Genomic DNA, 54013 nt, shown 5'->3' on the forward strand with positions numbered 1-54013 from the left:
CGGCCGTCACCGGCTTGGCCGCAGGTTTTGCGGGGGGCTCGGCGGCTGCGGGCTTCGCAACCAGCGGCGCCGCAGCCGGGGTTTCGTCGGCGGGCGACTGAGCGACTTGCAGCGCCTCAGGCGTGTCGCCGGCGATCGCCTTCTCTGATGGCGCCGTCGCAGCGTCGGCCGCGAGATCGGCAGGAGGCGGCGGCGCGAAGGCGGTCGCCGCCGGCATGGCCGGTTGCGACGGCGCATCGGCGAGGGCCTCCCCGCTCGGGGCGGCGGCGGTCTGGACCGGCTGAGGGATGACCTGCGGGACGACGAGCAGCGCAGCGAGCGTCATGGCGTCGGCGGGCGGCGTCGGTGCGGTCGGATCGGTGACCTTGGCGTCGCCCGCGACCGGCTGATCGGCGTCGGCGCCTTCGGTCGCTTCGCCCTCAGCGGCGGCGGCGAACAGGCCGGCGCCAGCCGCGTTGGTCGTCGCGGTTTGCTCGGTCGGCCCGAAGAACGCGGCCAGCAGCGCCTCGAAACCGCCCAACGCGCCCTGGCCGCCGTTGGTGGCGGCGGAGGACCCGACGATCGGGGTCGTGGTCGGCAAATTGAACAGGGGCGCTGTCATGGCTTCCGGTGAATCCGCCCGGCGCGTGGCCGGGCTTATCGATGGGAGCGCTTCTGCGCCGCGTACATTCGACAACTGCCGAGCAACCTTTGCGCCAACTCGTCAAGTAACGGAAATAAAAGAAGAAAGTGAGGATTTGATGGGGTGTGAAAACGGCGTGCGCGGCGTTTTTTGCCGGGCCGAAGCTGCGCGATGGGTCGTCCCTGCCGCCCTGGCCGAGGCGGCTGGCGCGGCGCTGCCTATGGCGCGTGTCCGAACTGGCGCCGGTCTTGCGCCGTGTTTTCGCAGTTCGACGAGCTCCAGATCGGATTTCGTTGAAAAGATTGGATTTTTGCATGGCCCACGCGCGGGCGTTCACCAATATCCCGGCAGATTTGGCCGGGTCGCGCGTCAGGCTTTGCCGGGCGGAGGGTAAACCTTGTCACTGACGGCTATGCTGAAGACGGCGTCGTCCGGGCTGAATGCGGCCCAGATGAACCTGCGCGTCACGTCGGACAATATCGCCAACGTCAACACGTCCGGCTACGTCCGCAAACAGGTCGACCAGGCGCCGCTGGTCGTCGGCGGCCAGGGCATGGGCGTCGACATCCAGGGCGTCCGACGGATCACCGACCAGTATCTGCAGCTCGCCTCGCTGACGGCGTCGTCCGACGCCTCGCGCTGGAACGTGTTCTCGCAATACCTCGACAACGCTCAGAGCCTGTTCGGCAACCCCGGCAAGGAGACGTTCTACTTCTCCCGGCTGGACCAGATCTTCACGGCCTTCGCCGCGGCGGCCGACGATCCGTCGTCGAGCCTGCTGCGCAGCCAGGGGATCTCCAAGGTCGAGGACTTCCTGACCGAGACCGGCCGCATCAACGCCCAGATCAACGAACTGGGCGAGACGGTCGACGCGCGCATCTCCTCGAACGTGAACCGCATCAACGACCTGTTGCGGCAGATCAACCAGATGAACGCCGATATCAGCCGCGCGAAGCTGACCAGCGGCGACGCCTCGGGCTCGGAGAACATCCAGAGCCAGCTGGTCGACGAACTCTCGACCCTGATGAACGTGCAGGTCGCCCAGCGCACGAACGGCGGCGTGACGGTCCGGTCGGCCGAGGGGCTGCTGCTGGCCGGCGACGGCAAGGCCGCGACGCTGAGCTACAACCGCACCGACGCCACCAAGGGCTACATCGCGGTCGAGCCGGAGGGGGGCGTGGGCTACCCGCAGCCGATCCAGATCCTGGGCGGAGAAATCCGCGGCCTGATGGACCTGCGCGACACCACCCTGCCGGGGATGGCCGACCAGCTCGGCGAGTTCATTTCGCGCACGGTCGAGCAGATCAATGCGGCCCACAACAAGACCACGGCCTCGCCGCCGCCGAAGGTGCTGAACGGCCGCGACACGGGGTTGGACCTGCCGACCGCCGTCGGCGGGTTCACCGGCAAGACGACAGTGGCGATCCTCGACAAGGACGGCGTGGTCCAGAGCCGGGTCGACATCGACTTCGACGCCGGGACCATGGTTCCGGGCGGGGCCTTCACGCCGGCCAGTTTCCTGACCAGCCTGAACACCGCGATGGGGGGCGCTGCGACAGCAACCTTCACCAACGGCGCGCTGAGCATCGCCGGGACGGGCGACAACCGCCTGGCCATCGATGAGGGCACATCCGCCAAGGCGGGGCGCGCCTTCTCGCACTTCTTCGGGCTGAACGACCTCGTCCGGTCCGGCGACATGATGAGCTACGAGACCGGGCTGCGAGGGACCGATCCGCACGGATTTACGCCGGGCCAGACCATCAGCTTCCGGTTGGCGCAGTCGGACGGCAAGCCGATCCGCGACATCACCTTCACGATGCCGGGGCCGCCGGTCAATTCGATGGACGACCTGGTCGCGGCGTTGAACGATCCAGTGACCGGCGTTGGCGTCAACGGCTCGTTCAGCCTCGACTCCAAGGGCGCGCTGACCTTCACGGGCTCGGCCCCGCAGAACGCCACGCTCTCCATCACGCAGGACCAGACCCAGCGCGGAGCGTCCGGCCCGTCGATGAGCCAGCTATTCGGCCTGGGGGTGATCGTTCGCAACGGACGGGCTAGCAGCTATCAGGTGGACGCGGCGATCGCCCAAGACCCGATGAAGCTCGGCCTGGCGACGCTCGATCTGTCGGTGGCGGCGGGCAAGCCGGCGGTGACCGCCGGCGACGGCCGCGGCGCGCGGCTGCTGGCCGCGGCAGGGGACGCGACCACCACCTTCTCGCCGGCCGGGACGCTCGGCACGGTGACGATGACGCTGTCGCGCTACGCGGCCGAGTTCGGCGGCTCGATCGGTCGTCAGGCCGAGGCGGCGGAAAACCGCAAGAGCGCGGCGGAGTCGGTGTCGAATGAAGCCCAGGCGCGCCGCGACGCCGTCGAGGGCGTGAACGTCGACGAAGAACTCGTCCGATTGACGACTTATCAACAGGCCTTCAACGCTTCCGCCCGCATGATCCAGGCGGCGAAGGAGCTGTTCGACGTCCTGACGAACATGGTTTAACGGAGCCTGACGATGTATCGCGTCACGACCGGCGGCAACTACAGCCTGGTTCTTCGGAACATCATGCTCGCCCAGCAGAAGCAGATGAACGCGGGCGACCGCGTGGCGACCCAGGAGAACGGGGCGAACCTGAAGGACTACTCGCGCAACGCCGAGATGCTGACGGCCATGCGTTCGGTGGAGACCCGCATCGGCGGCTATCTCGACCAGAACAAGCTCATCGCCGACAAGCTGACCACCCAGGATTTCGCGATGACCCAGCTCGCCGACGCGGCGGCCGGGACCAAGCAGGCGATCGAAGAGGCCATCGCCACGGGCCGCACCGACACCCTGATGCAGGAGATCGAGGCGCAGTTCCGCAACGCGGTGTCGTCGATGAACTCGCGCTATGGCGGCAAGTACCTGTTCGCCGGCGGCAAGATCGACACCATGCCGGTCACGGCCCAGGCGCTGTCGGACCTGACCAATCCGTTGACGCCCGCGATCGCCGACTTCTTCCAGAACGACGACTTCATCACCGAGCACAAGGTCGATGACGCCACCACGGTGAAGACCGGGCTGCTGGCCGACGACTTGGGGACCCAGATGCTGCAGGCCTTCAAGACCCTGCAGGCGTTCCACGAGGCGACTCCGTTCGGCGGCACGATGACCGACGCGCAGCGGACCTTCCTGACCAACGAGCTGGCCAACTGGGACACGGTCTCAAGCGACGTCATCGACAAGACCGCCCGCAACGGGATGGTGCAGGCGCGGGTCGACGACGTGAAAGTCGACCTGACGGCCCGCCAGAACAGCTTGAAGGGCATGATCGGCGACATCGTCGACGCCAACATGCCGCTGGCTTCCGTGGAGCTGGAGAAGGCGACGTTGGCGCTGCAAGCCTCGACGCAGGTGTTCATCACCCTGCGGGATTCTTCGCTGCTGAATGCGCTGAAATAGGCCGTTGACGCCGGCGGCCTCGCAAATCGGGGCGCCAACCGCTACATAGCGCGCCATGAACGCGCTTTTCACAGACGCCGCCGTGGAAGCCGCGCGCGCCGCCGTGGGCCTGAGGCCCGGCGCGCGGGTCGTCGCGGCCATGTCAGGCGGTGTGGACTCCACCGTCACCGCCGCCCTGCTGGCCAGGGCCGGCTACGATGTCGTAGGCGTGACGCTGCAGCTCTACGACCACGGCGCGGCGATCCAGAAGAAGGGCGCCTGCTGCGCGGGCCAGGACATCCATGACGCGCGGACCGCCGCCGACGTCATCGGCATCCCGCACTACGTCCTCGACTACGAAAGCAAGTTCAAGCAGCAGGTCATCGAGGACTTCGCGGACGCCTATCTGCGCGGCGAGACGCCGGTGCCCTGCATCCGCTGCAATCAGACGGTGAAGTTCCGCGACCTGCTGGACGTGGCGCGCGACCTGGGCGCCGAAGCCATGGCCACCGGGCACTACGTCCAGCGCGCCGAGGGCCGCCACGGGGCGCAGCTGCTGCGCGCGATCGATCCGGCCCGCGACCAGAGCTACTTCCTGTTCGCGACCACCCGCGATCAGCTCGATTTCCTGCGCTTTCCGCTCGGCGGCCTGCCCAAGCCGGAAGTGCGCCGGGTGGCGGCGGAACTCGGCCTGGCGGCCGCGGACAAGCCCGACAGCCAGGACATCTGCTTCGTGCCGGAAGGCCGCTACACGACGGTCATCGACCGCCTGCGCCCGCAAGGCGCGGAAGCGGGCGACGTCGTGCACATGGACGGCCGGGTGCTCGGCCGCCACGAGGGCGTCACCCGCTACACGATCGGCCAGCGCCGCGGCCTCAACATCGCGGTCGGCGACCCGTTGTTCGTGGTCAAGATCGACGCCGACAAGCGCCAGGTCATTGTCGGTCCGCGCGAGGCGTTGCTGACCAGCGCCCTGACGCTGAAGGAAACCAACTGGCTGGGCGAAGGCGACGACATGGCCGGCGCCGTCGGGCGGCCGGTGCTGGCGCGCGTGCGCTCCACCCGCGAACCGGTGCCCGGACGCCTGGCGCTGCGTGACGGCGTGGCGGCGATCGAGCTCGACACTCCGGAAGAAGGCGTGGCGCCTGGTCAGGCTTGCGTCCTCTACGCGCCTGAGCAGCCGGAGCGCGTGCTCGGCGGCGGGTTCATCGATGCGACCGAGCGTGCCGCCGGCTGACGCTGGGGCAGCATTCCAATTCGCCAGACGGCGAATTATATCGTTGGCATGACCCAAGCCGCCGATCCCGTCGTCATCGCCTCCTACGCCCGCACCCCGATGGGGAGCTTCCAGGGCTCGCTGAGCGCGCTCAAGGCCACCGAGCTCGGGGCCGCCGCCGTCCGCGCCGCCGTCGAGCGGGCAGGGTTGTCGCCCGAAGCCGTCGAGCAGATCTTCATGGGCTGCGTGCTGCCCGCCGGGCTCGGCCAGGCGCCGGCCCGCCAGGCGGCGCTGGGTGCGGGCCTGCCGACCTCGGTCGAGGCCACCACCCTGAACAAGATGTGCGGCTCGGGCATGCAAGCCGCGATCATGGCTCACGACGCCCTGGCGGCCGGCAGCGCCGACATCGTGATCGCCGGCGGCATGGAGAGCATGACCAACGCGCCGTACCTGCTGAACAAGCACCGCGGCGGCGCCCGCATCGGCCACGACACGGCCTTCGACCACATGTACCTGGACGGGCTGGAAGACGCCTATGAGCCGGGCCGCTTGATGGGATCGTTCGCCGACGAGACGGCGCGGACCTACCAGTTCACCCGCGAGGCGATGGACGATTTCGCGATCTCCTCGCTGGCCCGCGCGCGGGCGGCGACCGAAAGCGGCGCCTTCGCCCGCGAGATCGTTCCGGTCGAGGTCGTGACCCGCAAGGGCAGCGAGACGGTCTCGACCGATGAGCAGCCGCTGAAGGCCGATCCGGCCAAGATTCCGACTCTCAAGCCCGCGTTCGGCAAGGACGGCGCGATCACCGCCGCCAACGCCTCGTCGATCTCGGACGGGGCGGCGGCGCTGGTGATGACCCGCGCCTCGGTGGCCGAGAAGCTCGGCCTGAAGGTGGTCGCCAAGGTGGTGAGCCATGCGGCCCACGCCCACGAGCCGGGACTGTTCACCACCGCTCCGGTGCCGGCGATGCAGAAGGCGCTGAAGAAGGCCGGCTGGAGCGTGGACGACGTCGACCTGTTCGAGGTCAACGAAGCCTTCGCGGTGGTGGCGATGATCGCCGAGCGCGAACTCGGCATCGACCGCGCGAAGCTGAACGTCAACGGCGGAGCCTGCGCCCTCGGCCACCCGATCGGCGCCAGCGGCGCGCGCATCCTCGCCACCCTGATCTCCGCGCTCGAAGCCCGCGGCGGCAAGCGCGGCGTCGCCAGCCTGTGCATCGGCGGCGGCGAAGCCACCGCGATGGCGGTGGAGCTGGTCTAGGCCGTCAGCGGGCGGCCGCGCCCGTCGCCCCCGTGGCGGCGGCGTCGTAGCGGACGCCGCTGGGGATCGACATGTCGCCCGGATGCCAGTCCTTGGGGCAGACGCCCTTCCAGGCGGCCTCGACCTTCACCGCTCGCTCGCCATTGGCGATGGGCAATTGGGCGTTGGTCGTGACCTGAGTTCCTTCTGCCTCGTAGCGCAGCGAGAAGTCGCCGCGGGCGACGCCGTTGGTGACCACCTTGCCGCGGGCGCCCATGTCGCAGACCGAGGCGAAGCGCAGGGAGTTGTCTTCCTGACGGGTGACGGCGTTTTCGCTGCAGTTGTCGCGCGTGCCTTGCGCGCCCATCCAGTCGACCTGCCGATCGACCTTCTCGTCGATGCAGACGATCGTCGTCTGGACGGTGTCGCCGATGGTGAGGCGGGTCTCCCAGAGGCCGGGCTGGCGCGGAGGCGGGCGCTTGATGTTGGCGCGGGTGACGCCGTCTGGATCGGTCACCGCGGCGGGCTGGCAGCCGCCGAGGGCGACGATCGCGATGGCGGTCCCGAGCAGATTTCGGATTGCGTACATGCGTCCCCCTCGACACCGTACGGTTGACGGGCCGAACCCATTCTTCCGTGAAAGCGTTAAATTACGGGCCATGAGCAACGAACTTCACGACAACAAGGCCGAGCAGCGGTTCGAGATGACCGAGCAGGGCATGACCTCCTGGGCCGACTATCGCCTGACTGGCGACCGGCTGTTCATCGATCACGTCGAAAGCCCGGTCCCGCTGCGCGGCACAGGCGCGTCAGGCCGGCTGATGGCGGCGCTCGCCGCCGACGCCCGAACGCGCGGCCTGAAGATCGTGCCGATCTGCGGGTTCGCGGCCGCCTGGCTGCGGCGGAGTGACGAGTTCCGCGGCCTGCTGGGCTAGGAGCGGCCGGCCAGCGCCTTGATCGTGTTGCCGCTGGCCTCGCAGTCGGCGGCCAGCCGCCGGGCGATTTCCCGCACGCCGACCGGATAGGCCTCGCCGCCGTCGGCGATCTCGCCGGACAGGCGTTCGACCTCGGCCATGGCGGCTTCCAGGGCGGCGATATGTTCGCGCGCCAAGTTCCGCGCCTGCGCCTGCAGACGTCCGATCCGTTCGGCGAGGCTGGGCGCCGCCGCCGTGGTTTGATTTCCGGCCACTACGCTGAGGGCCGCTGACGCACGCATCCGATTCACCATCTGACGCTCCCATTGCTGCACACTCTGGAAGCGTTGCTGCAGGATGCGCGCCAGCCGTGCATCAGACCCGTGAGGAAATCGCCTCGAGGGTCTGCACCTTCGCCTCGCAGTCCTCGGCCATGCGCCGAGCGAGATCGCGGACGCCGGCCGGGTACGCCTCGCCGCCATCGGAAATCTCGGCCGACAGACGTTCGACCTCGATCAGGGCGAGGCTCAGGGCCTGGATGTGCTCGCGGGCCAGGGACTTGGCTTCCGCCTGGAGCCGCCGAATGCGTTCGGACAGCTCACGGCCAGTAAGCGGCTTGGACTTGTCGGCCGAGTTGTCGGCCACCACGGAAAGCGGAGGCGTCATGGGTTCTTCCCCAGGCGAAGCGTCATGCCCGCGGCCCCCGTCGGACCGCCTCGACAGCGCTCCCCCAATCGACTCCACTACGCACGAAGCGGGGCCGTGGTTCCGGCCCTCTGAAACTTAACGATATCGGCCTGTCGCACTGTGGAGTTTGGGTGACAGGCGTAAGGCCAAGCTGGCGCCACGCTCGGTTGTTTTCCGAGCGGGAACAAGGGGTTATCCCTATTGCGCAGCTAGCGTTTGCCCTTGCGGAACCGTTCTTGGCTCTCGGCCCGCGCCTCGGCGCGGACCTTCTTGACCACCTCACGATCGGCGGTCTCGCCTTCGCCGGTGAGGGCGTCGTTGGCGAACTCCAAGTCCAACAGCTTGAGGCGCTTGATCTCATCGCGCAAGCGCGCGGCGGTCTCGAATTCGAGGTCGGCGGCGGCCTGGCGCATCTTGGCTTCAAGGTCGCGCAGGGTGGCCTTGAAGTTGTCGCCCAGGAACGGCTTGCCGGCTTCCTCCGCGACGCCGGCCGGGACCAGCACGCGGTCCTTCTCGTAAGGCGAGGCGAGGATTTCCTTGATCTGGCTCTTCACGCTCTCGGGCGTGATGCCGTGCTCGAGGTTGTAGGCTTCCTGCTTCTCGCGGCGGCGCTGGGTCTCGGCCATGGCCCGTTCCATCGAGCCGGTGATGTGGTCGGCGTAGAGGACGACCTTGCCGTCGACGTTCCGGGCCGCGCGGCCGATGGTCTGGATCAGCGAGGTTTCGGAGCGCAGGAAGCCTTCCTTGTCGGCGTCGAGGATGGCGACGAGCCCGACCTCGGGGATGTCGAGGCCCTCGCGCAGCAGGTTGATGCCGATCAGCACGTCGAAGGCGCCGAGCCGCAGGTCGCGGATGATCTCGATCCGCTCCATGGTGTCGATGTCGGAGTGCATGTAGCGCACCCGCAGGCCCTGCTCGTGCATGTACTCGGTCAGGTCCTCGGCCATCTTCTTGGTCAGGACGGTGATCAGGGTGCGATAGCCGCGGGCGATCGTGTCGCGCGCCTCGGCGATGACGTCATCGACCTGGCTGTGATTGTCCTTGGAGACCGGCCGCACCTCGACTGGCGGGTCGATCAGGCCGGTGGGGCGGATGACCTGCTCGGCGAAGACCCCGCCGGATCGTTCCAGCTCCCACGCCGCCGGAGTGGCCGAGACGTTGACCGTCTGCGGCCGCATCGCGTCCCACTCCTCGAACTTGAGCGGACGATTGTCGAGGCAGGAGGGCAGGCGGAAGCCGTATTCGGCCAGGGTGAACTTGCGCCGGTAGTCGCCGCGGTACATAGCGCCGATCTGCGGCACGGCTTGGTGGCTCTCGTCGATGAACAGCAGGGCGTTCTCGGGGATGTACTCGAAGAAGGTCGGCGGCGGCTCGCCTGTGCGGCGGCCCGACAGGAAGCGGCTGTAGTTCTCGATGCCGGCGCAGGAGCCCGTGGCCTGGATCATCTCCAGGTCGAAGGTCGTGCGCTGTTCCAGCCGCTGGGCCTCCAGCAGCTTGCCGTTGGCCACCAGCCAGTCCAGCCGTTCCTTCAGCTCGTCGCGGATCTGGATGACCGCCTGGTTGAGGGTCGGGCGCGGCGTCACGTGGTGGCTGTTGGCGTAGATCTTGATGCCTTCGAGATCGGCCGTCTTCTTGCCAGTCAGCGGGTCGAACTCGCTGATCGCCTCGACCTCGTCGCCGAACAGCGAGATGCGCCAGGCGCGGTCCTCGTAGTGGGCGGGGAAGACCTCGATGGTGTCGCCGCGGCGGCGGAACGAGCCGCGCTCGAAGGCGGCGTCGTTGCGCTTGTACTGAAGGGCCACGAGGTCGGCCATGAGCTGCTTCTCATCGAGCCGCTGGCCAGGCTCGATGGTGAAGGTCATGGCGGTGTAGGTCTCGACCGAGCCGATGCCGTAGATGCAGCTGACCGAGGCCACGACGATGACGTCGTCGCGCTCGAGGATCGCGCGGGTGGCCGAGTGGCGCATCCGGTCGATCTGCTCGTTAATCGACGAGTCCTTCTCGATGTAGGTGTCGGTCCGCGGCACGTAGGCCTCGGGCTGGTAGTAGTCGTAGTACGAGACGAAGAACTCGACGGCGTTGTCGGGGAAGAAGGCCTTGAACTCGGAATAGAGCTGGGCGGCCAGGGTCTTGTTGGGCGCGAGGATCAGCGCCGGGCGCTGGGTCTCCTCGATCACCTTGGCCATGGTGAAGGTCTTGCCCGATCCGGTGACGCCGAGCAGCACCTGGTCCTGCTCGCGGCCTTCCAGGCCGGCCACGAGGTCGGCGATCGCGGTGGGCTGGTCGCCGGCCGGCTGGAAGTCGCTGACCAGCTTGAACCTTTTGCCGCCTTCGGATTTCTCCGGGCGCGCGGGCCTGTGCGGCTTCCACAGCATCGGCATGGCGGTTTCGTCGTAGTCGAAGCTCGCCGACATGTCGGCGACGCCGGGGCCTGGGACAACTGAGCGGGGCATGGACGCCAAAGTAGGATCGTTCATGGCCCGATGCTAGCGGCGCCGGGCGCCAGAACCTGTCAGCAGGGTGTCAGCCGGCGCGCAGCAGCGGCAGGTTTTCCTTCAGCGCTTCCAGGAACCTGTCCGACATCATCAGGATGGCGTTGTGGCCGCCGCCGCGGATGATCGCCCAGCGCTTGGCCGGCGCCTGGAGCTTCTCGAAGTAGGTCGCGGCCAGCGAGGTCGGGGTCTGGATGTCCTCGTCGCCCTGGATGATCAGCACCGGAACCGGGATGGCGGGGGCGGGGACGTCGTCGCTGTAGGCCATCAGCCCGGCGAGCATCTGGGTGGCGGTGTGCTGGCCGGCGGCTACCCAGTCGCGGACCTCGCGGAGACCATAGCCGGGGGCCAGCAACAAGCGCCCGAGCATCGTGCGCATCGTGCCGCGTTCGCTGGCGGGCGGATGAGCCATGAGGATCTTGCGTTCGGCCAGCAGCGGCTTGACGCCGTCATAGGGCGGCGGGCCGATCTCACGGAGGCGGGCGAGGGCCTTGTGAGCGCCGCGCGCTTCGAGACGCTCGCCGAGTTCGCGGTAGCCGACGGCTTCGTTGGCGGCCATGTCGACCACCTGACCGGCTCCGACATAGGCGGCAAAGAGGTCGGGACGGCGGCGCGCCATCTCGACGCCGAGCACCGACCCCCAGGAGACGCCGAGCAGGATCGCCCGCTCGTGACCCAAGCGGCGCAAGGCGTGGACGACGATCTCCAGCCCGTCGGCGGCGATGCGGTCGAGGGTAAGATCGACGTCGGCCCGGTTGCGGCCGAAGGTGCGGCCGGCGCCGGGCTGGTCCCACTGGGCGAGGGTGAAGTCGCGCTCCCAGGCGCGGAAGTCGTCATAGCCGAGCGGCAGGAACGACGTTCCTGGCCCGCCGTGCAGCAGCACCGGTACCGGATTGGCGACGTCTTCGCCCCGGATCGACACCCACTGGTCGACGCCGTTGATCGTGATGAAGCCGGCCTCGTCGATCCCGTTCGGCGCGCGGACGGCTTGGCGGCGGCGGACGCCGGCCCGGAGCGCGGCCAACCAGAGCGCGAGGCCCGCGACGAGCGCGATCAGCAGCAGGGCGATGACTGTCACGGGGACCTCGCGAGCTTTATTGCCAAGCTTGTACGACGGGAGCGCCGCCGCTTCGAGGCCCTCGTCGGCATCGGATGCTCGACGGCGACGCGCGGCTGTGGCCATCGTGCGGCGATGACTGAGCTGTCGGACGTCTACATCACAGGTACGGGCGCGTTCCTGCCCGGCGCGCCGATCCCCAGCGAGCGCATGGAGGACCATCTGGGTCGGGTCAGCGGCCGTGGCAGCCTGTTGGGCCGCCGGGCGCTGCGCTGGAACGGGGTCGAGACCCGCCACTATGCGCTCGACGACCAGGGACGGGCCACGCACTCCAATGCGGGCATGTGCGCCCAGGCGATCCGCGCGGCGCTGGAGGATGCGGGCCTTGGCCCCGAAGACCTGCAGTTCCTGGCCGCCGCGACGACCCAGGGCGACTATCTGGTGCCGGGCCATGCCGCGAACGTGCACGGCGAACTGGGCGCGGGACCGCTCGAGATCGCCAGCTTCCAGTCGGTGTGCGGCTCGTCGCTGATGGCGGCCAAGGCGGCTTGGCTGTCGGTGCGGGCCGGCGAGCACAAGGTCGCCGTCGCCGGCGCCAGCGAGTTCTCGTCCCGCTGGTTCCGGCCGAGCTTCTACGAAGGCACGGCGCTGGTCGACGACAAGGGCCGGCTGCGCGCCGAGGCCGACTACCTGCGCTTCACCCTCTCGGATGGGGCGGGCGCGGTGGTGATGGAGCCGGCGCCTCGGCCGACGGGGCTCAGCCTGCGGGTGAAGTTCATCGACCTCGTGTCGCTGGCCGACCGGTTCGACCCGTGCATGTGGGCCGGCGCGTCGGTGGAGGGCCGAACCGATCCGATGGCGACGTGGTCGTTCGCCGGCCCGGCCGAGGCCCACGCGCAGGGCGCCGTGGCGCTGCTGCAGGATTTCGAGCTGCTCAAGCGGGTGATCCGCGCCTGGGTCGGGGTCTATCTCGCCAAGGTGGACGAGGGCCGCATCGCGCCCGGCGAGGTGGACCATCTGCTCTGTCACTACTCGGCGCGTTCGCTGCGCGAGGAGATCGTTTCGCTGCTGGAGGCGACCGCGGGGATGATCCCCGAGACGCGGTGGTTCTCGAACCTGCCGCGCGTCGGCAACATCGGCTCGGCCTCGATCTGGGTGATGCTCGGCGAATTCATGCGCACCGAGCGGCTGAAGCCCGGCGAACAGGTGCTATGCGTCGTGCCGGAGAGCGGCCGGGCATTCGTGGGCTTCATGCTGCTGGAGGCGGTGGGATGAACGACGTCAGCGACGTGATGCGACGGCTGGCGGTCGTCTTCACCGAGTTCGAGGGGCGGCTGGAGCAGACGCCGCTGATCCGCAAGTTGACCCGCGGGCGCTTCACCCTGGACGACTACCAGACCTTCCTGAGCGGGCTCCGCCAGCAGGTGAAGGACGGGGCGCTCTGGATGTCGCGCGCCGCGTCGAACATCGACGAAGAGCACCTGGAGCTGCGCTCCATCCTGATGCGCCATGCGGTGACCGAGCATCGCGACTTCCGGCTGCTGGAGGCCGATTTCGTGGCGTCGGGCGGAGAGCTAGCCGCGATCCAGGGCGCGGAGAAGAACGTCGGTTCAGAGGCGCTGTCGGCCTGGATGTTCCACGAGGCGTCCAAGCCGAACCCGTTCGGGCTGCTCGGCGCGATGTGGATCATCGAGGGGTTGGGATCGATCAAGGCGGCCGAGTGGGGCGCGCTGGCCCGCCAGCGGCTGGACCTGCCCGAGCACGCGGTGCGCTTCCTGCTCTATCACGGTGAGAACGACGCCGAGCACATCAAGGAGTTCGAGGAGATGCTCGGGCTGGTGCTGCCCGACGCGGCGACGGCCGAGCGGATCGTGAAGACCGCGCGGGTCACCGCCAGGCTCTACGCCTTGCAGATCGAGGAGATGACGGCTTGAGCACGGCGGACTTCGATCTCGCCAAGTACGATCCGCGCGATCCCGATCCGTGGCTCGCCCTCTATCTCGACCAGGGCCTGCCGATCGCGCCGGAGGCCAAGTCGGCGCTGTTGCGCGGCAATCGCTCGTGGTCGCGGCGCTGGCTGTTTCCGATCGCTCGTCCGGCGGTGTTCGCGTTCTTCATCCTGGTGAAGATCCTGCGCGGACTGTCGCCGCATCACCCGAACCTGAACGGGGCGCTGCACCGGTTGATCCACTGGGGACTGCGCAATTTTGCGACCCCCGACGCCAACACGCTGATCCTGCGCCACTTTCACATCGGCACCGAACTGCTGGCGTTCATCAAGGCGAACGCCGGGCCGGTGGAGGTGGAGACCGTCCCGCTGCGCCCGCGCACGCTCAAGGATCTGGAAGACAACGTCTTCCTTCAGCACGACCTCAACATCTTCAATTTCATCATCCAGCTCAGCGCCAGCCTGCGCGCGCAGGGGCGTGACCTGACGCCGGTCGAGCGGCCGGACTTCTCGATGATCTCGGACGAGCCGTTCGAGCTGGCGCCGCTGCCGGACCGCCGGCTGAACTTCGCCGATGTGCAGACGGCGATCGAGGCCTACACCCCGATGTACGCCCTGATGCTGCCGCGCGCGGACTTCGTGCGGGCCGCGCAGTCGCTGCAACTCGACGAGACCATCGCCATCTACATCGGCAAGATCCTCGGCACCGACTACCACATGTCGTTCGTGAAGAACGGTCACCCGATGGTGCCGCTCTCGACCCTGACGGCCGGGCATCGGCTGATGATGCATGGGCTCGACTGCGAGGCGTTCCACGGGTGGCTGCGCCTGCTGAAGCATCGCCAGGCCATGGGGCTGAGCCTCGATCCGCGAAATCCGATCGGGGCGACGCCGGCCTAGCGTTCGGCGCGCTGGGCTTGGCGTTCGAGCGTCTCGCACTTGGCGGCCGTGACCTGCGGCCAGGGGCCGGGGTCGGAGCCGATGCGGCGCAGCGCTTCCTCCTCGCTGATCCGTTCACGGATCGCCAGTTGCTCGGCGGCGCGGTCGGCGAAGGCGCGGCCCGAGCGCATGGCGCTGTCGAACTGCGCGCGGGCGGCGGCGTCCTCGCGGCGGGCGACGGCGACCCGGGCGCCGCCGGTCGAGACGTTCGTCGCCTCGCGTCCCCAGCTCGGGCTGGGGAAGGCGGGGGTGGCGCGAAGATACCGCTGCATCGCGCACGCCTGCTGCACACGCCAGGACGGCGCGGCGACGGCGGGCGTGGCGAGCCCAGCCGCAACGGTCAGCAGGATGACGTGCTTCAGCATCAGCGTCAGTTTGAGATCAGAATTGGGGCGCGTACGTGGCGAACCGCGCCTCGCGGGGGCGCAAGTTGGCATGCGCGGCCGCGATTAACCACCCCTCGTTCGGCGAACGGCGGTCAAATAGAGTGCGCGCCGCGTCAGGCGGGGCGGGCCCCACCGTCGCGGCGCGCGGGTGATCCTGTCCGGGGGGAGAGGATCCTGTCGGAAACTACTTGTCGGCCGCCTTGCTGACGGCGGTGCCGGCGGCGGCGCCGGCGACAGCGCCGACCGGCCCGCCGACCACGGCGCCGGCCGCTGCGCCGGTGGCCGCACGCTGCTCAACATTGTGCCCGCAAGCCGCCAGCGTCAGGGCGAAACCGGCGGCGGCGAGCAGGGTGAGGGACTTGCGCATCGGGTCGTGTCTCCGCGTTCTGAAAGCTTCGCAGCGGGAACGGCGGGGCATGGCGGAGGTTCCCTCGCCGAGTTCGCGTCGTTAACGAAACCTGAAAAAAATCGTCTGCTGCGACGCAATATCCCATTGCGAATCCACTCGGCGATGGTCATAAACCACCTCAACTTCGCCGTAGCCTGTCACTCCACGTGTAATCGACAGGCTCTCAGTCGCGCCGCCGCCAGCATGAGCAGGGGCCTTCGCGACGACGATGTCGGGGGGCGATTTCGCCCTCGCCACACGGGACACGATCTTCTTGAAATTCAATAGTAAGGCTCGCGCCGATTGGCGCGTGCCGGCATGCGCCGCATTGATCGGTTCAGGCATTGGCCTGGCCCTGGGCGCTACATACATGGTCGGCGGCATGGCCCGCACGGCTGCCGACGACGCCCGCGCCGCGCGGATTGCGCGTGCGGCCGAAGGCGGCTTTTCGGAAGCCACCCTGCAAGCTGCGGCGATGGACCCTGGCGTCCTTCGCATCGCCAGCCGGCACGACCCGCTCGCCGTCAGCGGCGCCGCCCAACGCGATCGCCAAAGCGCCATTCTCGCCGCCCGGCTTGAAAAGGCGCCCAATGCGGCGGCGGAAATCCCTCTGCGCGGCGCGATCGACGCCGCCCTGCCGGCGGCTGCGCCGTTCCGGCTGGCCGGGGCGCTGGAAACCTCTCGCGAGCTCGAATGCCTGACCCAGGCCGTCTATTTCGAAGCGCGTGGCGAGACGCCGGCCGGCCAAGCCGCCGTCGCCCAGGTGGTGCTTAACCGCGTGCGCCACCCTTCGTTCCCCAAGAGCGTCTGCGGCGTGGTGTTCCAGGGCGCAGGCAAGCGCGTCGGCTGTCAGTTCAGCTTCGCTTGCGACGGCTCGATGCGGCGTGGCCGCGAAGTCGCGGCGTGGAACCGCGCCCGGAAGGTCGCCTCCAAGGCGCTGGCGGGCAACGTAATGGCCTCGATCGGCGACGCCACCCACTTCCACACCACGAACGTGGCCCCGAACTGGGGCCCGCGTCTGGTGCGTACGGCCGAGGTCGGGATGCACGTGTTCTATCGCGTGGGTCGTGGCGGCGGCGCCGCGCCCAAGGCGCAGGATCGCGTGTACTACGCCAGCTATGCAGCGACGCCCGCGCCGGCCTCGATCGAGGTCGCCGGCGACATGCGCGCTGCGCTCCTGAAGAGCGAGCGCAAGTCCGACGCCGTCGGCCAGGCGGACCAGAAGCCGGAATTGGTCAAGGAACCCGACGCTGCGGCTCCGAAACTGCTGCCGATCGCGGCGCATCCCGCCAAATCGCCGCCGCTGCGGACCGTCGCCGAAGCCGACGCCATGGTCGGCGACGACTAAACGAACGCCCGCCCGGCCGTTCTCCTCGATCACGCCTTGCGCCATGCTCCCCCTCGCCGGGGACATGGCCGGGGCGAGTCGAGCGAGGTGGCGTGATGAGCGATGCGGCGGCGCGTGACGAGCTGGCCCGGGGCCTGCTCAACTGCGGTTACGACGACCTCAATCCGATCCAGAAGAGCGTCATCGATCTCATCGTGACCGAGACGCCCAGCCGGGCGCCCGGGCTGGCGCATGACGATCGACGCTGCAGCGAACGGCTGGCCGACCGCGTGGCGGCCTTCGGCGGCTCCTGGGCGTTCATCGTCGGCTTCGGCGTGGCGCTGCTGCTGTGGATGGGCTGGAACCTGGCGACCAAGTCGCTGCACCTGGCTTTCGACCCCTATCCGTTCATCTTCCTGAACCTGGTGCTCTCGACGCTGGCCGCGTTGCAGGCGCCGGTGATCATGATGAGTCAGAACCGCCAGAGCGTGACCGACCGCAAGGCGGCCGAGTACGACTATGTCGTCAACCTGCGCGCCGAACTCGAGATTTTGCGTCTGCACGACAAGCTCGACGCCCTGCGCGGCGAGGAGCTGATGGCGCTGGTGATGGAGCAGGGCGACCGGATCGAGCGGCTGACCCAGCAGGTCGCGGCCCTGTCGACCGCCCGCCGCTAGGCGCGGGACGAGCGCCGCAACGCTTGCGGCGGCTGGCCGAAGGCGCGCAGGAAGGCGCGCCGCATGCGTTCTGGGTCGCCGAAACCGGTAGCCGCCGCCACCCGGTCGATTGGTTCCGACGAGCCTTCCACCCGCTCGCGGGCGGTCTCCAGCCGCAAACGTTCGACCGCCTTGGCCGGGGTCATGCCGGTCTCGGCCGCAAACGCCCGGGCGAAGTGGCGGGGGCTCATGGCAGCCTGATCGGCGAGACGCTCCACGTTCAGCGGCTCGGCGAGCCGCTCGCGCATCCAGTCGAGCAGGGGGGCGAAGCGCCCGCCCTGGCCGCCCATTTCCAGCAGCGCCGAGAACTGCGACTGGCCGCCCGGCCGGCGGTGATAGACCACGAGCTGCTGGGCCACGGCCCGGGCGAGGTCCTCGCCATGGTCATCGGCGACCAGAGCCAGCGACAGGTCGATGCCGGCGGTGATCCCGGCCGACGACCAGACGTCGCCGTCGCGCACGTAGATCCGGTCGGGCTCCACCCGCACTTTGGGATAGCGGCGCGCGAAATCGGGACAGCGCTGCCAATGGGTGGTGGCGCGTCTGCCGTCCAGCAGACCGGCCTCGGCCAGGATGTAGGCGCCCGAACAGACGCTGGCGGTCCTACGGCCCCGCGCTGACGCGCCCCGCACCCAGTCGAGCGTCAGGGGGCAGATGGCCGGCCCGCGCGTGCCTTCGCCGCCGGCGACCACCAGCGTGTCGAGCGGCGCTTCGTCCAGCGGTCCGGCGATCATCTGCACGCCCGAGCTCGAGGCGACCGGGCCCGGGTCGCGGGCCGTGACCCGCAGCACGTAGGCCCCGGGCACGAACCGGGCGGCGATTTCGAACACCGCGATCGGCCCGGTGGCGTCGAGGATCTGAAAGTCCGGAAAGACGAGCAGGCCGATCGTGCGGGTCATGGCGAAAAACGAGGGATGTTTGTCATTTCTGCCGGAAGCTAGGTCGCGCACACTCCGTCGTCAAATTTCTTTGGAGGCCGCCATGTCCAAGCTGCAGATCGTCATCGCGCTCTATCCGGGCGTCACTCATCTCGACTTCACCGGTCCGCACCAGGTGCTCTCGCGGCTGCCTAACGCCGAGATGGCGGTCGCCTCGGTGGGCGGCCAGGACATCGAGGCCGAGGGACTGACCTTCACCGGGTTGGCGGACCTGGCGGCGATCGAACGGTGCGACGTGCTCTGCGTGCCGGGCGGCCTGGGCACGACCGACGCCATGCAGGACGAGGCGTTCATGGCGCAGATCCGTCGCCTGGGATCGCAGGCCAAGTACCTGACCAGCGTCTGCACGGGGTCGCTGATCCTGGCGGCGGCGGGCTTCCTGAAGGGCAAGCGGGCCGCTTGCCACTGGGCCTGGCGCGACCTGCTGGTCCCGTTCGGCGCCATCGTCGACGACAGCCGGGTGGCTCGCGACGGGAACATCATCACGGGCGGCGGCGTGACCGCAGGCCTGGACTTCGCCTTCGTGCTGATGGCTGAACTGGCCGGCGAGACCCTGGCCAAGTCGGTGCAGCTGGGGCTCGAATATGCGCCGTCGCCGCCGTTCGCGTCGGGGCGTCCGGAACTGGCTTCGCCCGAGATCCTGGCGGCGGTGAAGGCGCGGATGGAGCCGTTCGCGCAGTCCCGGTTGGAGGCTGTGCAGCGGGTCGCATCGCAGCTCGAGGCCGGGCGATGATCCGTCTGTGGCTGGCGGCCGTACTGGCCGCCCTCGCGCTGCCGGCGTCGGCGCGGCCGGTCGTGGCGATCCTGGCCGATCCCTCGGGCGTCGAGACGACGGACCTGCTGGCGCCCTACGCGATCTTCAGCGCGTCCGGCGCGGTGGACGTGAAGGTGGTTTCGCCGACCCTGGATCCCGTCCCGCTGATGCCCGGAATAGCCTGGATCAAGCCGCAGGAGACGCAGGCCGGGTTCGACCGGCGATACCAGCAGGCCGACATGGTCATCGTGCCGTTCCTGATGAACCCCAAGGACCCGGCGCGGGCGGCCTGGCTGCGGGCGCAGGCCAAGGGCGGGGCCCGGATCGTCTCGATCTGCGACGGCGCGCTGGTGCTGGCCGAGGCCGGACTGCTCGACGGACGGCAGGCGACGGCGCATTGGGCCTCCCAGGGGGCGCGGAAGCGGAAGTTTCCGGCCGTCGTCTGGCGCCGCGACGCGCGCTGGGTGACTGATGGAGCGATCACCACGACCGCTGGAGTCAGCGCCTCGGCGCCCGCCTCGCTGACGCTGCTGGCGGAACTGGCGGGCGACGACGTCATGCGCCGGACCGCGGGGCGGCTGGGCCTGCCGGCGCCGGTGCGCGCCCACGATGCCGCGGCCTACAGCCTTCGCGGCGAGGCGATGGGAACCGCCGCCGGCAACGTGCTGGGCTTCTGGCGGCACGAGCGCGTGGCTATCCCGATCAGCGACGGGTTCGATGAACTGGCGTTCGGGGCGGCGCTGGACGGCTGGACCCGAACCTACCGCGCCAAGGCCTATGCGGTCGCGCCGGCGGGCGGGGTCACCTCGCGCGGAGGACTGCTTGTCTTCGCCTCCGACCGGCTGCCCAGTTTCTCACGCCAGGTGCGGCTGGCCGACCGCGCCTCGATCGAGGCGATGCTGGACGAGGTCGCGGCGGTCTACGGCGATCCGACCGCCCGCTTCGTGGCGCTGCAACTGGAGCACCCGCTCTGGCTGGAGCCGCGCTAGGCCGCCAGGGCGCGGACCAGGGCCGAGGGCTCGATCGGCTTGCTCAGATAACCGTTGAAGCCGAGCGCCAGCAGGCGCTCGCGCTCGCCGGTCATGGCGTCGGCGGTCAGGGCGACGACCGGCAGCGTCTGACGCCCGGCCGCGCGAATGGCCGCCAGGGTCTCGATGCCGCTCATCTCGGGCATGTGGATGTCCATCAGCACGATGTCGAAGTCGGCGTCGTCCAGTCGCGCCAGGCCCTCGGCGCCGCTGGAGGCGGTCGAGACGCTGGCTCCGATGGCTTCCAGCAGGGCGCGGGCGACCTCCTGGTTGGTGGGATTGTCGTCGACGACCAGCACGCGCAGCGCCGCTTCCAGATCGCCCGGACCGTCGGTGAACTCTTCCTCGGCCTCCGCCGCGGCCAGCGGCAGCTGCAGGGTGAAGCGCGCGCCCTCGCCCAGGCGGCTCTCGACGGTCAGGTCGCCGCCCATCAGCCGAGCCAGTTCGCGCGAGATGGCGAGACCGAGACCCGTGCCGCCGAAGCGGCGCGAGATGCTGCTGTCGGCCTGCGTGAAGCCCTGGAACAGCCGGGCTTGGGTGGCCTCGTCGAGGCCAGGGCCGGTGTCGGCCACTGTGAAAGCAACGCCTGCGGACGTGCCCTGGACGGTGAGGCGGACCTCGCCGGCGGCCGTGAACTTGACCGCGTTGGAGAGCAGATTCTGCAGGATCTGACGCAGGCGGGCCTCGTCGCCGGACGTCCAGCGCGGGATGTCGGCGGGGAGGTCGCAGATCAGAGCCAGGCCCTTGTCCTGCGCCGTGTGGCTCCAGAGGTCGATGGTTCGCGCCACCGCCTGGTGCAGGTTGAACGGCCGGGCGTCGATGTCGAACTTGCCGGCCTCGATCTTGGCGAGGTCCAGAACGTCGTTGAGGATGGTCATCAGCCCGCCGCCCGAACGCAGCAGGGTCTTCACGTACTGCTTCTGACGGACGTCCAGATCTGTGCGGTCGAGCGCATGGGCCATGCCCAGCACGCCGTTCATCGGGGTGCGCAGTTCGTGGCTCATCATCGCCAGGAAGGTCGATTTGGCCTCGCTGGCGGCGCGTGCGGCGCGGGTCTGCTCCTCCAGGTCGGCCAGGGCCGCGCTCAGCTGGCGCGAGGCGGCGACGCCGCGGGCCGCGGAGATGATCGCATAGCCGACATAGACAATGACCCCCAGGGCGACGAACGCCTGCTGGGCGCCGTGAAAGCGGGGGAAGAGCAGGGGGGCGAGCAGGATGCAAAGCCCGCTCGGCGCGCCGAAGACGAGCGAAGCCAGCGGTGAGCGGTAGGCATGGCTCATGCCGTTGAACAGCAGCGCCGACCAGACCAGCAGTGCGAAGTACTCGGAGCCGGAGAAGTCCGCCAGCCAGTAGGCGACGCCCAGGCCGACCCAGACGCCGTTGATGGCCAGGGCCGAGCCCAGGTAGGAAATCCGCTGCGCTCTCGTCGGAACGCCGCGCGCATGGGGCGCGGTGGCGATCATCGTCCAGGCCTCGCCGAAGGCGAAGAAGGCGACCCAGCCGATGGCGATGGCCGGCGTGAGCGTCCAGGCGACGAGGATGGCGTAGACCGCCACCGTGATCCAACGCGACGGGGCCATCCTGCGCGCGGCGCGCGCGACGCCGTCGAAGCCCTCGTCAAACTCGAAAACAGGTAACTTCATTACGCCGCCCACTACTTGCGGCGCAGGTTGCACAGGAATGCGGAAGAGAGACTTAACGCGCTAAGGGTGGTCTTCGAGAAACGCTGCTATCTTGAGGTGTGTCGTCAGCGGTCCTGGGTGCGGGCGTGCACCGTGTCGACGTTCTGATGGATGTTGCCCTGCCGGCCCTGGCTCTTGGTGTTGAAGTCATCGCCGTGGCCGGCTGAGTGGACGCCGGTCTTGGCGTCTCGGCGATCGCGGCCCTCGCCCTGGATGTCGGGGCGTTGGCCGCGGAAGGACCGTTGTTCCTTCGGGATCGGGGGCGCCTTGCTCATCGGGAGCTCCTTTCCTTTGACCTGAAAGGAACAGCCTGTGAGCCGGCTTGTTCCCGGCTCAGATCGCGTCGAGGCCGATGTCGAGCACGCTGGCCGAGTGGGTGAGGGCGCCGACGCTGACCACCTGGACGCCGGTCCGAGCGATGCCGCCGACCGTCTGCAGGTTGACGCCGCCGGAGGCTTCCAGCGTGACGGCGCCGCCCGTCATGGCGACCGCCTTGGCCAGATCCTCAAGGCTGAAATTGTCCAGCATGATGACGTCCGGACGGTGCGGCAGGGCCTCTTCGAGCTGGACCAGGCTATCGACCTCGACCTCGATCTTCATCAGGTGGCCGGCCGCGGCGCGGGCGCGCTTGAGGGCTTCGCCGACCCCGCCGCAGGCCGCGACGTGGTTGTCTTTGATCAGGATCGCGTCATCGAGGCCGAAGCGGTGGTTGAGGCCGCCGCCGCAGCGCACGGCGTACTTCTCCAGGTGGCGCAGGCCAGGCGTGGTCTTGCGGGTGTCGGCGATGCGCGCGCCGGTCCCGGCGACCGCCTGAACATAGTCGCGGGTCAGCGTGGCGACGCCCGACAGGCGGCCGAGCAGGTTGAGGGCGGTGCGCTCGGCCGAGAGCAGGGCGCGGGCGTTGGCCTCGACCTTGGCCAGGACGTCGCCGGGCTGGACCTCGTCGCCGTCGGCGACCAGGACCTCGAACTTGGCTGCGGGATCCAGCGCCAGCACCGCCAGCCGGGCGCAGGCCAGGCCGGCGACGACGCCGTTCTGGCGGGCGGCGAAGACGGCGACGAGCCGCGCATCCGCCGCGATGCAGGCCTGGGCGGTGACGTCGCCGGCGCGGCCGAGGTCTTCGGCCAGGGCGGCGGTCACCACCGGCTGGATGAGCAGGTCAGGAATGGGAGCGATCATTCGGCGGCGATGCTGGCGGCCGTGGTGGCCAGGTTGAGGAAGGTGCGAGCCGGCGCGGCGTCGGCGGGGCCGTCGGCGCGGAAGTGAGCCCCGAGGCTCGCCGGACGGTCGAGCGCGGCCTGGGCGACCAGGCGGGCGGCGACCAGCGGCGGCGCGCGGCCGTGGGCGGTCTCCATGGCGTCGATCAGGGCGAGCAGCCTCGTGAGGCCCTCTGCGTCACGCACCACGCCGGCGTCGCGGCTCATGGCGGCGCGAAGCTGGGCCAGCGCTTCGGGCGGAAGGTCCGGCGCGGCGGCGGCGCGCAGCGGCCGGGTCTTGGGATCCTCGAACGCGGCGGCGGCGCGGCCGGCGCGGGCCCCGAACACGGCGGCCTCCAGCAGCGAGTTCGAGGCCAGGCGGTTGGCCCCATGGACACCAGTCGAGGCGCATTCGCCAGCGGCGTAGAGGCCGGGCAGGCTGGTCGCGCCGTCGGCGTCGGTGACGATGCCGCCCATGTGGTAGTGGCAGGCCGGGGCGACCGGGATCGGCTGCACCCGCGGATCGACGCCGCCGGACAGGCAGGCGGCGAACACCGCCGGGAACTCGTCGGGGAAGTGGCTTCCGACCGCGGCGCGGGCGTCGAGGAAGGCTCCGCGGCCGGCCTCGCGCTCGGCATGGATGGCGCGGGCCACCACGTCGCGCGGCGCCAGTTCGGCGTCGGTATGGTAGCGCGCCATGAACGCCTCGCCGGCGCCGTCGATCAGCTTGGCGCCTTCGCCGCGCAGCGCCTCGGTCGCGAGCGGGGCCGGATCGCGGCCGATGTCGATGGCGGTCGGATGGAACTGCACGAACTCGGGATCGGCGATGGTCGCGCCGGCCAGAGCGGCGAGAGCCAGGCCTTCGCCCTTCAGCTCCGGCGGCGTGGTGGTCACGCCGTAGAGGCCGCCGACGCCGCCGGTCGCCAGGATGGTGGCCGGCGCGATGAACTCGATCAATTGTCCGTCTTCTTCGGCCAGAACCCCGCGCACGCGGCCCTCGGCGTCGCGCAGCAGGCCGCGCAGCCGGCAGCCGGCGCGAACCTTGACGTGGCGCGAGGAGAGGGTCGCAGCGATGACTGCGTCCATGATCGCGCGGCCTGCCTGGTCGCCCTTCACCCGGGCGACGCGCGAGCGAGAGTGGGCGGCTTCCAGGCTGGTGGCGAAGTCGCCGTCGGCGGTGCGGTCGAACGGCGCGCCCAAGGCGGCCAGGGCGCGGACCGCTTGCGGGCCTTCCTTCGCCAGGATCGCGGCCATGGCCGGATCGACCAGACCGGCGCCGGCCGCGATGGTGTCGGCCGCGTGGAGTTCGGGGGCGTCGTCGCCGCTGAGCGCCGCAGCCATGCCGCCCTGCGCCCAGGCGGAGGAACAGCCCTGGCTCAGCGGGGCGCCGGTCAGGACCAGGGCCTTTCGCGGCGCGGCGGCCAGGGCTGCGGACAGCCCGGCCAAGCCGGCGCCGACGATCAGCACGCCGTCGTGCTTGATCTTCTCCATGGTCAGATCAGCTCGACGTCCACGTGGTGGCGGGCTTTCACCAGGTCATAGCGGGCCGGAACCGCCGGCGGCGGCAGGTCGATCATGCGCTGCACGGCCAGGCGGGCGCGGTCGGCGATCGCCGGATCGACGGTGACCTCGAAGCGGTTGTGAAGCAGGGCCTCGTAGATGTTCTCGAGGCTGATCTTCTTCATGTGCGGGCACAGGTTGCAGGGGCGCACGAACTCGGTGAACGGCGCGTCGGCGGCGACGTTGTCGGCCATCGAGCACTCGGTGATCAGCACCACCTGCTTGGGCTTGCGCTGCAGGACGTAGTCGTTCATCGCCGCGGTCGAGCCGGCGAAGTCCGACACTTCCAGCACTTCGGCCGGGCATTCCGGGTGGGCCAGGATCTCGGCGTTCGGATACGAGGCCTTGAGCTCCAGGATGTCTTCGGCCGTGAAGCGCTCGTGCACCTCGCAGCGGCCTTGCCAGGCGATGATGCCGACCTCGGTCTGGCGCGCGACGTTGCGGGCCAGGAATTCGTCGGGGATCAGGATGACCTTGTCGACGCCCCACTCCTTGGCGACGTGCTCGACCACCTGCACGGCGTTGGCGCTGGTGCAGCAGACGTCGGTCTCGGCCTTCACGTCGGCAGTGGTGTTCACGTAGGTGACCACCGGCAGGCCAGGATAGCGCTGCTTGATCAGGCGCACGTCAGCGCCGGTGATCGAGGAGGCGAGGCTGCACCCGGCGGTCAGATCCGGGATCAGGATGGTCTTTTCGGGCGACAGGATCTTCGAGGTCTCGGCCATGAAGTGCACGCCGGCCTGGACGATGATCGCCGCGTCCGACTTCGCCGCTTCCTTGGCCAGGCCCAGGCTGTCGCCGACATAGTCGCCGACCCCGTGGAAGATCTCGGGCGTCATGTAATTGTGCGCCAGGATGACCGCGTTCTTCTCGCGCTTCAGGCGGTTGATCTCGGCGATCAGCGGGGCGTGGAGGCGCCACTCCATCGGAGTGACGTGATGCTTCACCTTCTCCCACATGGGCGAGGTGGCGGCTTCGACAGCGGGCGTGAACGCGAATTGCGAACCGTCGGCCATTGTATCCCTCCTTATGCTCAAATTGAGCATTTCGTCGGCCTCAAAAAACGCCGCGGGATGTCTGCAGCGCCCCGTCGGCGTCCTGATTATGCTCAAAACGAGCAAAACCGATGGCTGTTGATATAGACCCGCGTCCGTGGCGGCACAAGCCCACATTATCTTGAAGCCTTGTGAGGGAAGCCTCGTCAGGCCGCCTGGCTGCGGGGATCGACGTTCTCGGCCAGGGCCCGAGCCAGGGCGTCGGCGGCGTAGGGCTTTCGCAGCAGCGGCCAGGGCGTTTCGGCCGCGATCGGCTGAGCCTCGCCCGCATACCCGGTCGAGAGGATGACCGCCAAGCCAGGCCGGCGTTCGCTGACCGCGGCGGCGAGATCCAGTCCAGATCGACCGCCGGGCATGACCAGGTCGGTGAGCACGGCGTCGAGTTCCGGATGCTGGTCGAGGGCGGTCAGGGCCTGGTCGACATCGATCGCGCGCACGACGACGTGGCCAAGTTCGACGAGCATGGCGCTGACCATCTCGCCGACCTCCGCGTCGTCCTCCACGAGCAGCACGTTCAGTCGGCGGACGCTTGGCGGCTTCTCCTGTGCGTCTGCTGGCGAGGGCAGGGCAGGCGCCTCGCCGCTGCGGGGAAGATACAGACTGACCGAGGCGCCATCGCCGGCGGCGGTCTCGATGGTGACGCCGCCGCCGCTCTGACGCGCGAAGCCGTAGGCCTGGGACAGGCCAAGTCCGGTCCCCTTGCCGATCTCCTTGGTCGTGAAGAAGGGTTCGAAGGCGCGGGCGAGCACGTCGGGCGCCATGCCCACGCCGTCGTCGCGCACCTCGACACGGACATAGTCGCCGGCCGCGACGTCCTGCACCTGGCCCTCGTGGAGCGCACAGGCTTCGGTGCGGATCTCGATGGATCCGCCCTGGCTGACGGCGTCGCGGGCATTGACGACCAGGTTCATCATCGCGGCGTCGAACTGGCCCTGGTCGATCATGGCCACGGCCTGCGGCGCACCGGCGAGAAGCGTGAACCTGACCGCCTCGCCGACCGCACGGCGAAGCAGCGGTTCGCTTTCGGCCAGCAGGTCGTCGATGCGCACGGCCTCAGGCTTGAGCGCCTGGCGTCGCGAGAAGGCCAGCAGTTGGTGGGTCAACCGCTCGCCGCGTCTCGCCGCACCCAGCGCCGCCTCGATCATCCGGTCGCGGCGCTCGACGTCGTCGGGCCTGCGCTGGATCAGGTCGAGCGCCCCGGTGATGACGGTCAGCAGATTATTGAAGTCGTGCGCCACCCCGCCGGTGAGCTGGCCGACGGCCTCCAGCTTCTGGGCGTGGTGCAGGCGGGCCTGGGCCTCGTCGCGTTCGGCAAGAGCTGCGTCGACGCGTTCGGCCAGCAGCTCGTTGATATCCTGCAGGTCGTGTTCGGCGTCCTTGGCGTCGGTGATGTCGATCCCGATGCCGATGAACCCGGCGAAGGCGCCGTCCGGCCCGTAGCGCGGCTGCGAGACCGAGCGGATCCAGCACCATTCGCCGGTCTTGCGGCGATAACGGGCTTCCAGGCGGAAGGGCTTGCGGGAGGCCTCGCCCGCGACCTGCTCCTTGAGGATCCGCGGCAGATCGTCGGGGTGGAGCGCTTCGCGCCAGTCGAAGTCGAGCGCCTGATCGTAGGGCAGGCCCAGATAGTCGACATAGGCCTGGTTCACGAACTCGCGGCGACCGTCGGTCCTCGATACCCACAGCAGGGCGGGGGCGCTGTCAGCCAGGGCGCGAAATCGTTCTTCGCTTTCTTGCAGTTTTTCAAAGGCATGGCGGCGGTCGGTGATGTCGATGTTGACGCCGACCGCCCGCACCGCGCGGCCGGTTCCATTGACCAGCACCTCGCCGCGAGACAGCAGCCAGCGAACTTCGCCGTCGGGGCGCAGAATGCGGAACTCGCATGGCTCCATCTGGCCGCTGCGGATCGCGGCGATGTTGTTCTGGCGCACCCTTTCGCGGTCGTCCGGATGAACGACGTCGAGCAGCTTGCGCACGCCGGCCCGGGTGCTGATCGGCAGGCCGAGATTGCGATAAAGGGCCGGCGACCAGAAGCCTTCGCCGCTCTCGGCGTCCCAGTCCCAGAGCCCGACGTCGCCGGCGTTCTGCGCCATCTGCAGCCGCGCCTCGCTGCGGTCCAGCGCGGCCTGCGCCTCGTCCAGCCGCAGGACGATCTCCCGAAGGGTGGCGGCGACGAACACCGTGACCGCTCCGGACAATGCGTAGAGGACCACCCCGGCGCGGACGGCCGGGTCGGTGGGAAGGCCGCCGCGTATCGCCAGCGAGGTCGCCAGGGCCGCCGCCAGGCTGAGCCAGCCCCAGCGCTGGCCGGCGAACAGGGTCGCGACGATGAAGGCGGGGAAGTGCGTGACCGAGAGCGCGAAGGCGGTGTCCCACCCCGCGAACAGGCCCCGGATCACGACCGCAGCGGCCATCGCGCCGAGGCTGATCGCCAGCGCAGCCAGCAGCGGCGGCGAGCGTCGCGGGATGAGTCGCAGCGGTGATCCGGCGGGCGTCATGTCATTGGACGCTCTGGTGATTCCGGCCCCGAGTGGGTCGTTGTCAGGACCATGCGAGCCTGAGCGCATGGGTGCAACACTCGATCTTGGCGGGTTTGGCCCCTATCTTGCCAGTTTCCGGCTGCATGGAGCCGGCGCTGAAACAGATTGGGACCTCGCCACTGCCGCTGTCGCAGATCATCTCCCAGCGTGGCCTGATTGCGGCCCTGGCGACGACCTGCGGGTTGGCGGTGATCTTGCTCGCCTGCGTGAATCCCCGCTACGCCGACGGCAACGATGGGAGGTCGCAGGGGCTGGCTCAGGTAGCCCGGACCTTTTCACACCGTGGCCTGACCCGGCTGACCGCCGACATGGACCCGGCGATGCTGGCACTGGCCAAGCGGCATGATCCGCTGACGCGCCAGGCCGACCCCTGGGGGCGGACCGTCGGCTGGACCAGTCTCGACATCTCGAAAATTCCCGATCTCGGCCTCGACACGACGTCGGTGGAGACGGCCGAGGAGATCAACGCCATGCGGGCGTTCTCCAAGCTGCCGATCCGCCCCATGCGACCGTTCGTGCTGCACGCGGGCGGCCAGGACGCGAACCGGGCGCAGAAATGCCTGGCCGAGGCGGTCTATTACGAGAGCGCCCGCGAACCGCGGCTCGGCCAGGAGGCGGTGGCCCAGGTCGTGCTGAACCGCGTGCGCCATCCGGCCTATCCGAAGTCGGTCTGCGGCGTGGTCTATCAGGGCTCGGCGCGGACGACGGGCTGCCAGTTCAGCTTCACCTGCGACGGCTCGCTACGCTACGCGCCCGAGGCGGGCCTGTGGCGCCAGGCGCAGGAAGTCGCCCGCCGGGCCCTGGCCGGCCACGTCAACAAGTCCGTCGGCTCGGCGACCCACTATCACGCCGAATACGTCGCCCCGTACTGGGCCCCGACCCTGGTCAAGATGAAGCAGGTCGGGCTGCACATCTTCTACCGCTGGACCGGCCCCTGGGGAGAGCCGCCGGCCTTCACCGGCCGCTATGCCGGCGGCGAGGCCTTCATCTCGCCGGCGATCCTCGGCGGGTTGGATGCGCGCACCAATGGGCTGCTGGATCCTGAGACGCAGGGCATCGGCGGCGGCCGTCAGGTGACGCTGGCCGTGGCCGGCGAGGTTCGCACCTACAACGTCGCCGACGCCTCGGCGACGGGCGGGGAGCGGACCCGTGTGCTGGGCACGCTCTACGCCCCGCGCCGTAAGCCGACCGCCCAGGAGATCCAGGACATCAACCGCTCGCTGGCGGCGATGGAAGCCAAGGACGACGACGCCGGCGCGGCCGACGCCCCCGCGCACAAGACCTCGCCGGACACTGGCGCAGGCGCGCTCCAGGAGTAAGCTCGGCGGTCATGACCGCCGTTCTCGCGATCCACGCGCACCCCGACGACATCGAAACCCTTTGCGCCGGGACGCTCGCGGTGCTGGCCGCGGCCGGCCATCAGGTCCGCATCGCCACCGTGACCGGCGGGGATCTCGGCTCGACGGCCACCGCGCCGCCGGAAACTTCGCGCATTCGACAGGCCGAGGCGGCGCGGGCCGCAGCGCTGATCGGGGCGGAGTACCGCTGCGGCGGGGTTCCGGACCTCGGCGTATTCAATGACGACCCGACCCGCCGGCGGGTGACGGAGCTGATCCGCTGGGGGCAGGCGGATGTGGTGATCACTGCTTCGCCGGCCGATTATCATCCCGACCACGAGGCGGTGAGCCAGCTGGTGCGCGACGCCTGCTTCGCGGCGTCGGTGCCGAACTATACGACCGGCGAGGCGCGGCCGCTGGACGCCATTCCCCACCTCTATTTCATGGATCCGATCGGCGGCCGCGACCGCGAGGGCGTCTGGACGGTTCCCGACTTCGGGGCCGACGTCTCGGCCGTCTTCGAGACCAAGACGGCGATGCTCGCCTGTCATGTCAGTCAGGACGCCTGGGTGGCGCGCCAGCACGACATTCCCGATCACCTGGCCTCGATGGAGGCTTGGACCCGCAAGCGCGCGCGAGACTTCGACGCCGACCTGGCCGAGGGCTTTCGCCAGTATCGGCACCATCCCTATCCGCGGACACCGCTGCTGCAGGAGATGCTGGGCGCGCGGCTGCTCACGCCCTTGGCTCAGGCCCCGCGCGCGGCGTCGTAGCGGGCCCACATCGGGCCGCAGTCGAGCATGTCGCCGGTCTGCATCGCCTCGTCGATGGCCATGACGGTGAGGCCGGCCTCCATCGACTCGAACGGCGTCACCGGGAAGTCCTGGCGCCCCTCGAGGGTCGCCAGCAGGTCGCGGGCCATGGCCTGGTCGGCGCCGTTGTGGCTGTCCTCGGTGCGGTCGCCGTAGTCAATGCGCTCGGGCTTGCCGCGGTCCATGGCGCGGCGGACCATCAGCTTGTTGCGGACCAGATCGGCGATCAGGGTGCCTTCGGTCCCCGCCACGTACCAGCGGCGTTCGGGCAGGGCGACGTGGCTGTTGGCGTGGAACGACAGCCGCACGCCGTTCTCGTACTGGACCAGGGCGTTCTGGTGGTCGGTGACGTCCATGTCGGAGTGGAAGGCGTCGTTGGCGCTCGCCCAGCCGGCGTCGCGCAGCGCGTAGGCCAGCTGGCCGTCGCTGTAGGCGTAGTGGCCGGCGCGGTCGGGCACGAAGATGTCGCGGCCGCCGAAGCTGGCGACCTTGGCCGGCCTGGAGCGCGTCAGGCGACCGAAGATATCGAAGTCGTGGCAGACCTTGTCGAGCAGGTAGGAGCCGCCATAGGCCTGCTTGCGCCGCCAGTTGCGGGCCAGGTAGCCGCCGTGCTCGGGCGGCAGGTGTTCGGTGGCGTCGATCGAGATCACTTGGCCGAGCTGGCCGGCGTCGACGCGGGCGATGGCCTCGCGGACGATCGACATCGAGCGCATCACCAGGCCGATATAGAGCGGGGGCCCGCCGCCGGCGGCGAGCCGATGGGCGAGGGCCAGGGTTTCGGACTGGGTCCGCACGATCGGCTTCTCGGCGAAGATCGGCCAGCCGGCGTCGAGAGCCTGGTTGATGTGCTCGAAGTGCAGATGGTTGGGCGAGCCGATCATCACCAGGTCGTAGGGGCCCTGGGCCAGCAGTTCGGCGGCGTCCGCGAGGGCGGGACCCGGATCGATCCCGGCCTCGGCCAGGATCGGCGCGCCGACCGGGGCCGGATCGACGTGGGCGGCGACCTGCAGGCTCCAGCCGACCTCCTTCATCGCGGCCAGCACGTGGGCGATGCGCTGGCCCAGTCCGACGACGCCTATGCGGTAGGTTTTCATGGCCGCCTTCCAGAAAGCTGACGGCGTGAGCTTAGCGCGGGCGGGGCGGTCCGCTAGTGGCCTTCACCGCCGCCGAACGCATCGGGATAGGCGACCAGGATCGGCGCATCGAGCGCGCCGTCCTCGAGCGCCAGGGCCATGAAGGCGGGGCTGGCCGAGTAGGGCGACTTCACCTTGGCGGCGGCTTCGCGGCTGAAGCCGAACTTCGGATAGTACTCGGGGTGGCCGAGCACGATGACAGCGTGGGCGCCGAAGTCCTTGGCGGTCTCGATCGAGGCGGCGGTCAGGCGCTTGCCGACGCCGTCCCGCTGGCGGTCGGGCCGCACGGCCAGCGGCGCCAGGGCGGCGTAGAGGTTCACGCTGTCGGCCCACAGGCGGCTGTAGAGGATGTGACCGACGACTTCGCCGTTCTCCTCCTCGACCAGCTCGAACATCACGTCGCCAGCCGCGCGCAGCTTCTCGACGAGATCGGCCTCGTCTGCTTGCCCGAAGGCGGCGGCGATGATCTCGCGGATGGCGGCGTGGTCGGCGGGGCGGGCGTGACGGATCATGCCGTGAGCATAGGCGCGGTCCTATTCCGCCGCCAGCGCCGCCGGCGCGACTTGCGGGCCGCGGATCAGCTTGCCGGGCAGTTCGCCGGTGGCCTCGCCGTGCTCGAAGGTGACCACGCCGCTGACCACGGTGGCGCGATAGCCGCTGGCCTTCTGGATCAGCCGACGGCCGTCGGCGGGCAGGTCGAAGACCATCTCCGGGGCATGGATCGCCAGGGCCTCGAAGTCGATCACGTTGAGGTCGGCCTTCATGCCAGGCGCAATGATCCCGCGGTCGTTCAGGCCGTAGAACTGGGCGGTTTCGCGGGTCTGCATGGACACGACCTTCTCGAGCGGCATGCGCTGGCCGCGGGCGCGGTCGCGGACCCAGTAGGTCAGCATGTAGGTCGGGAAGCTGGCGTCGCAGATCACCCCGCAGTGCGCGCCGCCGTCGGACAGGCTGAGCACCGTGTTCGGGTCGTGCATCATCTCGACGATGTGGTCGAAGCTGTGCTCGGCGTAGTTCAGCAAGGGCAGGTAGATATAGCCGGCGCCGTCGTTCTCCATGAGCATGTCATAGACCACCGCTTCCGGGGTCGCGCCCTGGCGGGCGGCCTCGGCGGCCACGGAGTCCTCGGCGCGCGGCTCGTAGTCGAGCTGACCGTTCCGCTCCAGGCGGAACATGTTGCCGAAGTCTTGGAGCAGGGCGCCCATGGCCGGCGCCTGGGGCGTCACCTCGGAGATGATGGCCTCGCGCACCGCCGGATCGCGCAGGCGCTGCAGGCGTTCGGCGAAGGGCAGGGCGGCGATGGCGCGGTAGGCGCTCTTGCGGATGAAGGGGTGCACGGTCGACTGCCAGCCCAGCACCATGCCGGTTGGGCGGCAGGCGATGCCGGCCTTGATGTTGGCGCCCTGCGCCTGGGCCTCGGCGGTCAGGGCCAGCATGTCGCGCCACTTGTTCGGCTGGAACGGCGACTGCAGCAGGCTGTAGTTGACCGGCAGGCCGGTCTCCTTGGCGAAAGCCGCCATCCAGGCGAACTCGTCCTCGGGAATGGTCATGTCCGAGGCCAGCTCGAACACGCCGTGTCCGGCCTCGCCCAAGGCGCGGCCGATGCCGATCATCTCGTCGGCCCCGGCGAAGGTGCCGGGGATCACTTCGCCGTCCTTGGTCCGGTGCAGGGCGGTGCGGGAGGTCGAAAAGCCCAGGGCGCCGGCCTGCACCGCCTCGCGGGTGATGCGGGCCATCTCGGCGATGTCCTCGGGGGTGGCGACCTCGTTGCGCGCGCCGCGCTCGTCCATGACATAGGCGCGGATGGCGCTGTGCGGGGCCTGGGCGGCGACGTCGAGCACGCGCGGCTTGCGGTCCAGGCTGTCGAGATATTCGGGGAAGGTTTCCCAATCCCACTTCATGCCCTCGGCCAGGGCCGAGCCGGGAATGTCCTCGACCGCTTCCATGATGCCGATCAGCCATTCGTGGCGGTCGGGCCGGGCGGGCGCGAAGCCGACGCCGCAATTGCCCATCACCACGGTGGTGACGCCGTGCCAGCAGGATGGGCTGAGATAGGCGTCCCAGGTCACCTGGCCGTCGTAGTGGGTGTGGATGTCGACCCAGCCCGGCGTGACCAGCAGGCCGTCGGCGTCGATCTCGCGCCGGCCCTTCTCGGGCACCTGTCCGACCTTGGCGATGACGCCGCCGGATACCGCAACGTCGGCCTGGCGGGGCGCAGAGCCCGTGCCGTCGACCACCAGACCACGCCGAATGACCAGATCGTACATGGCTTCCTCCCAGGAAATTTTTGGAAGGCTAGGTACGGTGACCCCACGTCACTCAAGAGGCGAGCGCGGCCTGAACCCATCGCCGTCGGGCGCGTTCCATAAGACCAGCGCAACTCGAGAGGGGCGACCATGTCCATCAACAACCGCCGTGAACTCAGCCTGCTCAACCACGAAGAGGGCGAGCTGATCCGCGCCTCGCACCATCCGGCCATCGCCGAGCTCGACGCCAAGGATCTGGCCGAGACGCGCAAGCGCCTGCGCGCCATGCGCGACAAGGAACGCACGCTGGCCCGCCAGAAGGTCCGCGAAGTGCGCGGCAAGGGCGAGCCACGCGGGAGCGGGACGGCCGAGCACCTTCAGGAGCGCAAGCAGGTCTTCGCCAGCGCGCTGAAGCGGGTGAACAAGCAGGCCCATCGCGTGCAGGTCGAGGATGCTCGGGCCGCCCACATCGAGGCCTCCAAGAAGGCCCTGGCCATGCGCCGCGCGGCCGGCGCCGCGTCGCGTCCGTCGCCGGGCAAGACCGCCAGCGGCGGGATGCAGGCGGTCGAGAGCAGCAAGACCGCATCGAAAGTCGCGCCGGCCAAGGTCGGAAGCGTCTCGCAGGCGAACAAGAACGCCCAGGCCAAGCGGGACAACTAGAATTCTACTCCGATCGTCATGGCCGGGCCGACAGGTCCCGGCCATCCATAAGCGCGAGGCTATTTGTAGGTCAGTGAGTATGGATCCCCGGCACGCTTACGCGGCCGAGGATGACGGGCCTGGATGCTTCAGTCTCCCGCCACCCAGCTGACGTCGGCGCCAAGCGCGTTGAGGTTCTCGACGAACTTCGGGTGGGCGCGCTGGATCGGCGAGGCGTTGAGGATGGTGCTCTCGCCCTCGATGCTGGCGGCCAGCATGAAGAGCGCGATGGCCACGCGGATGATGTAAGGGCTTTCGACCGTCGCCGGGGTCAGCGGCTTGCCGCCCCAGGTGATCAGCCGGTGCGGGTCGCAGAGCAGGGCGTGAGCGCCGAACTTGCCCAGTTCGGAGTGCCAGCCGAGCGCGCCGTCATAGACCTTGTTCCAGAACATCACCTGGCCTTCGGCGCGCACGCCGAGCGCCACGAAGATCGGCAGCAGATCGGCGGGCACATAGGGCCAGGGCGCGGCCTCGACCTTGGTCAGGATGTTCGATGTGAACGGCTCGCGGACCTTGAGCTTGCCGTCGACGCGGGCGCGGCTGAAGCCGTTCTCGTGGGTCACCTCGACGCCGAACTTGGCGAAGGTGCGGTCCAGCAGCGGGAACTGTTCCACCGAACCGTTCTGGACGGCGATCTCGCCGCCGGTGATCGCGCCCATGGCCAGGAAGGTCGCGACCTCGTGGAAATCGTCGGCGAAGGTGAACTCGACGCCGCCCAGGCTGTCGACGCCCGAGACGGTCAGGCGCGAGCCGCCGACCCCCTGGATGCGCGCGCCCATGCCGGCCAGGAACTCGCAGAATTCCTGGACGTGCGGCTCGCAGGCCGAGTTGGTCAGCCGCGACAGGCCCTTGGCGGTGGCCGCGCAGAGCACGAAATTCTCGGTGGTGGTCACCGAGGCGTAGTCCAGCCAGTGCTGGGTGGCGGTGAAGCCCTTGGGCGCGGCGATGACCGTCGCGCCGGGCTCGCTGGTCACCTCGGCGCCGAACGCCTTGAAGACGTCGATGTGCGGATCGATCTCACGCGAGCCGAGGGTGCAGCCGGTGACGTCCTCTTCCAGGCTGGCGCGCCCGAAGCGGTGCAGCAGGGCCGGGATCAGCATGATCGAGGAGCGCATGCCGAGCGGCAGGTGCGCGGCCTTGGGGTCGAGGTCGCGGCCGTGGTGCAGGCGCAGTGTCCCGGTGGCGTAGTCCATCTCGACCGACGAACCGAGCTTTCCAAAGAAATCCAGCAGCTTGCGCACGTCGGTGATGTCCGGCACCCGGTGCAGGACGATCGGCTCGTCGCTGAGCAGGGTGGCGCAGAGCACCGGCAGGACGGCGTTCTTGTTGGCGGAGGGCGTGATGGTCCCACGCAAGGCGCGGCCGCCTCGCACGATCAGGTTCGTCATGGCGGCGCGTGGCCTCGTCTCTAGGGCAGGGGCGGCGCTCGGCCGCCCGCTAAGTTGATGTCGTCGATGCTCTCAGAGGTCACCAGGCGCCGATGCGCTGGGCCTCATGATGGCTGATCGGGTGCTGGGCCTTTTCGTGGTCTTCTTCAGCCAGCAGTCTTACAGCTTCCAGCGCGGCCATGCAGCCCATGCCCGCGGCGGTGACGGCCTGGCGATAGACGTCATCGGTCACGTCGCCGGCGGCGTAGACGCCCTTGATCGCGGTGGCGGCGCTGCCGGGGACGACCTTGAGGTAGCCCGAGCCGTCCATCTCGAGCTGGCCCTTGAACAGTTCGGAGGCCGGTGCGTGACCGATGGCGATGAACACGCCGTCGGCCGCGATCTCACGGACCTCGCCGGTCTTGATGTCCTTCAGCTTCACGCCGGTGACGCCCAGGGGCTCGGTCGTGCCGACGACTTCGTCGATGGCGACGTTCCAGATCACCTCGATCTTCGGGTGCGCGAACAGGCGTTCCTGCAGGATCTTCTCGGCGCGGAACTCGTCGCGGCGGTGCACGACCGTGACCTTGGAGGCGAAGTTGGTCAGGAACAGCGCTTCCTCGACCGCGGTGTTGCCGCCGCCGACCACCACGACCTCCTTGCCGCGGTAGAAGAAGCCGTCGCAGGTCGCGCAGGCAGAGACGCCAAAGCCCTGGAACTTCTGCTCGGTGTCGAGACCGAGCCACTTGGCCTGGGCGCCGGTGGCGATGATCAGGGTCTCGGCCAGCCAGACGTCGCCGCTGTCGCATTCCAGGCGGAACGGACGCTGGCTGAGGTCGGCCTTGATGACGATGTCGTTGATGATCTCGGTGCCGACGTGGGCGGCCTGGGCCTGCATCTGCTCCATCAGCCAGGGACCCTGGATGACGTCGGCGAAGCCCGGATAGTTCTCCACGTCGGTGGTGATGGTCAACTGGCCGCCCGGCTGGATGCCGGCGATCAGCACGGGTTTGAGCAGCGCGCGCGCGGCGTAGATGGCGGCGGTGTAGCCGGCTGGGCCGGAACCCAGGACGAGGCAGCGGGTGGTGCGAGGAGCATTCTGCGACATGGCGTCTATGTAGGGGAGATTCTGAGCGGTTGCGACAGGCGCCGGGCGTGGTCGGTCAGCGCACGCGCCGCAGGGCTCAGACGCCGGGGTCGCGCGCCGCCAGCCGCGGGGCCGAGATGACCTCCAGCAAGGCCTCCGCCACGCGTTGCGCGCCAAGTCCGTCGCAGAGCTCCAGACTGGCCGCGGTCAGGCGCGTGCGGGTGGCGGTGTCGCTGAGCAGGCGCACCGCGGCCCGGTCGAAGGCGGCGGCGAAGTCCTCATCTTCGGCGTCGACCACCAGGGCGGCGTCGCGATCAGCCAGGGCCCGGGCGGCCGGCCGCTGGTTCTCGGCCAGCACCACCAGCACCGAGGGCAGGCCTAGGGTGCAGCGCTCCCAGGTGGTCGATCCGCCGGCGCCGAACGCGACGTCGGCCTCCAGCGTCAGGCGGGCCATGTCCTGGGCGTCGACGTGCAGGGTGACGCGCGGGTCGTGCGCCGCCACGCGGGTGAGGCCCGGCAGGCTGGGGGCGTCGGCGCCCAGCACCACGTCGAAGGCCAGGTGTCCGTTGCGCTGACGCAGCCGGTCGAGCACCCGCGAGGTGACGCCCCCGACATCGGTCAGGCCAAGCGCGACCAGCACGCGCTCCACCGGGCCGCCGCGCCGGGCGATCGCCGCCTCTCGCAGGGCCGCGAACTCCGGCCGCAGCGGCGCATAGCGGGGGCCCAGCAGCAGGCGGGCGCCTTCGGTCAGGGCCGCGTAGTCGGCCTCGGTCCGCGCCGGGCCGGAGTCCAGCACGATGTCGGCGGCGAGCGGACGGTCGGCGAGGTCGTCGATGACGAGCGTCGGGCGTCCCTGGGCGATGAACTGGTGATCGACGCGTTGCAGGCCGTAGTGGTCGAACACGACCGCGTCGAAGGCCAGGCCGGCGACGGCGGCGGGCAAGTCGGCGGCGGCGATGGAGGCGACTTCTTCGCGGCTCATGTCCGGGGCGAAGGCGTCGAGAATGCCGGCGACGACCGGCGGGGCCAGGAACACGCATTCGGCGCCGTGTTCGCCAAGCGCCCTCGCCAGGCTGAGCGAGCGCATCACATGTCCGCCGCCGACCGCCGGGCCGGCGTTGGCGATGAAGAGGATGCGAGGCCGCAGAATCATCTTGCAACCATGGGACGCCGAAACCCGCGGCTTGGAAAGGGGCGCGGCTCAGCGCGGCAGGCGCACGAAGAACAGTTCCGGGTCGCCGGGATCAAGATGATCGACCTGCCCGGCCGGGAGGTAGCCGCGGGCCGGCAGCAGTCTGCGCATGATCGTGTTCGACACGTTGGTCGAGACGAACAGCTTTTGGGCGGCGTGCGCCTGTTCGATCTCGTCCAGCAGCGCGCTGGCGACGCCGCGGCGTTGCAGGCGCGCGTCGGTGACGATCAGGTCGAGAAAGGGGTTGCTGAAGAACCAGCCCGTCACGGCGAAGCCGGCCGGTGCGCCGTCCAGCAGGGCCAGCCGCGCGACCCGCCCGTGCTCACCGGCGAACGCGCGGCGCAGCCAGTCGGCGCGGTGAGGGCTGGTCGCGGCGGTGGGGTCGATCGACAGGGCGATATCGGCGTCGTCGGCTCCGGCCAGGCGGATCGAGACGACCATGGCCCTAGACCCTGCGCGCGTCGAAGCGGCGCAACACCTCGTCGGCCGCCCGCTCGGTCTCGGCCAGCGGTTCGTAGGTCCAGCGGTGGAAGGCGCCGCCGAACGGCCGGGCCGCGCCCAGGCGTTCCAGGTCTTCGTGGAACAGCCGGAACTTCAGGCTCTCGCCGTCCATCTTCATCACGAACACCGGCTTGCCGGTCGACGCCGCGTCAGTGGCCAGGTTGGTCGAGTCCTCGGTGACCAGGATGTAGTCGGCCGCCGCCAGGTAGGCGAAGTAGGGATTGTCGCCTTCGCCGTTCCAGATCACGCCGGGCAGGTGCTTAAGCCGCGCCTCGAGGATGTTCTTGGCCGGATCGGGCGTGCGGCGGGTGAAGCTGACCATCACCGAGCCGCCTTCCTGGACGACCGGCAGCTCGATCTCTCTAGCCATGGCGGCGGCGCGCTCGGGCGAGATGTCGTGGGCCTTCGACTTGCCGCCGATGATCACCGCCACGCGCGGACGCGGCAGGGCGTCGAGCTGGGCCTGGAACCGCTGCAGGTCGGCGGCCATGCGCTCGGCGTTCACTCGCCCCGGCGAACCGGTGATCGAGAAGACGTTGTCGCCGTCCAGCCGGTCGTGTTTGGGCGGGATGACCAGATCGAACAGCCGGGTCGGCATGCGCGGATCCTGGACCTGGACCACGTAGGTCTTGCGCCCGGACCAGCGCCGCACGCGGATGGACAGCGGCAGGGTCGCGCGGCCGGCGGCGATCCAGATGTCGGGCCACGGCGGGGCGATGTCGCTTTGCGGGGTCAGCAGCCGGCGCGGAAAGAGGGTCAGCCACCAGGGCAGGCGGCCGATCCAGCTCTTCCAGCCGATCTGCTTGACGACGATCCGCGCCGATCGCTTGCGCGCGATCGCATTGGCCAGGCCGACGACCTGGGCCTCAATGCCCGCGCGCCCGTCCGACACCGCCCAGATGACGAGTGGCGCGGCGGGCGTCGGGTTTGATGCTGACAAGCCGGGAATCCCGGAGCCTAGAGCCACTCGACTTTGAGGATCTCGTAGGCCTTGCCGCCGCCGGGAGTGTTCACCTCGACGACGTCGCCGGTTTCCTTGCCGATCATGGCGCGGGCCAGCGGCGAGACGATGGAGATCTTGCCTTGCTTCACGTCGGCTTCGTGTTCGCCGACGATCTGGTAGCGGGCTTCTTCCTCGGTGTCTTCGTCGACCACCGAGACGGTGGCTCCGAATTTCACCTGGGTGCCGGACAGCTTGGATACGTCGATGACCTGGGCGCGGGCCATCCGGTCTTCGATCTCGGCGATCTGGCCTTCGATCCAGCCTTGCCGCTCCTTAGCGGCGTGGTACTCGGCATTCTCGGAGAGGTCGCCATGCGAGCGCGCTTCCGCGATCGCAGCGATCACGGCGGGTCGCTCGGCGGTCTTCAAACGCTTCAGTTCATCGTCGAGGGCTTGCCAGCCCTCGGCGGTCATCGGGACTTTTTCCATCGTGGATGAGGACTCGGATTCGCCCTTTTGGGAGTTCGTTGGCCGGCCGCGGGCGCAGGCGTCCGGGGGGGTAGAGATTAGATGTCGCAGCACAAAAACTCAAGGGCGCGCCGGCAGGCGGCCCCAGGAGGTCAGTTCGAAAGCTGTTGAGAAGCGTGCAGGACGCTTTGTCGTCAGCCGCTTTCCGAGACGATCGCGCCTTGCAGTTCCTTGGTGTCGGGGGCCTCGAAGACGCCCTCGATGAAGTCGAACATCTCCGGCGTCACGCCGATGGAGAAGGTCTCGCCGCGAACGACGCTGCGCTCCAGCACCCGTGCGCGGCGCACGTCGGCCGGCGCGGTCACGAAATGGAACTGCAGCGGCAACTCGACGGCCTGGGCGATCTCGGCCACCCGGGCGCGGTCGGATCGGCGCAGCAGGCCGAGGTCGAGCACCACCGACGTGCCGGCGGCGATGACGCCGGCCGCCGTCGACCAGATCTGGGCCTCGCAGCGTTCGACCCGCTCCATCATCCAGTGGTACTCGATCGGCTCGGGCATGTCGGCGGCGAACAGCCGCGCCATCCAGTCGTCGATCGCGAAGTGGACCGCCGGCTCGCGCCGGGCCAGTTCCTTGGCGTAGGTGGACTTTCCGGCGCCCGAGGGGCCGTAGACGACGTGAAGCGTGGCGGTCATGCCCCGCCCCCTAGAGCATTTCCGCGAGCGCGGAAACGCCCAAGAGGCGTGGCGGGCGCGGCTATTTCACCGACAGGCCGCCGTCGATGACCAACTCGGCCCCGGTGACGTAGCGGCTTTCGTCCGACGCCAGCCAAAGCACGCCGTTGGCGATGTCCTCGGGATAGCCCTTCACGCCCAGCGGCACGCCCTCCGCGCTCATGGCGTCCAGCGCCGCGCCGCGCGGAGGGCGGGCGTTGTCGCCGACCTCGCCGGTGCCGACGATGGTGTCCCAGATCGGGGTCTCGATGATGCCCGGATGGACCGAGTTCACCCGCACGCCGTCCTTAGCCGCGGCGCATTCCATGGCCACGGCCTTGGTGAACAGCCGCACGCCGCCCTTGGTGGCGCAGTAGCCGGCCAGGATCGCCGAGCCCTTCAGGCCGGCGACCGACGACATGTTGATGATCGAGCCGCCGCCGTTCTCGCGCATCAGCGGGATCGAGTGCTTCACGCCCAGGAAGACGCCGTCGAGATTGACCGCGGTCTGCTTCTGGAAGTCGGCGAGGGTCATGGTCAGCACCGAGCCGCCGATGCCGATGCCGGCGTTGTTGACCAGGATGTCGAGCCGGCCGTGCGCGGCCTTCACCGCGGCGACGACGTCGATCCAGGCCTGCTCGGAGGTGACGTCGTGGTGCAGGTAGCTGGCCTTGCCGCCCATCGCCTTGATGGCCTCGACCGTCTGGGCGCCCTTCTCGTCCTGCAGGTCGGTGACGACGATCGTCGCGCCTTCCTGCGCCAGCCGTTCGGCGCAGCCGCGGCCGATCCCGCTCGCCCCGCCGGTGACCAGCGCAACCTTACCTTCGACCCGACCGGCCATGCTTTCGACTCCCTAAGTGATCGTTGTTTAGTTTTGCTACGCCTAGCCTAGCTCGGCGATAGAGGCCAGCCTCCGACGCCAGTCAGAGATTCGGAGTATCGGTATGTCGATCACCATTCGTCCCTGCGTACCGGGCGACGAGGCGGCCCTGGCGCTGGTCGGTCAGGCGACGTTCCTGGAGACCTATGCGGGCGTCCTGCCGGCCAGCGACATCCTCAGCCACTGCCGCACCCAGCACGGCGAGGCGCTCTATGGGCAATGGCTGGCCAAGCCCGGCTATCGCCTGTGGTTGGCGGAGATGGACGAGGGCGGCGCGCCGGTCGGCTATGCGGCTCTGACGCCGCCGGACCTGCCGGTGGCGACGGGAGAGGGCGATGTCGAACTGAAGCGCATCTACCTGCTCAACCGCTTCCACGGCACGGGCCTGGGCGGCCGGCTGATGGCGACGGCGCTGGAGTGCGCCGGGCAAGCGGGATTCACCCGCATGCTGCTGGGGGTGTTCGGCGGCAACTCGCGGGCGATCGCCTTCTATGCGCGCCAGGGCTATGTCGAGGCGGGCGTGCGCAAGTTCCGCGTGGGCGCCAACGAGTACGACGACCTGGTCCTGGCTAGAGCCCTCTGACCGGCGCCGTACTCGCGATTAGGGTTGGCGTCCTACCAGGTGACCTTGCCGTTGGCCGTGAGCAGGCCAATCAGCATGGCCGCACCAAGAGCGATGATCAGACCCACGACGATAAGGTCTGTGTACCCCTCGAAGCGCTCCAGCAGATGCTTGTTCTTGTGATGGTGGACCTCACCTTCGTGGTGTCCGGATTGCATGGCGTTTCCCTTCGCACACTGAGACAGAGGACACGTCCTCGCCCAACTGCGACAGGCGCCCATGGGGGCCGACCGGCTGGTCATCAGGGGCCGCCGGAACGCGCCCACTTTGCGCCTGCGTACAGCAAGGCGACGCTCTGAGGTTGCGCCTGCAACGGACGCCGGTCAATCAGCAATTTCCGCTAAGTCGTTCACAAACTTGAGGTTGCGAGGCGCTCGCACAGCCACGCCGTCGCGTGCGAGTGGGAATTGGAGGGGCGAGGCCCCCGCAACGCTTGGTGTTTGACATCTCCAGTTGATCACTGTTTGTTCTGGCAAGCGATCTTGGGGGAGGACGCGATGGCGCCGAGGTTCGTGCTCGTTCTGGCGTTCGCCGCGGTGTTGCTGGGCTGTGCTCGCGGCGCCGAGAGCGCCGATGCGGAGATGTCGCCGAAGGCGTTCCGTGAGTTCTTCATCGGCTACGGCCAGCAGGCGCTGCCCGGCGCGCAGTTCACGCGCATCGACAATGACACGGTCGAAGTCGTCCAGCCGGGGGACGTAGCTGTGCGGCTCTCTCTCAAAACCGCCTACGTCGAATATCTGCGCGCGCCAGAGGCCCAGGATCTGATCGCCGGCGCCCTGATCGCCACGCTTCGCGAAGGCGACGTCGTCGCTGACGCAGAGCGGCTGGTGGCGATCCTGCGACCGGCCGGACACGACGTCGAAATCGGGGTGACGAGGCGCGGTGAATTGATCACCCGACCGTTCGTCGGTGATCTCGTTCAGGTGCTGGCGATCGATAGCGAGGAGTCGATCAGCTACGCCACCGTGGACGTTCTTCAGACGCTTGGCCTAAGCGAAGAGCAGGCCTGGGCGCGGGCTCGTGAGAACCTGCAGGAGCGGATTGGGCTTGGACGTCGGGCCTATGGAAGAGGCTCCGGGGCTTATCGCCGTCAACAGCGAGAGCGGGCTGGCGCCCAGTTCACTGTTGTTGCCCTCGGCCTGCGCTCAGGGGGCGAACGGCCGGCCGCTGCTGGTCCTGGCGCGCCACTTCTTCATCATGCCGGCGGACACGGAGCCGCAAACCACGTGGGCCTTTTGGAACCTGGCGCGCTATGAGGCCACGAACCCCGATCGGTTTTCCGGCAAGGTCATCGCCTGCCGCGAGGGGCGGTGGACGGTCGCAGAACCGCCCACCAGCTGATCCCGATCAGGCGTAGCTTTGCAGCGGACGCACGTCGAGGGTGTCCTCGACGGTCGCGACGATGGCCTGAGCCGCGGCCAGCGCGCCGGCGGCAGTCGTGAAGTAGGGCGTCTTCATCATCAGCGCCGTGCGGCGGATTTCGAAGCTGTCGGCCAGCGACTGCTTGCCCTCGGTGGTGTTGAAGACCAGCTGAATCTCGCCGTTCTTCATCGCGTCGACGATGTGCGGGCGACCTTCCAGCACCTTCTTCACCTGCTCGACTTCCAGACCCTGTTCGGCCAGGTAGCCGCCGGTGCCGGCCGTCGCGACGACCTTGAAGCCTTGGCTCAGCAGCAGCTTCACCGGCTCGAGGATCCAGGGCTTGTCGGCGTCCTTCACCGAGACGAACACCTTGCCGGTCTTGGGCAGCTTCACGCCGCCGCCGAGCTGGCTCTTGGCGAAGGCGCGGGCGAAGGCCGCGCCGTTGGTCTCGCCCGGGCGGATCCAGTCCAGGCCCATGACCTCGCCGGTCGAGCGCATTTCCGGGCCCAGCACCGTGTCGACGCCAGCGAAGCGGGCGAACGGGAAGACCGCCTCCTTCACCGCGACGTGGTCGTAGGGCTTTTCGGTCAGGTTGAAGCTGGCGAGCTTCTCGCCGGCCATCAGCTTGGCGGCGATCGAGGCCAGCGGCTGGCCGATGGTCTTGGCGACGAACGGCACCGTGCGGCTGGCGCGCGGGTTCACTTCCAGCACGTAGATGCGCGGATTGTCGGAGTGCGGCTCCTCGATCGCGAACTGCACGTTCATCAGGCCGCGCACTTCCAGGGCGCGGGCCATGGCCTCGGTCTGGCGCTTCAGCTCGGCGATGGTTTCCGGCTTCAGCGAGAACGGCGGCAGCGAGCAGGCGCTGTCGCCCGAGTGCACGCCGGCTTCCTCGATGTGCTCCATCACGCCGGCGACGAACACCTGGCCGGCGTCGTCGCACAGGGCGTCGACGTCCACCTCGGTGGCGCGGCTCAGGTACTGGTCGATCAGCACCGGGCTGTCGCCCGACACCTGCACGGCGGTGTTGACGTAGCGCTCGAGCTGCTCGTCGTCGCGGATGATCTCCATCGCGCGGCCGCCCAGCACGTAGGAGGGGCGGATGACGATCGGATAGCCGACCTTGTGCGCTCCGGCGAAGGCTTCGTCGCGCGAGCGGGCGATGGCGTTGATCGGCTGGGCGATCTTCAGCTTGTGCAGCAGCTGCTGGAAGCGCTCGCGGTCCTCGGCCAGGTCGATGGCGTCGGGCGAGGTGCCCAGGATCGGGATGCCAGCGTCTTCCAGCGGCTTGGCCAGCTTCAGCGGGGTCTGGCCGCCGAACTGGACGATGACGCCCAGCAGGGTCCCGCGGGCCTGCTCGACCGCGATCAGCTCCAGCACGTCCTCGGCCGTCAGCGGCTCGAAGTACAGGCGGTCGGAGGTGTCGTAGTCGGTCGAGACGGTCTCGGGATTGCAGTTGACCATGATCGACTCCACCCCGATGTCCGCGAGGGCGAAGGCCGCATGGCAGCAGCAGTAGTCGAACTCGATGCCCTGGCCGATCCGGTTCGGGCCGCCGCCCAGGATGATCGCCTTCTTGCGATCGCTCGGCTCGCTCTCGCACTCGGGGATCTGGCCGAGCACGCCGGTCTCGTAGGTCGAGTACATGTACGGCGTGGCGGCGCGGAACTCGCCCGCGCAGCTGTCGATGCGCTTGAACACCGGGCGCACGCCATGGGCGCGGCGCTGTTCGCGGACCTCGGCCTCGGTGGTGTGGGTCAGCTTGGCCAGGCGCGCGTCGGAGAAGCCCTGGGCCTTCACGGCCCGGAATTCGGCGGCCGTGCCCGGCAGGCCGCGGTCGCGGATCGCGGCCTCCGCCTGGATCAGGGTCTGCAGCTGGCGCAGGAACCACGGCTCGTACGAGCAGGCCGCATTGACCTCCTCGACGCTCAGCCCGTGGCGGAACGCTTGGGCGATCACCAGCAGGCGGTCCGGGGTCGGCTGGCCCAGGGCGCGGATCACCGCGGCGCGGCCGGTCTCGGCGTCGTGGGCGCCTTCGATCTCGACCTCGTCCAGCCCGGTCAGGCCGGTCTCAAGGCCGCGCAGGGCCTTCTGCAGGCTCTCGGCGAAGGTCCGGCCGATGGCCATGACTTCACCCACCGACTTCATGGCGGTGGTCAGGGTCGGCTCGGAACCCGGGTACTTTTCAAAGGCGAAGCGCGGGATCTTGGTGACGACGTAGTCGATGCTGGGCTCGAACGAGGCCGGGGTCGCGCCGGTGATGTCGTTCATCAGCTCGTCGAGGGTGTAGCCGACGGCCAGGCGCGCGGCGACCTTGGCGATCGGGAAGCCGGTGGCCTTCGAGGCCAGCGCCGACGAGCGCGACACCCGCGGGTTCATCTCGATGACGACCATGCGGCCGTCGGCCGGGTTCACGGCGAACTGCACGTTCGAGCCGCCGGTCTCGACGCCGATCTCGCGCAGCACGGCGATCGAGGCCGCCCGCATGCGCTGGTATTCCTTGTCGGTCAGCGTCAGGGCCGGGGCGACGGTGATGGAGTCGCCGGTGTGCACGCCCATCGGGTCGATGTTCTCGATGGAGCAGACGATGATGCAGTTGTCCGCCTTGTCGCGGACGACCTCCATCTCGTACTCCTTCCAGCCCAGCACGCTTTCCTCGATGAGGACCTCGGTGGTGGGGGACAGGTCGAGACCGCGTTCGACGATCTCTTTGAATTCCTCGACATTGTAGGCGATGCCGCCGCCGGTGCCGGCCAGGGTGAAGGACGGACGGATAATCGCCGGCAGGCCGACGAACTCCAGGCCCTCCATGGCTTCGTCCATCGAGTGGGCGGCCTTGGACTTCGGGCTCTCGAGGCCCAGCTTGTCCATGGCGTCGCGGAACTTCTGACGGTCCTCGGCCTTGTCGATGACCTCGGCCTTGGCGCCGATCATCTCGACGCCGTACTTGGCCAGCGCGCCGGAGGCCTCGAGCGCCAGCGCGGTGTTCAGCGCGGTTTGGCCGCCCATGGTCGGCAGCAGCGCGTCGGGGCGCTCCTTGGCGATGATCTTCTCGACCATCTCCGGGGTGATCGGCTCGATGTACGTGGCGTCGGCCACGTCCGGGTCGGTCATGATCGTGGCCGGGTTCGAATTGACCAGCACGATGCGGTAGCCCTCGGCGCGCAGCGCCTTACAGGCCTGGACGCCTGAGTAGTCGAACTCACAGGCCTGGCCGATCACGATCGGCCCGGCGCCGATGATGAGGATCGAGGAGATGTCAGTGCGTTTCGGCATGTCCACTCGCGCGCATGGGCGGTCGCACTCTTCAAGCGCGCCCGGTCCCGGTCAATCTGCAGGTTAAGGGGGCCGTTTAGAGACGGAGTCGCTCGCACGCAAGCGGCGATGGCGGCAATCTCGCCGCAGGCGGGCCCAGCGCGGCGAAGCGCGGGCGTCCCAACGAAAACGGGCCGGCGTTTCCGCCGGCCCGCAGCCGTTTCGATGCAAGGGCCCGGAGGCCGTTTGCGGAACCGCTTAGACTTGCAGGTTGCCGGCGGCCATCTTGCCGCTGCGACGGTCCTGCTCGAGTTCGTAGGTGATCTTTTGGCCTTCGTTCAGGCTGCGGAGTCCGGCGCGTTCAACGGCCGAGATGTGAACGAAGATGTCCGCGCCGCCATCGTCGGGTTGGATGAAGCCATAGCCCTTGGTTCCGTTGAACCATTTAACAGTGCCGGTAGCCATAGAAGTGTCGTCCTTGGGTAAGTCGTTCCGCAACCCAAGCCTTTTGAGTCACGCATCAAATTTCGGGAGGGTCGGAGAGCAGGTTCGGTGCGCCGGAATGTGGAGCGTCGAAAATCAGCCGAACCATACGAGTTTGACAGCCTGACGTTAGCGCGCTTCCGGAGCCCCCGCAAGGCGATCCATGGAACGGCGCTCTCCCGCCCGACAGGCGAACGATCCACAGGGCGACGTACGAAACTGTAAGCAGAGATGGCCGAATGCGACAATGTCGGGCCAGCGTCAGCTCTCGGTCTGAAAGTCTTCGATCCCGCCCCCCATCTCCCGCTTGAGTAGAATTGCGCGCCCTTGCCCGGCGAGCCATGACGCTGTCGCCGACGCCGGGGGCGGACCAAGGTCAACGGTCATTATCGACGTCGTGCTCGGCTCCGGGGGCGTTTCATACGAAAATACAGGTGGGACGGCGCAGCGCGCGAGGCTTTCAAGTTTCGAGTTGCGTGTCGTAGAGGCAACAGCGGCGCGGCGGTTCCCGATGGGCGGAACTGTACTGACCTCAGGCGATTACTCGGACCTCGAAGGTCGAGTGCTGCGCGGCGCGTCGGCGCGACGCACTCGATCCTCGCTGTCACGCCGGCGCTACTGTGTTGTGCTGGAGTGAAGGTCCGGGGCCGCCTGAACCCTTTCCTTGCGAACGGGAGTCAGGCAGCTTCGCCGATAAGCACGGTTTGGGATTGCCAGCGATAGCCTCCTCCGACCCCTTGGCCGACCTGATGTCGCAGATCGCGACGGGCGATCGTGCGGCGATGCGTCGGCTCTATGACGCCACGTCCGCGAAGCTATTCGGCGTCTGCCTGCGTATCCTCTCCGACAAGGACGAGAGCGAAGACGTGCTTCAGGAGGTTTATCTCACGATTTGGCGTCGCGCCGACCGCTACGAGGCGGAGCGTGCGAGCGTCATGGCGTGGATATCCACCATCGCCCGCAACCGCGCCATCGACCGCCTGCGCGCCCGCGGACCGCTCGCCTATGCCGATCCCGTCGAAGACTTGCAGATCGAAGACGAGGCGCCCGGGGCGGAGGCCTTGCTGGAGACGGCCCAGGCCGGCCAGGCGTTGGCCCGCTGCCTCGACGAGCTGGATGCGCGAACCCAGGGCGCGATCCGCACGGCCTTTTTCGAGGGGCTTACCTACGAGGCCCTGGCCCGGCGGCTGGACGAGCCGCTCGGCACGGTGAAGAGCTGGATCCGGCGCGGGCTCCTGAAACTGCGGGGGTGTCTGGAGCGATGAGCGACATCGGTCCCGAACTCCCCGACGACGAAGCCCTGGCGGCCGAACATGCGCTGGGCGTGCTCACCGCGCACGAAAGGGCGGCCGCCGAACAGCGCATGGCCCGCGACCCGGCTTTCGCCGCCGACGTGCTGGCTTGGCGCGCGCGCCTCGCGCCGCTGGCCGAGGAGATCGCGCCGGTGTCGGCGCCGGCCGGCCTGTGGCTGCGGATCGAGCGGATGCTGGCGGCCAACGACAACGCCCAGGGCGTGCGGCGGCGGCTGCGGTTCTGGCGCGCGGCGACGCTCGGCTCGCTGGCGGTGACGGCCGCCAGTCTCGCGGCGGTGGTGTTCCTGGCCGCCCGGCCGCCGGAGGTGATCACCCAGCCGCGGCCGCCAATGGGGCCGATGATGAACGCGCGGCTGATGAGCGACGGCGGACAACCGCTGTTCCTGGCCGCCTACGACCCGGAACGGAAGTCGATCCTGGTGGCTTCGCTGGTGCCGCCGGGCGCCGATCCCGACCACAGCCACGAGCTTTGGCTCATTCCGGCCGACGGCAAGCCGCGCTCGCTGGGCCTGATCGATCCGGGGGCATCCAAGGCGATGCCGATGCCCGAGCCGATGGCGGACATGACCACCGAAGGCGTCTCGCTGGCGGTGACGGTCGAACCGCGCGGCGGTTCGCATCAGGAAGGACCCTCGGGCCCGGTGGCGGCGGTCGGCAAGCTGGCGCGTCTCTAGCGGCCCGGCTGGCGCGGGGCGGGCGAAGCGCCCTATGCTCCACGTCCAGTTGAGAGGTTTCTAGTCGATGAGAACGAGTCTGCTTGCGGCGAGCGCTGCGGTCCTGCTGCTGTCGGGCGGCGCGGCGTCGGCGGCCCCCGAACTGCACAAGGACGGCATGACCCTGAAGGAGATGCAGTCCTGGCTGTTGGAGAGCGGCTACAAGGCCGAGCTCAAGAAGGACGACGGCGAGGGCTACATCTCGAGCTCGGCCGAGGGCGTCAGCTTCGAGGTCTATCCCAACGACTGCCGCGAAGGCCGCTGCGCCTCAATGCAGATGGTCGCCGCTTTCAACGTGAAGCAAAAGCTCAACGCCGAGAAGGCGAACGAGTGGAACTCGGCCAAGCGCTACGTCGACTGCTACATCGACGACGAGGGCGACCCCTGGTTCACCTACGACATCAATGTCAGCCCCGGCGGCACGCGCGCGGCCCTGGACGACAATTTCAGCGTCTGGCTGAGCTTCCTGCCCGACATCAAGGAACACATCGGGTGGTAGAACGAGAAAGGCCGGCGCCTGGGCGCCGGCCTTTCGTCTATTTCGCCTACTTCTTCGCCGCGTCCATGTACCCGGCGAAGCGCTCGAACAGGTAGAGCGAGTCCGTCGGGCCCGGAGACGCCTCCGGGTGGTGTTGGACGCTGAACACCGGCTTGTCCTTCAGGGCGATGCCGGCGTTGGTGCCGTCGAACAGCGAGACGTGGGTTTCGATCACCGGCTCGGGCAGGCTGTCGCGGTCGACCGTGAAGCCGTGGTTCATCGAGACGATCTCGACCTTGCCGGTGGTGACGTCCTTGACCGGATGGTTCGCGCCGTGGTGGCCCTGGTCCATCTTGACGGTCTTGGCGCCCAGGGCGCGGGCCATCATCTGGTGGCCCAGGCAGATGCCGAACACCGGCACGCCGCTTTCCACCAGCTTCTTGATTTCCGGCACGGCGTATTCGCCGGTCGCGGCCGGGTCGCCCGGGCCGTTGGACAGCAGCACGCCGTCCGGCTTGCGCGCCAACACGTCCTCGGCGCTGGTCTTGGCCGGGACGACGGTGACGCGGGCGCCGATCGAGGTGAGGGCGCGCAGGATGTTGCGCTTCACGCCGTAGTCCAGGACCACGACCTCGTACTTCGGCTCCGAAGCCGGCTTGGCGTAGCCCTCGGGCCAATCCCACAGGCCCTCGTCATAGACGAAAGGCTGCAGGCAGGAGGCGTCCTTGGCCAGGTCCAGGCCTTCCAGACCGGCCCAGGCCTTGGCCTTTTCGATCAGGGCGGGAATGTCGAATTCGCCGGTCGGCGAGTGGGCGATGACGCCGTGCGGCATGCCGTTCTCGCGGATCGAGCGGGTGAGGGCGCGGGTGTCGACGCCGGCCAGGCCGATGACGCCGCGGCGCTTCATCCAGCCGTCCAGGTCGCCGTCGGCGCGCCAGTTGGCCGGGGCGGTGGGCACGTCGCGGAAGATCGCGCCGCGCGCCGCGGTTTCGGCCGAACCGGACATCTGCTCGATGTCCTCGACGTTGACCCCGACATTGCCCATGTGCGGGAAGGTGAAGGCCACGATCTGCGACATGTAGGAGGGGTCCGTAAGGATCTCCTGGTAGCCGGTCATGGCGGTGTTGAAGCAGACCTCGCCGACCGCATCGCCGGTCGCGCCGACGCCGACGCCTTGCAACACGGTTCCATTGGCGAGAACCAGAACGCCCGTGACACCCGGGAGCAGTTCAACAGTCATCTGGCGTCTCCATCTGAGGGGGCATGCTCGCAAAAAGACGGGTCAGGGTGAACCCCGCCCGTTCTTCAACTGTCCGCATGTATCGGCAAACGGCCGGGTACCTACTGACTCGCGCCGGGCGGGTCAATGCGGCGCGCCAGCAATCGGGCGCGTTTCGCGCTCGCCGTCAGGTGGTCAGCACGCCCGAGATGGCTTCGAACAGGGCGTCGGCGCGCACGGGCTTGCCGATATGTCGGTCGGCGCCCGCCTCGGTCGACGACTTCAGGTCGTCCGGCGAGGTGTTGGCGCTGATCACGATGATCGGCGCGCGTGGCAGGCCGGGCCCCTCGGCCTTGCGGATCGCGCGGATGGCGGTCAAGCCGTCCATCACCGGCATGCGCAGGTCCATCAGCACCAGGTCGAAGCCGCCGCGCCGCCAGGCCTCGACGGCCTGTTCGCCGTTCTCGACGCTGGTCACCTCTGCGCCGGCCGCGCCCAGCATCAGCTCCAGCACCTTGCGATTGGTCGGATTGTCGTCGGCGGCCAGGATGCGCAGGGGCGGGGCCTCGCCGTCCTGGATCGGCGCCTGGGCGGCGTCCGCCTCGTGCGCGGCGTCGCCATAGTCGAGCAGGCCGCCGACCAGCCGGTCGAGCTGGCGGGCCGATCCCTGGATGTCGGCCACGAGACCGCGCTGCGCGTCGCTGAGCGTCGTGCGCTCCAGGGCTGCGATCAGGCCAAGCACGCCGTTCAGCGGGGTGCGCAGTTCGTGGCTCATGTCGGCGACGAACTCGGTCTTGGCGCGGCTGGCGACCTCGGCCCGGTGCAGGGCGTCCTCGAGGGCGGCGGCCTGGCGCTTCATCTGGGTGATGTCGACCCGCAGGCCGATCACCCCGCCGTCGGCGGTGCGACGCTCTTCGATCATCAGCCAGCGGCCGTCGGACAGCCGCTGCTCGTGCCGCTCGCCGGTCGGGTTCTTGAGCTTGTGCAGGCGCGCGGCCAGCCATTCTTCCTCGCGGCCGACGGCGTCCGGATAGTCGCCGCGCGCCACGCCCGTGCGCAGGGTGTCGGCCAGCGTGACTTGCGACGAGAACAGGTCCGCCGAGCGGTGGTAGATTTCGGCGTAGCGCTTGTTCCAGAGCAGGTAGCGGCCGTCGGCGTCGAGGAAGACGATGCCTTCGGGCAGCAGGTCGAGCGCCTCGCGCAGCCGCTGGCCGGCGACCTCGGCCTGGGCGTTGGCCGCGGCCAGCGCCCGCCCGCCCAGCAGGCGTGCGATCCGTTCCCGAAGCCCGACCCTCGGCATCCCGCTCCCCGACGATTCGCCCCAAGGAGCTCATGAGACGCCGATCGCCCCGCGGCCACGCCAACAGAGGCGCCGGGAGCACGGGATCGCGCGTTAAGCTCAAGCTTTGGGCGCCGGGGTTCGCTTTTCGCGCATGAGCGTCTATTTCGGCGGCCATGAGCATCACGACGGTCGGCCTCGATGCCGACGACACCCTCTGGCACAACGAGACCATCTTCCGGCTCACCCACGACCGGTTCAGCGAACTGCTGTCCGGCGTCGCCGACAAGGAGACGCTGGAGAAGCGCCTGGCCGAGGTCGAGAAGCGCAATCTGCGGCTCTACGGCTACGGGGTGAAGGGCTTCACCCTGTCGATGATCGAGACGGCGATGGAGATGACCGGCGGCGAGCCGCCCGGCCATGTGATCCGCGAGATCCTGGCGGTCGGCCGCGAGATGCTGAGCGAGCCGGTCGAGCCGCTGCCCGGCGTCGACGACACCCTGGCGGAGCTTTCCAAGCGCTACCGTCTGGTGCTGATCACCAAGGGCGACCTGCTGCATCAGGAGCAGAAGCTGGCCGCCTCGGGGCTCGGCGACCTGTTCGCGGCGGTCGAGATCGTCAGCGAGAAGGACGCCTCGACCTACAGCCGTGTCTTCGCCCGTCACGGCACGGGCGCAGAGCAGGCGGTGATGTGCGGCAACTCGATGCGCTCGGACATCCTGCCGGCGATCGAGGCGGGAGCCTATGGCGCCTATGTGCCCTATCCGCTGATCTGGGCGCACGAGATGGCCGATGCGCCGGATGGTCACGCGCGGTTCGCCGAACTGGCCAGCATCCGCGACCTGCCGGCCTGGATCGACGGGCTGAAGTAGCGATTATTTCGCCGGCGATGTCACAGCCGGCGGCTCCGGTCCGTCCTAGGGGGCGATGGTTCGGAGAAATCAGATGTCGCGCATCCTCGCCGCCGCCCTGTGTTTGCTGCTGGGGCTGAACGCCCTGGCCATGCTGTTCGCCTCGTTCTGGTGGTACAACGCCGTGCCCGGCGTGATCGCCACCGGTCCCTACAATCCGCACTTCGTCCGCGACATCGGGGCGACCTATCTGGTCGTGGCCGGCGGCCTGGCCTGGTTCGCCGCGCGCCCGGTCGAGGGCTGGCCGGCGCTCGTCGCCGGGGCGAGCTTCCTGGTGCTGCATGCGGCGATCCACGTGTTCGACGCCAGCTGCTCGGCCGATCCGCTCGCCAACCTGATCCGCGACCTGCCCGGCGTCTTCGCCCCCGCCCTGATCGCCGCTGCGATCGCGCTCGTCAACCGCCCCGCCAGGATCGGAGCCGCCTGATGCTGCAAGCCCTGCTAGCCCGCCAGATCGATAAGATGGAACGCCGCTGGGGCTACGACGCCAGCTATATGCGCCGCGTGCTGGCCGCCAGCCCGGGCGGCCTGCTGCGCTTTGGCCTAGTCAGCTCGATGGTCGACGCCAAGGCCGCTCCCGCGGCGGCCATCGCCGCGGCCAAGCTCGTCGGGACCCTGGCCGAAGACTGCGGGCCCTGCACCCAGATCGTCACCGACATGGCCGCGGCCGAGGGCGTCGCGCCGGAGGTCCTGCGCGCGGTCCTGGCGGGCGACGAGGCGGCGATGGGCGAGGCCGCCGCGTTGGCTTGGCGCTTCGCCCGCGCCAGCCTGGAGCGGGACATGGCCGTCGCCGACCCGCTGCGCGAGGCGATCGTCGGCCGGTGGGGCGAGAAGGGCCTGGTCGCCGTCAGTCTGGCCCTGACCACCGCGCGCATGTACCCGACGCTCAAGTACGCGCTGGGCTA

General features: G+C 69.0%; 55 protein-coding genes (2 of these 55 cut by a window edge). 23 read left to right on the forward strand and 32 right to left on the reverse strand.

Annotation, left to right across the window (positions count from 1 at the left end; all coding sequences use genetic code 11):
* Positions 1-601, reverse strand: the start of a protein-coding gene (locus tag AC1Q87_RS18945; protein ID WP_492610386.1) for a flagellar hook-length control protein FliK. The gene continues 872 nt to the left of window position 1, outside the view; the window shows 601 of its 1473 coding nt (coding positions 1-601); its start codon is at positions 599-601; its stop codon lies off the left edge, out of view.
* 418 nt (positions 602-1019) lie between these two features.
* Here AC1Q87_RS18945 and flgK point away from each other — a divergent pair, with 418 nt between their 5' ends.
* From flgK to AC1Q87_RS18965, 4 genes are read left to right on the forward strand one after another with little or no spacing between them, the layout of a single operon-like run.
* On the forward strand, positions 1020-3116 hold the full coding sequence (flgK, locus tag AC1Q87_RS18950; RefSeq protein ID WP_492610387.1) for a flagellar hook-associated protein FlgK: 2097 nt from the start codon (positions 1020-1022) through the stop codon (positions 3114-3116).
* 12 nt (positions 3117-3128) lie between these two features.
* Positions 3129-4055: a flagellin family protein gene (locus AC1Q87_RS18955; protein WP_492610388.1), complete on the forward strand. Its 927-nt coding sequence runs from the start codon at positions 3129-3131 to the stop codon at positions 4053-4055.
* A 55-nt stretch (positions 4056-4110) separates the two neighbouring features.
* Positions 4111-5271: a tRNA 2-thiouridine(34) synthase MnmA gene (mnmA, locus tag AC1Q87_RS18960; RefSeq protein WP_492610389.1), complete on the forward strand. Its 1161-nt coding sequence runs from the start codon at positions 4111-4113 to the stop codon at positions 5269-5271.
* Between the two features lie 48 nt (positions 5272-5319).
* Entirely contained in the window at positions 5320-6510 is a 1191-nt protein-coding gene (locus tag AC1Q87_RS18965) for an acetyl-CoA C-acyltransferase (protein WP_492610390.1), read from the forward strand.
* A 4-nt stretch (positions 6511-6514) separates the two neighbouring features.
* Here the strand turns inward: AC1Q87_RS18965 and AC1Q87_RS18970 are convergent, their stop codons facing one another.
* The gene (locus AC1Q87_RS18970; protein ID WP_492610391.1) at positions 6515-7078 is read right to left on the reverse strand and encodes a DUF3617 domain-containing protein; all 564 of its coding nucleotides are present in this window, start codon (positions 7076-7078) and stop codon (positions 6515-6517) included.
* 70 nt (positions 7079-7148) lie between these two features.
* Between AC1Q87_RS18970 and AC1Q87_RS18975 the strand changes: the two genes are divergently transcribed.
* Entirely contained in the window at positions 7149-7424 is a 276-nt protein-coding gene (locus tag AC1Q87_RS18975; RefSeq protein ID WP_492610392.1) for a GNAT family N-acetyltransferase, read from the forward strand.
* Here the strand turns inward: AC1Q87_RS18975 and AC1Q87_RS18980 are convergent.
* The 4 genes from AC1Q87_RS18980 to AC1Q87_RS18995 form a co-directional block, all read right to left on the reverse strand.
* Positions 7421-7678 carry a hypothetical protein gene (locus tag AC1Q87_RS18980; protein ID WP_492610393.1) on the reverse strand — a complete coding sequence of 86 codons (258 nt, stop codon included), beginning with the start codon at positions 7676-7678 and terminating at the stop codon, positions 7421-7423. The two genes, AC1Q87_RS18975 and AC1Q87_RS18980, sit on opposite strands and share 4 nt — an antisense overlap.
* A 100-nt stretch (positions 7679-7778) precedes the next feature.
* On the reverse strand, positions 7779-8069 hold the full coding sequence (locus tag AC1Q87_RS18985; protein ID WP_492610394.1) for a hypothetical protein: 291 nt from the start codon (positions 8067-8069) through the stop codon (positions 7779-7781).
* A gap of 230 nt (positions 8070-8299) precedes the next feature.
* Positions 8300-10543: an excinuclease ABC subunit UvrB gene (gene uvrB, locus AC1Q87_RS18990; RefSeq protein WP_492610395.1), complete on the reverse strand. Its 2244-nt coding sequence runs from the start codon at positions 10541-10543 to the stop codon at positions 8300-8302.
* A gap of 70 nt (positions 10544-10613) precedes the next feature.
* Positions 10614-11660, reverse strand: a complete 1047-nt coding sequence (locus AC1Q87_RS18995) for an alpha/beta fold hydrolase (protein WP_492610396.1) — start codon at positions 11658-11660, stop codon at positions 10614-10616.
* 114 nt (positions 11661-11774) lie between these two features.
* Between AC1Q87_RS18995 and AC1Q87_RS19000 the strand changes: the two genes are divergently transcribed.
* The 3 genes from AC1Q87_RS19000 to AC1Q87_RS19010 are packed head-to-tail and all read left to right on the forward strand — an operon-like array spanning position 11775 to position 14487.
* Complete coding sequence (locus AC1Q87_RS19000; RefSeq protein ID WP_492610397.1) at positions 11775-12914, forward strand: beta-ketoacyl-ACP synthase III; 1140 nt, start codon at positions 11775-11777, stop codon at positions 12912-12914.
* Positions 12851-13573, forward strand: coding sequence for an iron-containing redox enzyme family protein (locus AC1Q87_RS19005; protein ID WP_492610398.1), 723 nt, complete (start codon positions 12851-12853; stop codon positions 13571-13573). The genes AC1Q87_RS19000 and AC1Q87_RS19005 overlap by 64 nt, the downstream gene beginning before the upstream one ends.
* Entirely contained in the window at positions 13570-14487 is a 918-nt protein-coding gene (locus AC1Q87_RS19010; RefSeq protein ID WP_492610399.1) for a DUF6999 family protein, read from the forward strand. Before AC1Q87_RS19005 ends, AC1Q87_RS19010 begins: the two co-directional genes overlap by 4 nt.
* On the opposite strand, the gene AC1Q87_RS19015 is transcribed toward AC1Q87_RS19010, so the two are convergent.
* The 3 genes from AC1Q87_RS19015 to AC1Q87_RS19025 form a co-directional block, all read right to left on the reverse strand.
* Entirely contained in the window at positions 14484-14891 is a 408-nt protein-coding gene (locus AC1Q87_RS19015; RefSeq protein ID WP_492610400.1) for a hypothetical protein, read from the reverse strand. The two genes, AC1Q87_RS19010 and AC1Q87_RS19015, sit on opposite strands and share 4 nt — an antisense overlap.
* A 205-nt stretch (positions 14892-15096) precedes the next feature.
* Positions 15097-15279 carry a hypothetical protein gene (locus AC1Q87_RS19020; protein ID WP_492610401.1) on the reverse strand — a complete coding sequence of 61 codons (183 nt, stop codon included), beginning with the start codon at positions 15277-15279 and terminating at the stop codon, positions 15097-15099.
* A gap of 81 nt (positions 15280-15360) precedes the next feature.
* Positions 15361-15645, reverse strand: a complete 285-nt coding sequence (locus AC1Q87_RS19025; protein WP_492610402.1) for a hypothetical protein — start codon at positions 15643-15645, stop codon at positions 15361-15363.
* A 37-nt stretch (positions 15646-15682) separates the two neighbouring features.
* Between AC1Q87_RS19025 and AC1Q87_RS19030 the strand changes: the two genes are divergently transcribed.
* Together AC1Q87_RS19030 and AC1Q87_RS19035 are read left to right on the forward strand one after the other, a co-directional pair.
* On the forward strand, positions 15683-16648 hold the full coding sequence (locus AC1Q87_RS19030) for a cell wall hydrolase (RefSeq protein WP_492610403.1): 966 nt from the start codon (positions 15683-15685) through the stop codon (positions 16646-16648).
* Positions 16649-16743: 95 nt separating this feature from the next.
* Positions 16744-17304: a DUF1003 domain-containing protein gene (locus tag AC1Q87_RS19035; protein WP_492610404.1), complete on the forward strand. Its 561-nt coding sequence runs from the start codon at positions 16744-16746 to the stop codon at positions 17302-17304.
* On the opposite strand, the gene AC1Q87_RS19040 is transcribed toward AC1Q87_RS19035, so the two are convergent.
* A complete protein-coding gene (locus AC1Q87_RS19040; RefSeq protein WP_492610405.1) occupies positions 17301-18242 on the reverse strand; it encodes a GlxA family transcriptional regulator in 942 nt (313 codons plus the stop codon). The genes AC1Q87_RS19035 and AC1Q87_RS19040 overlap by 4 nt on opposite strands.
* An 82-nt stretch (positions 18243-18324) precedes the next feature.
* Here AC1Q87_RS19040 and AC1Q87_RS19045 point away from each other — a divergent pair, with 82 nt between their 5' ends.
* Entirely contained in the window at positions 18325-19014 is a 690-nt protein-coding gene (locus tag AC1Q87_RS19045; protein WP_492610406.1) for a DJ-1/PfpI family protein, read from the forward strand.
* Complete coding sequence (locus AC1Q87_RS19050) at positions 19011-20024, forward strand: DJ-1/PfpI family protein (RefSeq protein WP_492610407.1); 1014 nt, start codon at positions 19011-19013, stop codon at positions 20022-20024. The genes AC1Q87_RS19045 and AC1Q87_RS19050 overlap by 4 nt, the downstream gene beginning before the upstream one ends.
* Here the strand turns inward: AC1Q87_RS19050 and AC1Q87_RS19055 are convergent.
* The 6 genes from AC1Q87_RS19055 to AC1Q87_RS19080 all read right to left on the reverse strand — a co-directional run bounded on the left by AC1Q87_RS19055 (position 20021) and on the right by AC1Q87_RS19080 (position 28054).
* The gene (locus AC1Q87_RS19055) at positions 20021-21706 is read right to left on the reverse strand and encodes an ATP-binding protein (RefSeq protein ID WP_492610408.1); all 1686 of its coding nucleotides are present in this window, start codon (positions 21704-21706) and stop codon (positions 20021-20023) included. The genes AC1Q87_RS19050 and AC1Q87_RS19055 overlap by 4 nt on opposite strands.
* Before the next feature lie 104 nt (positions 21707-21810).
* Complete coding sequence (locus AC1Q87_RS19060) at positions 21811-22020, reverse strand: hypothetical protein (RefSeq protein WP_293399526.1); 210 nt, start codon at positions 22018-22020, stop codon at positions 21811-21813.
* Positions 22021-22078: 58 nt separating this feature from the next.
* On the reverse strand, positions 22079-22924 hold the full coding sequence (gene nadC, locus AC1Q87_RS19065; protein WP_492610409.1) for a carboxylating nicotinate-nucleotide diphosphorylase: 846 nt from the start codon (positions 22922-22924) through the stop codon (positions 22079-22081).
* Positions 22921-24438 carry an L-aspartate oxidase gene (locus AC1Q87_RS19070; RefSeq protein WP_492610618.1) on the reverse strand — a complete coding sequence of 506 codons (1518 nt, stop codon included), beginning with the start codon at positions 24436-24438 and terminating at the stop codon, positions 22921-22923. The genes nadC and AC1Q87_RS19070 overlap by 4 nt, the downstream gene beginning before the upstream one ends.
* Positions 24435-25517, reverse strand: coding sequence for a quinolinate synthase NadA (nadA, locus tag AC1Q87_RS19075; RefSeq protein ID WP_492610410.1), 1083 nt, complete (start codon positions 25515-25517; stop codon positions 24435-24437). The genes AC1Q87_RS19070 and nadA overlap by 4 nt, the downstream gene beginning before the upstream one ends.
* 185 nt (positions 25518-25702) lie before the next feature.
* Positions 25703-28054: a hybrid sensor histidine kinase/response regulator gene (locus AC1Q87_RS19080; RefSeq protein ID WP_492610411.1), complete on the reverse strand. Its 2352-nt coding sequence runs from the start codon at positions 28052-28054 to the stop codon at positions 25703-25705.
* Between the two features lie 125 nt (positions 28055-28179).
* Here AC1Q87_RS19080 and AC1Q87_RS19085 point away from each other — a divergent pair, with 125 nt between their 5' ends.
* Both AC1Q87_RS19085 and AC1Q87_RS19090 read left to right on the forward strand, forming a co-directional pair.
* The gene (locus AC1Q87_RS19085) at positions 28180-29415 is read left to right on the forward strand and encodes a cell wall hydrolase (RefSeq protein ID WP_492610412.1); all 1236 of its coding nucleotides are present in this window, start codon (positions 28180-28182) and stop codon (positions 29413-29415) included.
* A gap of 11 nt (positions 29416-29426) precedes the next feature.
* Positions 29427-30206, forward strand: coding sequence for a PIG-L deacetylase family protein (locus AC1Q87_RS19090; RefSeq protein WP_492610413.1), 780 nt, complete (start codon positions 29427-29429; stop codon positions 30204-30206).
* Here the strand turns inward: AC1Q87_RS19090 and AC1Q87_RS19095 are convergent.
* Genes AC1Q87_RS19095 through AC1Q87_RS19105 form a run of 3 tightly spaced genes read right to left on the reverse strand, consistent with a single transcriptional unit; the run spans position 30182 to position 33645 of the window.
* A complete protein-coding gene (locus tag AC1Q87_RS19095; protein ID WP_492610414.1) occupies positions 30182-31339 on the reverse strand; it encodes a Gfo/Idh/MocA family protein in 1158 nt (385 codons plus the stop codon). The genes AC1Q87_RS19090 and AC1Q87_RS19095 overlap by 25 nt on opposite strands.
* A 53-nt stretch (positions 31340-31392) precedes the next feature.
* A complete protein-coding gene (locus AC1Q87_RS19100; RefSeq protein ID WP_492610415.1) occupies positions 31393-31890 on the reverse strand; it encodes a GNAT family N-acetyltransferase in 498 nt (165 codons plus the stop codon).
* A 21-nt stretch (positions 31891-31911) separates the two neighbouring features.
* On the reverse strand, positions 31912-33645 hold the full coding sequence (locus tag AC1Q87_RS19105; RefSeq protein WP_492610416.1) for an N-acyl-D-amino-acid deacylase family protein: 1734 nt from the start codon (positions 33643-33645) through the stop codon (positions 31912-31914).
* Positions 33646-33774: 129 nt separating this feature from the next.
* On the opposite strand from AC1Q87_RS19105, the gene AC1Q87_RS19110 reads away from it, so the two are divergent.
* A complete protein-coding gene (locus AC1Q87_RS19110) occupies positions 33775-34284 on the forward strand; it encodes a hypothetical protein (RefSeq protein ID WP_492610417.1) in 510 nt (169 codons plus the stop codon).
* A 128-nt stretch (positions 34285-34412) separates the two neighbouring features.
* Here the strand turns inward: AC1Q87_RS19110 and AC1Q87_RS19115 are convergent, their stop codons facing one another.
* From AC1Q87_RS19115 to AC1Q87_RS19150, 8 genes are all read right to left on the reverse strand, one after another.
* Complete coding sequence (locus tag AC1Q87_RS19115; RefSeq protein WP_492610418.1) at positions 34413-35711, reverse strand: UDP-N-acetylglucosamine 1-carboxyvinyltransferase; 1299 nt, start codon at positions 35709-35711, stop codon at positions 34413-34415.
* A 79-nt stretch (positions 35712-35790) separates the two neighbouring features.
* Positions 35791-36798 carry a thioredoxin-disulfide reductase gene (gene trxB / locus AC1Q87_RS19120; protein WP_492610419.1) on the reverse strand — a complete coding sequence of 336 codons (1008 nt, stop codon included), beginning with the start codon at positions 36796-36798 and terminating at the stop codon, positions 35791-35793.
* 76 nt (positions 36799-36874) lie between these two features.
* Positions 36875-37930: a UDP-2,4-diacetamido-2,4,6-trideoxy-beta-L-altropyranose hydrolase gene (gene pseG / locus AC1Q87_RS19125; protein WP_492610420.1), complete on the reverse strand. Its 1056-nt coding sequence runs from the start codon at positions 37928-37930 to the stop codon at positions 36875-36877.
* A 48-nt stretch (positions 37931-37978) separates the two neighbouring features.
* Entirely contained in the window at positions 37979-38410 is a 432-nt protein-coding gene (locus AC1Q87_RS19130) for a GNAT family N-acetyltransferase (RefSeq protein ID WP_492610421.1), read from the reverse strand.
* A gap of 4 nt (positions 38411-38414) precedes the next feature.
* Entirely contained in the window at positions 38415-39410 is a 996-nt protein-coding gene (locus tag AC1Q87_RS19135; RefSeq protein ID WP_492610422.1) for a mitochondrial fission ELM1 family protein, read from the reverse strand.
* A 17-nt stretch (positions 39411-39427) separates the two neighbouring features.
* Positions 39428-39901 (reverse strand): transcription elongation factor GreA, encoded by a 474-nt coding sequence (gene greA, locus AC1Q87_RS19140; RefSeq protein WP_492610423.1) that lies wholly within the window; start codon positions 39899-39901, stop codon positions 39428-39430.
* A 173-nt stretch (positions 39902-40074) separates the two neighbouring features.
* The gene (locus tag AC1Q87_RS19145; protein ID WP_492610424.1) at positions 40075-40575 is read right to left on the reverse strand and encodes a P-loop nucleotide/nucleoside kinase family protein; all 501 of its coding nucleotides are present in this window, start codon (positions 40573-40575) and stop codon (positions 40075-40077) included.
* A 61-nt stretch (positions 40576-40636) separates the two neighbouring features.
* Positions 40637-41434 (reverse strand): SDR family NAD(P)-dependent oxidoreductase, encoded by a 798-nt coding sequence (locus AC1Q87_RS19150; RefSeq protein WP_492610425.1) that lies wholly within the window; start codon positions 41432-41434, stop codon positions 40637-40639.
* Positions 41435-41537: 103 nt separating this feature from the next.
* Between AC1Q87_RS19150 and AC1Q87_RS19155 the strand changes: the two genes are divergently transcribed.
* Positions 41538-42056 carry a GNAT family N-acetyltransferase gene (locus AC1Q87_RS19155; RefSeq protein ID WP_492610426.1) on the forward strand — a complete coding sequence of 173 codons (519 nt, stop codon included), beginning with the start codon at positions 41538-41540 and terminating at the stop codon, positions 42054-42056.
* 32 nt (positions 42057-42088) lie between these two features.
* Here AC1Q87_RS19155 and AC1Q87_RS19160 read toward each other — a convergent pair whose 3' ends face one another.
* On the reverse strand, positions 42089-42253 hold the full coding sequence (locus tag AC1Q87_RS19160) for a hypothetical protein (protein ID WP_267233302.1): 165 nt from the start codon (positions 42251-42253) through the stop codon (positions 42089-42091).
* A gap of 339 nt (positions 42254-42592) precedes the next feature.
* Between AC1Q87_RS19160 and AC1Q87_RS19165 the strand changes: the two genes are divergently transcribed.
* Positions 42593-43351 carry a DUF1444 domain-containing protein gene (locus AC1Q87_RS19165; RefSeq protein WP_492610427.1) on the forward strand — a complete coding sequence of 253 codons (759 nt, stop codon included), beginning with the start codon at positions 42593-42595 and terminating at the stop codon, positions 43349-43351.
* A gap of 91 nt (positions 43352-43442) precedes the next feature.
* On the opposite strand, the gene carB is transcribed toward AC1Q87_RS19165, so the two are convergent.
* Together carB and AC1Q87_RS19175 are read right to left on the reverse strand one after the other, a co-directional pair.
* Positions 43443-46733: a carbamoyl-phosphate synthase large subunit gene (carB, locus tag AC1Q87_RS19170; RefSeq protein WP_492610428.1), complete on the reverse strand. Its 3291-nt coding sequence runs from the start codon at positions 46731-46733 to the stop codon at positions 43443-43445.
* Positions 46734-46970: 237 nt separating this feature from the next.
* Positions 46971-47177, reverse strand: coding sequence for a cold-shock protein (locus tag AC1Q87_RS19175; protein ID WP_183774102.1), 207 nt, complete (start codon positions 47175-47177; stop codon positions 46971-46973).
* A 755-nt stretch (positions 47178-47932) separates the two neighbouring features.
* Here AC1Q87_RS19175 and AC1Q87_RS19180 point away from each other — a divergent pair.
* From AC1Q87_RS19180 to AC1Q87_RS19190, 3 genes are all read left to right on the forward strand, one after another.
* Positions 47933-48460, forward strand: a complete 528-nt coding sequence (locus AC1Q87_RS19180) for a sigma-70 family RNA polymerase sigma factor (RefSeq protein WP_492610429.1) — start codon at positions 47933-47935, stop codon at positions 48458-48460.
* The gene (locus AC1Q87_RS19185) at positions 48457-49182 is read left to right on the forward strand and encodes an anti-sigma factor (protein WP_492610430.1); all 726 of its coding nucleotides are present in this window, start codon (positions 48457-48459) and stop codon (positions 49180-49182) included. Before AC1Q87_RS19180 ends, AC1Q87_RS19185 begins: the two co-directional genes overlap by 4 nt.
* A 67-nt stretch (positions 49183-49249) precedes the next feature.
* Complete coding sequence (locus tag AC1Q87_RS19190) at positions 49250-49720, forward strand: YbjN domain-containing protein (protein ID WP_492610431.1); 471 nt, start codon at positions 49250-49252, stop codon at positions 49718-49720.
* Between the two features lie 46 nt (positions 49721-49766).
* On the opposite strand, the gene carA is transcribed toward AC1Q87_RS19190, so the two are convergent.
* On the reverse strand, positions 49767-50939 hold the full coding sequence (gene carA / locus AC1Q87_RS19195) for a glutamine-hydrolyzing carbamoyl-phosphate synthase small subunit (RefSeq protein WP_492610432.1): 1173 nt from the start codon (positions 50937-50939) through the stop codon (positions 49767-49769).
* Positions 50940-51105: 166 nt separating this feature from the next.
* Positions 51106-52218, reverse strand: a complete 1113-nt coding sequence (locus AC1Q87_RS19200; protein WP_492610433.1) for a response regulator — start codon at positions 52216-52218, stop codon at positions 51106-51108.
* A 155-nt stretch (positions 52219-52373) separates the two neighbouring features.
* On the opposite strand from AC1Q87_RS19200, the gene AC1Q87_RS19205 reads away from it, so the two are divergent.
* The 3 genes from AC1Q87_RS19205 to AC1Q87_RS19215 form a co-directional block, all read left to right on the forward strand.
* Positions 52374-53069, forward strand: a complete 696-nt coding sequence (locus AC1Q87_RS19205; RefSeq protein ID WP_492610434.1) for an HAD family hydrolase — start codon at positions 52374-52376, stop codon at positions 53067-53069.
* Between the two features lie 73 nt (positions 53070-53142).
* Entirely contained in the window at positions 53143-53535 is a 393-nt protein-coding gene (locus AC1Q87_RS19210; protein ID WP_492610435.1) for a hypothetical protein, read from the forward strand.
* Positions 53535-54013 carry the 5' portion of a hypothetical protein gene (locus AC1Q87_RS19215; RefSeq protein ID WP_492610436.1) on the forward strand. The gene runs 73 nt beyond the window's last position, so 479 of the gene's 552 nt are visible here — the first part of the coding sequence; the start codon lies at positions 53535-53537; the stop codon falls past the right edge of the window. Before AC1Q87_RS19210 ends, AC1Q87_RS19215 begins: the two co-directional genes overlap by 1 nt.

The sequence above is a fragment of the Phenylobacterium sp. GW823-FHT02A09 genome (assembly GCF_058797775.1).

What these genes read in the sequence shown, in the direction of transcription:
- AC1Q87_RS19080 (WP_492610411.1), bottom strand. Translation starts at nt 28,054, where the DNA reads ATGACGCCCGCCGGATCACCGCTGCGACTCATCCCGCGACGCTCGCCG.
- AC1Q87_RS18955 (WP_492610388.1), top strand. Translation starts at nt 3,129, where the DNA reads ATGTATCGCGTCACGACCGGCGGCAACTACAGCCTGGTTCTTCGGAAC.
- AC1Q87_RS19055 (WP_492610408.1), bottom strand. Translation starts at nt 21,706, where the DNA reads ATGAAGTTACCTGTTTTCGAGTTTGACGAGGGCTTCGACGGCGTCGCG.
- greA (WP_492610423.1), bottom strand. Translation starts at nt 39,901, where the DNA reads ATGGAAAAAGTCCCGATGACCGCCGAGGGCTGGCAAGCCCTCGACGAT.
- AC1Q87_RS19050 (WP_492610407.1), top strand. Translation starts at nt 19,011, where the DNA reads ATGATCCGTCTGTGGCTGGCGGCCGTACTGGCCGCCCTCGCGCTGCCG.
- carA (WP_492610432.1), bottom strand. Translation starts at nt 50,939, where the DNA reads ATGACTGTTGAACTGCTCCCGGGTGTCACGGGCGTTCTGGTTCTCGCC.
- AC1Q87_RS19210 (WP_492610435.1), top strand. Translation starts at nt 53,143, where the DNA reads ATGTCGCGCATCCTCGCCGCCGCCCTGTGTTTGCTGCTGGGGCTGAAC.
- nadC (WP_492610409.1), bottom strand. Translation starts at nt 22,924, where the DNA reads ATGATCGCTCCCATTCCTGACCTGCTCATCCAGCCGGTGGTGACCGCC.
- AC1Q87_RS19100 (WP_492610415.1), bottom strand. Translation starts at nt 31,890, where the DNA reads ATGATCCGTCACGCCCGCCCCGCCGACCACGCCGCCATCCGCGAGATC.
- carB (WP_492610428.1), bottom strand. Translation starts at nt 46,733, where the DNA reads ATGCCGAAACGCACTGACATCTCCTCGATCCTCATCATCGGCGCCGGG.
- AC1Q87_RS19130 (WP_492610421.1), bottom strand. Translation starts at nt 38,410, where the DNA reads ATGGTCGTCTCGATCCGCCTGGCCGGAGCCGACGACGCCGATATCGCC.
- AC1Q87_RS18985 (WP_492610394.1), bottom strand. Translation starts at nt 8,069, where the DNA reads ATGACGCCTCCGCTTTCCGTGGTGGCCGACAACTCGGCCGACAAGTCC.
- AC1Q87_RS19155 (WP_492610426.1), top strand. Translation starts at nt 41,538, where the DNA reads ATGTCGATCACCATTCGTCCCTGCGTACCGGGCGACGAGGCGGCCCTG.
- AC1Q87_RS19150 (WP_492610425.1), bottom strand. Translation starts at nt 41,434, where the DNA reads ATGGCCGGTCGGGTCGAAGGTAAGGTTGCGCTGGTCACCGGCGGGGCG.
- AC1Q87_RS19000 (WP_492610397.1), top strand. Translation starts at nt 11,775, where the DNA reads ATGACTGAGCTGTCGGACGTCTACATCACAGGTACGGGCGCGTTCCTG.
- AC1Q87_RS19085 (WP_492610412.1), top strand. Translation starts at nt 28,180, where the DNA reads ATGGAGCCGGCGCTGAAACAGATTGGGACCTCGCCACTGCCGCTGTCG.
- AC1Q87_RS19115 (WP_492610418.1), bottom strand. Translation starts at nt 35,711, where the DNA reads ATGACGAACCTGATCGTGCGAGGCGGCCGCGCCTTGCGTGGGACCATC.
- AC1Q87_RS19045 (WP_492610406.1), top strand. Translation starts at nt 18,325, where the DNA reads ATGTCCAAGCTGCAGATCGTCATCGCGCTCTATCCGGGCGTCACTCAT.
- AC1Q87_RS19200 (WP_492610433.1), bottom strand. Translation starts at nt 52,218, where the DNA reads ATGCCGAGGGTCGGGCTTCGGGAACGGATCGCACGCCTGCTGGGCGGG.
- AC1Q87_RS19030 (WP_492610403.1), top strand. Translation starts at nt 15,683, where the DNA reads ATGGCCCGCACGGCTGCCGACGACGCCCGCGCCGCGCGGATTGCGCGT.
- nadA (WP_492610410.1), bottom strand. Translation starts at nt 25,517, where the DNA reads ATGGCCGACGGTTCGCAATTCGCGTTCACGCCCGCTGTCGAAGCCGCC.
- AC1Q87_RS18965 (WP_492610390.1), top strand. Translation starts at nt 5,320, where the DNA reads ATGACCCAAGCCGCCGATCCCGTCGTCATCGCCTCCTACGCCCGCACC.
- AC1Q87_RS19015 (WP_492610400.1), bottom strand. Translation starts at nt 14,891, where the DNA reads ATGCTGAAGCACGTCATCCTGCTGACCGTTGCGGCTGGGCTCGCCACG.
- AC1Q87_RS19060 (WP_293399526.1), bottom strand. Translation starts at nt 22,020, where the DNA reads ATGAGCAAGGCGCCCCCGATCCCGAAGGAACAACGGTCCTTCCGCGGC.
- AC1Q87_RS18970 (WP_492610391.1), bottom strand. Translation starts at nt 7,078, where the DNA reads ATGTACGCAATCCGAAATCTGCTCGGGACCGCCATCGCGATCGTCGCC.
- AC1Q87_RS19165 (WP_492610427.1), top strand. Translation starts at nt 42,593, where the DNA reads ATGGCGCCGAGGTTCGTGCTCGTTCTGGCGTTCGCCGCGGTGTTGCTG.
- mnmA (WP_492610389.1), top strand. Translation starts at nt 4,111, where the DNA reads ATGAACGCGCTTTTCACAGACGCCGCCGTGGAAGCCGCGCGCGCCGCC.
- AC1Q87_RS19110 (WP_492610417.1), top strand. Translation starts at nt 33,775, where the DNA reads ATGTCCATCAACAACCGCCGTGAACTCAGCCTGCTCAACCACGAAGAG.
- AC1Q87_RS19090 (WP_492610413.1), top strand. Translation starts at nt 29,427, where the DNA reads ATGACCGCCGTTCTCGCGATCCACGCGCACCCCGACGACATCGAAACC.
- AC1Q87_RS19145 (WP_492610424.1), bottom strand. Translation starts at nt 40,575, where the DNA reads ATGACCGCCACGCTTCACGTCGTCTACGGCCCCTCGGGCGCCGGAAAG.
- uvrB (WP_492610395.1), bottom strand. Translation starts at nt 10,543, where the DNA reads ATGCCCCGCTCAGTTGTCCCAGGCCCCGGCGTCGCCGACATGTCGGCG.
- AC1Q87_RS19205 (WP_492610434.1), top strand. Translation starts at nt 52,374, where the DNA reads ATGAGCATCACGACGGTCGGCCTCGATGCCGACGACACCCTCTGGCAC.
- AC1Q87_RS19105 (WP_492610416.1), bottom strand. Translation starts at nt 33,645, where the DNA reads ATGTACGATCTGGTCATTCGGCGTGGTCTGGTGGTCGACGGCACGGGC.
- AC1Q87_RS19005 (WP_492610398.1), top strand. Translation starts at nt 12,851, where the DNA reads ATGCGTCGTGCCGGAGAGCGGCCGGGCATTCGTGGGCTTCATGCTGCT.
- AC1Q87_RS19040 (WP_492610405.1), bottom strand. Translation starts at nt 18,242, where the DNA reads ATGACCCGCACGATCGGCCTGCTCGTCTTTCCGGACTTTCAGATCCTC.
- AC1Q87_RS19095 (WP_492610414.1), bottom strand. Translation starts at nt 31,339, where the DNA reads ATGAAAACCTACCGCATAGGCGTCGTCGGACTGGGCCAGCGCATCGCC.
- AC1Q87_RS19185 (WP_492610430.1), top strand. Translation starts at nt 48,457, where the DNA reads ATGAGCGACATCGGTCCCGAACTCCCCGACGACGAAGCCCTGGCGGCC.
- AC1Q87_RS18975 (WP_492610392.1), top strand. Translation starts at nt 7,149, where the DNA reads ATGAGCAACGAACTTCACGACAACAAGGCCGAGCAGCGGTTCGAGATG.
- AC1Q87_RS19190 (WP_492610431.1), top strand. Translation starts at nt 49,250, where the DNA reads ATGAGAACGAGTCTGCTTGCGGCGAGCGCTGCGGTCCTGCTGCTGTCG.
- AC1Q87_RS19025 (WP_492610402.1), bottom strand. Translation starts at nt 15,645, where the DNA reads ATGCCTGAACCGATCAATGCGGCGCATGCCGGCACGCGCCAATCGGCG.
- AC1Q87_RS19020 (WP_492610401.1), bottom strand. Translation starts at nt 15,279, where the DNA reads ATGCGCAAGTCCCTCACCCTGCTCGCCGCCGCCGGTTTCGCCCTGACG.
- AC1Q87_RS19160 (WP_267233302.1), bottom strand. Translation starts at nt 42,253, where the DNA reads ATGCAATCCGGACACCACGAAGGTGAGGTCCACCATCACAAGAACAAG.
- AC1Q87_RS19035 (WP_492610404.1), top strand. Translation starts at nt 16,744, where the DNA reads ATGAGCGATGCGGCGGCGCGTGACGAGCTGGCCCGGGGCCTGCTCAAC.
- pseG (WP_492610420.1), bottom strand. Translation starts at nt 37,930, where the DNA reads ATGATTCTGCGGCCTCGCATCCTCTTCATCGCCAACGCCGGCCCGGCG.
- trxB (WP_492610419.1), bottom strand. Translation starts at nt 36,798, where the DNA reads ATGTCGCAGAATGCTCCTCGCACCACCCGCTGCCTCGTCCTGGGTTCC.
- AC1Q87_RS19175 (WP_183774102.1), bottom strand. Translation starts at nt 47,177, where the DNA reads ATGGCTACCGGCACTGTTAAATGGTTCAACGGAACCAAGGGCTATGGC.